Below are 57,671 nucleotides of genomic sequence, written 5' to 3' on the forward strand. Positions count from 1 at the left end.
GGCACCATCCATTCCTTCAAACCCCTGTACCTCCCACCCTTCGTAACTGGGCACTTTTATTGTCTTCCATGAAGCATCATTATAGTTGTATTGAGATGGATTAGCGTTTTGCTTCAACACGGCAGTAACATGCTCTATCCATGCTTCTTTATCGCCTTCAGCAGACTTAATTCCCATAAATTCTCGCTCGGCTAGCTCCTCTGCCTCACGTTGTTTACCAGCGAATAACAGATTTCGTATAGAGTCCAAATACCGCCAAGCATTTTGCCGGTTATAGTTACGTACTGAGCCTGTCCATAAAGTTTCTTCATTAAATTGAATGCGATCCTCGTCTATACCTCCAAATATCATAGCTCCTATGCGTCCATTGCCTATGGGCAACGCCTCTACCCATTTTTCTGCAGGCCGATGATACCATAGCTCCAAGTCTTGTGCCATGGAAGTATTCACCAAAATTCCGAATGTAAAAGCCAATATGACACGGACGAGTTTCTTCATAATATTTATTAGTGAAATTTCACTTCTTGTTTCAATACTTCATTTTCTATTGATACTGCATCCTCCTTAAAAAAATTATCTGCAAGATTGATGTTTTGAGATGCCGCGCCGCTAACCTTTACATACAGCGCTGTTTTTTCAAACGGCCATAAATGTCTTAATAAAGCGTTCTTTGTATTATTTAAGGAGATTACAGGTGTATTAGTATCCGTAGTCGTACTCTCAAGATTGCTGACGAGCAGTCGATCTGTATTTATTACACTCAATGCACTTCCTTGTTGTGCATTCACCCTTACATCACGTAATTGAATGTCTTTGGCGTTTTTTATAATAATGCCTCTCTGTGTTTGAAATACCGCATTATGTAAACTAATTTCACTTACTGGCATTTCGTCAATACCATTGATATACATGGCATCTCTAGCATAGGCTGTTATATTACTCAAATGTATATTTCTAAACTTGGGTGTACGCTCCGAAACTGGCTCAGGGGTAGACTTTGCATATTCCATATCCAACACAATTGCTTGATCTCTGATATTCTTCATCACAATATTATCTACACGAATATCTTCCACAACACCACCCCTACCACGTACGGTTTTCAAACGAATTCCTCTATCTGTTCCATCAAATACACAATTGCTAATGGTAATCTTTCTTACTCCTGCACTCATCTCACTACCAATAACTACGCCCCCATGTCCATCCAGCATAGTACAATTGGTTATAGTATAGTTTTCGGCGGGTCTATCTTTGGTCCTACCAGGTAGATCCTTTCCTGATTTAATAGTAATACAATCATCCCCTACGCTGATATAACAATCACTAATACGCACATTGGAGCAGCTTTCGGGATTAATACCATCGGTATTAGGTGCCATGCGTTTGGGATTTATAATAGTTACAGCATGGATTGTTACATTATCACAAAATTCAGGATTGATTGTCCAAAAGGGGGAATTGCGGATCGTAATTCCTTGTATTAATACATTTTTACAATACATGGTTTGAATGAAAGGAGGACGCAGAAAACCTCTTTTCATTTGCTTGGGATCATCGGGTAATAAAATATCCTTATTATTCTCATCAAATAACTGTTGCCATTTACTTCTAGGTTGTCCTTCTTTATATCCTTCAACAAAAGCCCACCATTTTTTTCCATGCCCATCTACTATTCCTCTACCTATAATAGCTATATTTTCCGCTTCATATGCATAGAAAAGTGGTGAGAAAGTTTTTACATCTACGCCCTCGTAGCGGCTTTCCACCATTGGCAGATAATCATCAAAATCATCACTGAAATGCAGTTCGGCACCTGCATCTATAAATATGGTGATGTTGCTTTTCAGATGAATAGGCCCTGTCAGATATTTTCCAGCAGGAAAATATACGGTGCCACCACCAGCCTTAACCGCCGCATCAATAGCTTTTTTAATAGCCTCCGTGGCCTTTGCACTACTATCTCTTTTAGCACCATACTGGGTTACATCATAAAATTGCTGTGCACTAACAAACTGGGCTATCCATACCAAAAACGACAAGATTCCAATTATCTTTTTCATGATACACTTCTTTTACTGATATTTTTACTCAAAGAGCCAATCCACCTGTTTGCGGTTTCCACTTTCATACAAACCTGCATCATGCATTTGCAATGGGGCTTCAGCATCAATAAATCCCAAAATCAAAGCCACGCCATTAGCTAGTTTCAGCGTATTAGTGCCCGCCTTAAAATCGTAACTATGTATGTGTAACTGTGGCAAACCGGGTATTACTATAGCATTAGCTATTTTAGTTTCTGCCTGACCATAATCATTCGCACTAGCGTTTGTTTCCAATTCCGGAGCTTTCAGAAAAGTAGTATCTCTTTTGAAAGCTGCCCTTTGTGGCTGAAAAAAACCCACTAATACTTTAACCGGTTTCTGTACTGTAAATGTGAGCGATGTTCCATTTTTAATTTGTGATGCCCATTTCATTTGCACTCCTTTCAAGCCTTTCAATTCTTTTGAATAGGCTTTTATAGATACCAATGTATCCACAAATGGTTGGGCTAAGGAGTCTATAGTATACCAGCTATAATCTCCCTGAAGCTTTACCGATGCGTTTTTCAATGGGGTAATCGCTACTTCCTTTACCTGGTTGTTATTCTTCAAAGAATCCAATTTATGTTTGAAATGCGACAACTCCTTTTCAAATGGAAGTAATACTTCTGTCCAATGTTTATAGTTCCCGTTGGCACCCCTTAAAGGTATTTTGCGCTGTTGTGTCTGCATACTATTGGCATACAAGTAGGTCTCTTTAGTTAGCTGTGCAAGCTCTTTATAATAGGCTACACTTTTCTCCAACAATGGCAATGCTTTTTCTAAATCGGTTAGGTCTTCAGAATATTTATAGCGCAATACATACAAGGCGGCTTGTGCTTTGTATGCAAAGTGATAAGCCAAAGCTTTATAAGCATATACATCACTTCTTATACGCTCGAATTCTTCCTTATCAGTGGACACCTTAGCGGCAACAGCATCTATTGCTTTTACAGCCTTATCCGCATGATCTTTTACGTCCTGAATTACTTGAACGGGGGTTTCTCCCACATGAGGAACCCCGTTCCACTCCTTATCAGCATAGGTAATGAGCATTTCCCCCTCCGGGGCCTCGCATTCATATAGCAATTCAAATAATCCAAAGCGATAAGGATTAATCAGTTGAGACATGAGCATCCCTAATGTGAGAGTTTGTCGATTGCCATCGGTTATACCGAAACGTCTTAACAATTTAGGAGCTATTTCTCCTGTTTCTTCATAAGCTATGAGAATGTTATTAGCATCCTGCTTCGATAATCCAAATCGATGTCCCAACTGTGCACACCAGAAATCAATCTCTGCTCTACGATCGCGTTTTGCTTTCCATGCATACCGACTCCAGGCTTTATACCACATCCAATCTCTCTCGATCTGCAACAGCCGATCTCCATTCTTCACACGATCGGCACTATAGGGCCAATCCCAGTAGGAAGCCTGAGGATATAAATGCAGGCCATTGCCACCCATAACCTCGTGCATCCCGATTACAGACTCCTGTATAAATTTAGGGGAGGCATAGCGGAAGGGCTCCAGATTAGCCAAGATGTGAACATTCTCGATGTGCACACTACCTAGATTGCTTAATGTTTGATGCAATTCGGCCCATGCACCTCTGGGACGTTGGTAAGTCAATGCTTCTCCATTAAATTTCGCTACGGTATACAAGTTTTTATACAATGGTAAAGCAGCCTTCATTACCGATGGAGCATCCGTGTCATGAGCACGCAGCACTATTGGTGGTTCCTCTTTTTTACCCAGCGCTTTCAATCCATCCTGCACTCCCGGTATAATAGTTTTAGTAAACCACTCTATATCGTCGTTTCCTACACCTTCCATAGCTTCACCCAAACACACCATTAACCCCACATTAGGATATTTTTCAACAAAAGCGGCAATAGACTTTCTGGTATAATCAGCAATTATAGGAATGATGGGGCGTTCGCGTTCTTGAGTTTTTAGATTATGCTTTTCTGCAAACGGTTTAGACACGATGATATTGTAGAACATCTGAATTACCCATATACCCCGTTTATCCGCCTCCTGAGTCAAGAAAGTAAATATTTCCTCATTTTTTTTAAATGTTTCTTCACTTACCTCCACTGCATAGGGATAATCTTTCAATTTTACTAAAGACGCAAAAGGATGGCCATTCCATAGATAAAGCGAATTCATACGATTGTTTACCATAGAATCTAGCACCTGTACCCATAATTGCTTATCGTAGAACCAAGGAAAAGTCTCCGGAGTATAAGGATATTCATACACATCTCTCCCCGGTAAATAATACGGCTTCTGAAGTCCGATACATTGTCCCCGTAGTACCATTTCCGGGGCATCTGTAATATCCAGAAGCTGTGGCAATTCTTTAGTAGTTGCTATTCTATCCGCTAGCTCCAGTGTACCGTATAAAACTCCGGTAGGATCGGAAGCAGTTAGAGTAGTTAATTGGTTGTTGGCTTTTAAAATAAAACCTTCTTTTGGAATTTTAATTGTTGTATCCAGAGATAAACTTATCTGCTTAACTCCTTTTTTGCGATTGTGTTTACGAGAAAAATCGATAAACGAAGTATTATAGCCCGCAGCTTCGAGAGCTTTTTGTAATCGCTCGGCGCCAAATTTTATTCTGGGCACAGAGGTAGAGGGCAATATAATCTCTACCGACTTTTTCGACTGCGCTAGAGATACTACACTGATTAATAGACAAAGAATACCTACAATAATTTGCTTAATGTTTACCTTCATGATTAATTAAATAAGTGTTGACACAGCAATACCGTCCTTTTCATTACTGATATAAGCGGCTTCCACACAGGCCATGGTCATTAATGCATCATCGATGCTATTTTCGGGCTTCTGAATAATACGGGCTTTAGCTCTTTGCATTTCACGCATTGTGCCTATAAAAGCATGCGGAAACCAAGTTCCATGGAGAGGCTTTGTTTTCCATTCAGCTACGCCATCTTCCAAATGGATATATTCGAATGTATCTGGAATGCCGTGTGGATAGTTGATTAGCGCACCAAAACCAATTTTAATAGCACCTTTTGTACCTTCAATTTTTACGTATGACTCCTGTTTCTGAGGACTATAGTTATGATTATGATTGGTATGAATAACAGCCCTCACTAAATCCCCATAATCCATAATAATATTGGACTTTACCGAAGCCAGTTGCAATGCTTGCGGGTGCTTGAAAGTACGTGCTAATACTTTTTTCGGATTGCCTAAAAAAGAACGAATCAAATCGACATAATGAATACTATGATAATTAATTTCCATTCGCTCTTTCACAAACAGGAATTCCCACAAATTCCAAGGTGTATGAACATTTACATACACTTCAATATCCACGATATCGCCAAGCAGTCCATCTGCAATCATTCTTTTTGCTTCAAGAATATAGGGTGCAAAGCGCATCTGAAAGTTGACGCCAGCCTGCAAATGCTTTTGATAGGCAAGTTTATGAATAGCTTTTGCCTCATCAAGGCTTTCTCCATATGGCTTCTGAATAAGCACAGTAGCTTCATCAGGTAGTCGCTCTAATACATTAATGATTTCAGATGCAGGTAGTGCAAAGTCGTAGATAACCTCCGTTCCATTATCGGTCACCATCTCCTCAAGGCTATCATATACCTTTTCTATACCAAATTTCTCGGCAAGTGCTACAGCCTTGGCCGTATTACGATTGACAATCCCCTTTACCGTATAGTTGGCAATTTTATATGCGGGCAGATGTGCATCCGCTACAATACCACCTGCACCAATAATGCATATAGGAATATTGGGTTCGTGTTTTATGTTCATGAGTCAGTCCCTCCTAAATAATTACCGTATGTTAAAACCAATACGGCTACAATCAAAATAAATAATGCTATACCTAGACTCCGTATAGTTGCAACCTTAGTTTGCTTCCATTCTTTGAAAACCAAACCTATTAGGGAGCTCAATAATACCAACATAATCATATGTATGGCCCAGCTGGAAAACTCATATCTACCTAATCTCACATGCCCCAGCCCATAAAAAAAGAATTGACCGTACCACAAAATACCTGTAATCAAGGCCATCAGGTAATTGGTGGTAAGTGCGCCACTAGCATTATCAGTATACTCAGCTAAAGTTTTATTTTTCTTGTGCAAGAATAAAGTGTAACACAGTGTGGTGATAAAAGCGCCGGTATTAGAGAATATATAAACCACATTTACCTGAAAATTACCCGCTCCATAAGCGGCTGCAATATCCGAAATAGGCTTACCTGCATTAATGGCGAAACCGTAAAATGCAGACAGAATGCCTGCCAATATACAAAGTGGTAATCCTTTTCTAAATGAAAATGTATTTTGACTTTGCCCTAAATCTTTTTCTTTTTTATATCCGGCCACACCACAAAAAGCAATTCCTAAAGCGCCCAATAAAACCCCTGTGATAATCCAACTAGCGCCATTCCCTTTTAAAATAGTACTCAGTGATCCATCTACTAACGGCGGTATCAAGGTTCCAAGCACACAGGAAATACCTACAGAGATTGCATAAGTCAACGAGAAGCCAATAAACCTAATTGCCATTCCAAATGCGGTTCCCCCAATGCCATATGCCATTCCTAGTACGAAAGCGTTCAGCATTGCCGAAGCCGGCGCCTCTGATAGTACTTGGCCTAATGAAGGAACGGTGATCCATGCAACAATAATGGGCAATAAAAACCAACAGACAGCAGCTTGCGCCAACCAATAGGTTTGCCAGCTCCACCCCCGTATTTTCTTCTCGGGCGTGTAACACATAGATGCAGAAGCCGCACCTATACCATGAAAGAATATACCCCAAAATAGCTGCATTATGTTTTATTTATAAATTTCTGGTCTATGGCAGAGACCCGGCAAGCGTTGAAATAACAAGTGCCTGAACGAATTATAGATTCAAATTATAAAAGGCAATAGCATTATCGCTATAAATACCTCTGCGAACTTCCTCTTCGCTTATCAAATCGTTAATAGCTTTTTTATAAATATTCCATACAGTTTCATAATCAGAAGCCAGAAGACTTACCGGCCAGTCGCCTCCACAAAAACAACGTTCCGTTCCAAATTCATTTAGTGCAAACTCTATATATGGCTTTACATTATCGGCAGAAAAATTATGCTTACCGGCTGTGGTGCCCATTCCGGAAATTTTCACATAAAAATTAGAATGCTTTGCCGCCTCTTTCATCCAGATTCCCCACTCACCAAAACGCTCATTAGATGCAATGGATGGCTGATTCAAATGATCAAACACCATTCTTAGTTCAGGAACCTGTTCTGCAACTTGCAAAGCCGTTCTAATATGATTAACTTTTATACCAACTACATCATATGGAATACCATGAGTAGCCAGCAATTTTAAACTTTCTATGACCTGTGGTTGTAATAACCATCGATCATCCTGTTCATCATGTATCAAATGACGTACCCCTTTAAAATAAGGTTCCCTGCTAACAACGGTTTCTAGTAATTCGGCCGTACGCTCTACATCTGTTAAAGGTAACCAACCTACAACACCTTTTACCCAGTCGCTGCTCCGTGCTGTTTCCAGCATGAGTTCAGTATCTTCCCATGTAATATCTGCCTGTACAAGTACCCCGCCATTCACACCCGTCGTTTCTATACTGGGTGCGAGCATGTTTAAATCATACGTTGTACGCAATAAAGGATCTGCATGCTCCAACCACGCATAACTCGAACGCTGTAAGTTCCATATATGTACGTGTGTATCGATAATCATAAATGCTATCCGTTTATTGGCGTAAAAATATTACATAACATTATTATTCATCAGATACTGTTTGTACTTCGCTTATATTTTGATTAAGCTTATATTGAGCTTCAATGAGCGCATTATGCTCTCCTAATGCGGGAGCACCCTTACTTCCTGATAGTACTTTACCATTAATTTTTATTGGAGATCGGATAGTTTTTATCGAGAGACCATTGCTAGTTTGCACAACAATCTCCATATTTAAGGCTTTGTACCCTTCTTCCTGTGTTAGTTCCTCATAATTTAGTACTCTTGAGCACCAGATATCTTTAGGCTCAAAAATGCTTAGCCAATAGGAAGTAGTATTTTCCAAAAGACGTTCCCGCAAAAGGGCTTTAATTTCATCCCGCTTGGCGAACCACTCCCTTTTATCTTTATATGCTTTAAGCTTCTCACAACCCGTAAGCTCGGCTAATAATAAAATATCAGCCATTGCTAAAGCAATATAACCATCTTTTGTTTTATAGATTCCATAAGGTGCCGCTACATAGGCATGACCACTATTTATAGCACTTCGCTGAGGAAGCGCATTCCCATCGTTATAAAAACAGGTAAGTGCTTCAAATTGAAAATCGAGGGCACTCTCCAGCATGCTCACCTGCACGAGTCCACCCTCACCGGTGATACCCCGCCGGTACAGTAAGGACAAAATACCCTGCACTAGGTGGGCTCCCGAAAAAATATCAATTACCGAAACACCCATCGGAGTCGGTGCGGCATGGCTACTGTTATTAAGCCATATAATACCTGACAATGCCTGCAATAATAAATCCTGCCCCGGCAGATGTTTCCACTCGCCCGTTTCCCCAAAACCACTCACTGCCGCATATATCACTGAAGGATTAATTTTTTTTACAGCTTCATATCCGAAGCCCAAACGTTCCATAACCCCGGGGCGAAAATTGTGAATCACTACATCTGCGGCTGCGATCAGCTTTCGGATTTTTTCCGCATCCTTAGGGTTTTTCAAATCCGCTGCATAACTTTTTTTATTGCGATTGATGGCATGAAATATAGAAGACTCCCCATCTACAACAACATCCGATACGTATAACTCTCTACATATATCTCCTGTGCCGGGTTTTTCAATCTTAATCACCTCTGCTCCGAAATCCGAAAGGCATAGAGAGGCCGAGGGACCAGATAAGAACTGGCTGAAATCAATAACCACTATGTCCTGTAACAACTTCATATATGCCTATGCTAATTCATTTTTAATTTTTTCAGTATCCTTTCCCAAAGCCGGTGCCGGTTTGTTCACATAAAGCTTTTCTCCATCAATCCTAATGGGGCATCTGGTTGTAATAATCGAATGGTCTTGCAGCCGAATCTCCTGTTCCATACCCAGGACTTTGTACCCTTCATGCTGAGACAATTGTTTCCAATCTTTTACTTCAGCAGCCCATAAGTGATGTTTATGCAATAAACTCAGCCAATGATCAGTGGTATGATGCTTTAGCACATCACGAATAATTGCTTTTATTTCATCACGCTTCTGAAATACATCTCCTTGATCAAACTGATCTAGCTCCGCACATTCCAGTGCTCTACGCAATGTCTGTATATTCATCATAGCAAGAGCAATATACCCGTCTTTAGTCTCGTAAATGCCGTAAGGAGCCCCCAAAAGAGGGTTCCCATTGCTCACCTTGCTTCTTTTCACTGAATTATTATCCAAGAACCAAGTGGTGAATAATTCAAACTGTAACGCGATAGCTGACTCTAGCAAGCTCAACTCTACATAAGCTCCCTTTCCAGTCTTCTGACGACTGATGAGTGCCGCCAGAATCCCCTGTACAGCGTGTATGCCACAAATACTGTCTATTACCGAAAGTCCGAATGGCATAGGATCATCATCACTATTACCGGTAGTGTAAGTAAGACCAGATATGGATTGAATGAGCAGATCTTGCCCCGGTTTCATACTCCACGGGCCTTCCTTACCATAACCCGTTATTTCGGCATATATAATCTTCTCATTAATCTTTTTTACATCTTCATAGCTCAATCCCATGCGCTCCATTACACCGGGTCTGAAGTTATGAGTAATAACATCTGCCTTTTGTATAAGCTTTTTGACAAGCTCAAAATCATCTTTGTCTTTTAGGTTAGCTGTAAAACTCTCTTTATTCCTGTTGATAGTATGAAAGTTCAAAGCGTCATCACCAATCCAAAGATTCTTAATAGCTAGTTTGCGGGATGGATCACCACCCTCCGGCCGCTCAATCTTAATAACACGAGCCCCCAAATCGGCCAAACGTAAACCTGCCGATGGTCCTGAAAGGTATTGGCTGAATTCCAGAACTACTACTCCCTGAAGTGGTAAAACCATTATTCTATCGTACTTAAAAATCTAGTGTTTAATGATTGATGGTATAATTCGTTTAATTTTTCAATTACAGCAACCGCATTATTACTTTTTCCGGACAGATAATCCCGTACATAATCTCCTGCATGATCTTGAAAGTATAAGTACCCATGATATCGGGGCCTTAAATAACTACGCTCCATTACCGGTAGTACATTCTTAAAAAAATTATTTGTTAACTGATTATTCAATTCGTTCAGCCAAGCTTTTTTGTGTGCCGGCTGGCCTTCATTGTATGTATAACCATGCATCTGATAGGAAGCACCACAAATCATTTCAGCAAAGCGCAGTGCATACGATCGGTATTGAGAAAAAGCGGAAACTGCCAGGCCCGTACCTCCGATTGTAGTTTGCAGGCTCATCCCATTGTAGCTAACCACATCCGTATAATGCAGTATATTAGCCGCATAGCCTGCCCTTGAATAATTGGAATAGCAATAAGCAAAAGGACAATACCAGTAATCGTCTGTCCCCGCCATTAATTCAGCAACTGCAATAGGATTTTTTTCAAACATAGCTGCATCCAACAATGTGTACAGCTCCTTCATTGTGCTCAATGCCTGCACACCGATATTCGAATCTATAACATACTCCTTACTCTCAAATGGAGTTTTTCCATGTGCCAGACAAAAAGTATAAAAATTCATCAATAGATCAATAGGAATAGCAGGCGCCGCCACTTTCCCCTGTCGAGCCAAGGCAAGCACCTCCTCCCAGGTAGAAGGCACCGCAATACCGGCTTTGTCCAGTAAATCTTTTCTATAACTGGCTGCAGGAGCAGCCGCATCGATTGCCAGCGCCCATTGATGGCCGGCATACTGGTAACTGATATGAGAAGTACCTACTGGGTTATTCTCCAGATCTTTTAAAAAGTCGACTGACAAATACTCATCTAAAGGCAATACGCATTTTGTTTCTGAAGCAGTCCCCACCCAAGGATGATCAATGATAAGCAGATCATAATGCGGAGTGAGTTTTTCAATAGGATAATCGGCAAACTGCTGCAAGCTGCGTTTTTCCCATACTATTCTTACTTCAGGATGCAACTCGGAGAATCGTTGCGCTGCTGCCTGCAACGGAGTAATTCCTCTGCTGTGGTTCCATGTAATTCCTTTTAATACGATATCAGCCATCAGCGCTCTTTTTTTGTACCAATAACAAATGTTCAAATACCATTACCAGTTCCTTATGTTGATTGTGTACTTCCACTTGCTCGGTAACAATACCATAGCCGGGTTTCTTATGATCCCGCTTATCTTTAATAGTTACCGTAGCCTTTATAGTATCATTTATAAAAACAGGCTTTATAAAGCGTAATCTGTCGTATCCGTAGGTCATAGCTACATCATTAATCACGCCCGCCGTTAAACCTACTCCTACACTAAATATCAACGTACCATGGGCTATACGCTTTTTAAAAGGCTGCGTCTTACACCATTCTTCATCCATATGATGCGGATAAAAATCTCCGGTATGACCAGCGTGAAAGACGATATCGGCTTCTGTGATTGTTCTACCTGTAGTGGTTCTGGAATCATTAATAACAAAGTCCTCGTAATATATCTGAACATTCATATGTCAAGGCATTATAATAATGTCGAAAATATATCATACCACTCCCTTGGAAAATGTGATGTTTCACTAACATAATGGAAGATTTTACTACTCCAACCCTCATTTGCAGCAGTAAACAAAGCCCGCCCAAATACCCATAACAATAATTATGTAATATTGTATATCAACAACAACAAAATCATGGTGCCGGAGAACCTCCAGAGGGTATTCTATAAATTGCTTGCGGTATTCGCACTGTTATTACTTAATGTAGATGTTAACAGCCAGCATGCATTACAACCTATTCAGAATAATTTATCCATGAAATTAGGGGGCGAGTACCGAAAAACAGATTTCAGATGGTCTATCGCCGGCAATATGGATGGGAAAGACCCCAACATTTACTCTGAACTCATTTTCAATCCAATCCAGGCCGCCGGATTTTATGCAGATGCGAATTATCGGCTACTTAGTAAACTTTCTATTCAACTACACTACAATCAACTTTATACTTATAAAGGCCGCGTAACTGATTTTGACTATGAGGGCGACAATCGCACCTTACCTGTAGTACAATTATATCTCAAAAGTCACAAAGGCACTATGCGTACAACAGGAGGTAATATCCACTATACAGCATTCAAAAATCCATCGTGGAATATAGAAACTGGGGTGGGTTACACTGCGACAAAAGAACTCTTTTATCTGTTAGATGATCAAAATTCGGATTTAAGAAGTACTTATACAGCACAATGGAAAGGTCCCTCTCTAATAGGCGGAGTGGAGTGGTACTGTTCAAAAAAAATATATGCCGGTGTTCATGCTGCCTTACACATCTTAAAATATGATGCTGAAGCTAACTGGAATCTGATACAAGAATTTCGCCATCCGGTGAGCTTTGTACACGATGCCAAGGGAATAGGATGGGATTTAAAAGCTTATATGGGTTACAAGCTCACTCGACATTTCGAGATAAATGCCGAGTGGGTGTACAACAACTGGAAAACAAACCACGGAACAGACAGACTATTCCTCGCAAACGGAGAAACACCCGAAACCAGAATGAATGGCGCTTTCAAAAAAAGCAATGGCTGGCGAGCCGGCATTATCTATGTATTTTAAATTTACAGCGGCGCTGCTTTCAACCCCTGCCTATTTTCCCATGGGATAAAAGCCCCCAAAGTACCTCTGAACCGCCTGAAGCGGCTTTCTCGCTCTGTAAGAGATTTAAATTGTGGCGCCATTGCGGATGAAAAATCTATTGCATACTCATGATTGCTATTGAGTGTCTTCAGTGTATCAATTACAAAAGGTAAATGTTGTATAGGTGTAGCAAATCGCTTGCGTGTGAATCTTTTGGTCAAGGATGATTGAAAGGGGTCCGTCACCAGAGCAATACTTTTAAAACCTAATTGCCGAGCCAGCTCATACGAATAGTAGATATTTTCTGTACTATGTTCTGCCTGAGTTTCGTAAAAAATATGCTCTTTGGGTATTCCCAATCGTTGAGCATATAATCCCATCACCTTTGCTTCGTAATAGGGTGTGTATACTGCCCCTCCCGAAAATATAATATTTCTGATAACGCCTTGCTTGTATAAAAAGGAGGCCCAAAGCACGCGTTCTTTCATTACCGAATCCCACTGATTATCTCTCAATGGCACACCGGGAACAATGCCGGCATCGAAAGTTTGTCCCTGCCGTATCACTTTATCATATAATTGTTGCGGCCGCTTTCTATACGACACACAAGCTGTGCCATACAGCAGTACCATAATTCCAATTATAGTGTACAGCATTGGATTCATGAAAATGTTTCAAACTTCTTTTTTCTTCTATATTGAACGCTTTCTTTCTACTGCAAATTATACCGATATTTATACCGCTCATACAGTTGCGTTTGCTTATTTGAAAGGTCTATTTTTCTACCTTGAATAAAAGCATTAGTAATAATACTAGACTTCATATCCAAAATATCCCCTTCGCAAATAACAATATTTGCATCCTTACCTACTTCTATCGAACCTGCTTGCTTATCGATTCCTAATATTTTAGCCGGGTTTAGAGTGATAGCTTGCAGTGCTTGCTCTTTAGTAAGTCCATATGCTACAGCGGTGCCTGCGTTAAAGGCAAGATTGCGATAGCGGGCTGAGCTGGAATTATCATTTAAAGCAAATAATACTCCCGCTCGCTGCAATATTGCCGGTGTCTTAAATGGCTGATCGATATCGTCATCTGGCAATGTAGGCAACTCATGTAATGTGTTTAACACTACTGAAATATTGTTTTTCTTTAAAAGATCAGCAACCAGATAACTATCCGCTCCACCTATAATCACCACTTCAATGTCAAACTTCTTTGCGAAATCTATGGCCATCAATATTTGTCTTACCCTATCGGCATGAACAAAGAGTTTTTGCTTTTTCTCAAATAAAGGCCGAAGCATTTCAAATTTAAGATTCACATCAGGCTTTGGATGCTGTTTGATATAAGCTTGTGCTTCGGCAAGAAATTGCTCTACCTGCTCCACCAGCTTGATACCTTCTTTTACAGGATTCGAGCCTGATGCCGAAGTACGTCCGCCTCGCATACTTCGATATAAAGAGGGCATATGCAGATGCATACCCGTCGCTGATGCATATAATGCGTCCTGCCATGTCCATGCATCTAATTGCACGACACTAGACGCTCCGGTAAGCAGGCTGCCTGATGGTGTTACTCCTGCAAGCAGTACACCATTTGCCCTCAGTGTATTAATCATACGGGAATCGGCATTATAGGCGTAGATGGATTGAATAGCAGAATTATATTGTCCCAGTTCATAATAATCATTTGACCCTCTCACGCCGCTAGATATCTCCTTAAGCCCTAAATCGGAGCTGGTTAATATAAGCCCCGGATAAACATTTTTACCGGTAGCATCAATAACCGTTGCGCCAACTTCGTCCACTGCACTCTGACTCACTGTAACAATTTTACCATCTTTGACAACGATGTGAGCATTCTTTAATACGGTACCCGTGCCGGCATGCACTGTTCCGTTTTTAATAACTAAAGTCCCTTCTTGTTTTTTAGCAGGATAAATCGTCTCCTGAGCCCATCCAAAATATTGATAACATACCAGCAACAATATGTGTAGGAATATCTTTTTAAGCATAGCTCTTTTATTTATTAGTTAAAAAGCGGCTTTTTCTTCGTGCAATTCATCATATGCAGAGATATAGTGGCCATCTACCTGCTCATAGTCTTCGCAATGCAGTAGCAGTTGCGGTGTAGGACGTGCGGGAGATACCGACGTTCCGGAGCGTGCTTCTGTTAACATCCTTTGTAGCAAACGTTTCCGTTCTTTAGCAATCTGCTTTCGCTTCCTCAAATCTTGTTCCCAGTCAAAATATACCACTCCATCAACGATCGTGTAAAGCGCTTTGGCATAAATACTAAGCGGATGATCACTCCACAGCACCACATCAGCATCTTTACCTACTTTTATACTACCTACTCTGTGATCGATATGTAGCGCCTTTGCAGGATTTAATGTTACCATCTTTAACGCTTCCTCTTCAGGAACACCGCCATACTTCACCGTTTTGGCTGCCTCCTGATTCAAACGACGTCCCATCTCCGCATCATCACTATTAATACATACATTCAAACCCATTTTGTACAGAATAGCCGCATTATATGCAATAGCATCCTGTACTTCCATTTTATAGGCCCACCAATCGGAAAAAGTGGAGGTATTAGCTCCATGCTTTTTAAGCACATCGGCTACTTTATATCCTTCCAATACATGTGTGAAGGTATTTACCCTAAACCCGTATTTCTCGGCCATTGTGATGAGCCCCAAAATTTCGCTGGCTACATAGCTATGACAGGTAATGAATCTTTTATTATTCAGAATTTCCACCAAAGCATCTAGCTCCAAATCCCTGCGAACGGTTTTATCCCCCGCTTTGAGCTTCTGCTCATAATCTTTTGCCCGTTGAAAGGCATCGGCAATAACCGCCTGCACGCCCATTCGGGTGTCAGGGAAGCGAATATTGCCCTGCGTCTGTGCAGTTCTTTTTACATTTTCCCCCAAAGCAAACTTGATAAAGGGATCCGCCCCTTCAAATTTCAGTCCTGCATCATCTTTACCCCATCTCAGTTTTATTAACTGTGTCTGACCACCTATTGTATTAGCCGAGCCGTGTAGAATATGCGAGGTTGTTACTCCACCACTTAATTGGCGATAAATATTGATATCATCGGGATTTAAATTATCTCCTATACGCACTTCAGAAGTTACCGATTGTGCACCTTCATTAATAGAGAAGCAGGCGATATGAGAGTGCTCATCAATAATACCCGGTGTTAAGTGTTTCCCAGTGCCATCAATAATTCTAGCACCTGGGGCATTTAATTCTTTACCAATCTGAGCAATCTTTCCTCCTTTTAGTAACACATCGGTATGCTCCAGTCGTCCATCCTTTTCATTCGTCCATACTGTAGCATTTTTTATTAGGATATCCTGCTGTACGGGCAATTGCTCATTTCCATATGGAGAAAACGGATATAGAATTTTGGATTGGGGCAATGCCTTTGCAGTAGGCATGTTATTTCTTTTTGCATCCTCCTGTTTTATTAAACTCGCTGTCCAGTTAACTGTGGTGCCATTATTATCCATTCCCACCCCCTGCCAGCTATCGCCGTAATCCACTCCACTTAATATGTACAAAAGCCTACTGGTTTGAGAAGCACTAGATGAATCTTTTGAGTCACTCTTTACTGGCCGTAGCGCTGTTTTGGGAGCAAGCTGTAGGGATACCTGTTTACCATCGATTCTAAATTTTACGCTTAGCGTATCCAGACCCACTACACTAGCCTCATTACTACTTTTTACTTGAAGCGTGTATTCAGTAATACCAGATGGCCCCGATATCGCTAACTTATATTGCCCAGGTTGTTCCAATCCAGATTTGGCATCAACAGGATAACGCTGTCCCTTCACCCAGTTCTCCAAAATAACTGCTTTGTCAGTAAACAAATCGCCCGTTGTAATGAGAAAGTTAGCCCATTTGCCTACATCCAACGTACCTACTTCATGCTCGAGATTTAGTAATCGAGCAGGCGTTATCGTTAATGCTTCAAAAGCCGCTTTAGGCGAAAGTCCGTAATCGATAGCCTTGCGCAAGGCTGGCCAGAATGCAGAAGGGTCCTTCAAATCAGCTAATGTAAAAGCAAAAGGAATTTTTTCCTTTTCAAATGCCGCTGCATTACCTGGCGCCAACTCCCAATGTGCTAAATCAGTTAAGGAAACATACCGGGCATCCATAGGATCTTCAACATTCATAGCTTCGGGATAATTCAACGGAAGAATGTAAGGCGCCTTGGTAGCCGCAATTTCTTTGATGCGTTGATACTCATCTCCCCCTCCTTTAATAATAAACTGCACCCCAAACTCATCACCAATACGATCGGCTCTAATGCCACTCCATTTATCATTGGTCTCAAAAATTTGTGGCAGCGATCGATTTTCATACCACGCCTCCAGCGATTTATTGATACCCTCTTTAAGAGGCCTGTTTTGTATATACCAATCTACATCGATAAAAGTCTGACGCAACAGTGCCACTGCGCCCATTATCGAAGTGGGATAGGTTTGTGTAGATGTTCCTTTGCTAAAGGAATAATAAGCCGCAGCCTTATCTTTAATAATATTCAAATTTTCTTTATCATCACTGAGTAATACAGCCGTTCCGGTGCCACGTGCAATACCGTCTTTTTGATGTGTTACAACGGTACCAAACCCCTGTGCTCTTAACGTAGCGGCCTTAGTGGCATCCGTGGCAAAAAGTTGATACCCGTTGACTTCACTTTTAATAGCCTGATTCCATGCAAAAGGCCCCTTAGTATTCGTGGTAAGCTGTTGTGGCCCGAAAAAAGAAGTTTGCCCTCCTGTTCTTTGCGGAATGGGAATACCGTAATCACTGAAAATATCGATAAATGAAGGGTAGATAAACTTACCCTTGCAGTCTATTACAACATATCCTTCAGGCACGGATGCTTTACCTACTGCGGTAATTTTTCCATCCTTAATAATTAAAGTACCGTTTGCAATTACGGTGTTGGCGTCTTTTACAATAGAAGCATTGATAAAAGCATAGGCGCCGGTTCGGGGATCGGCTACCCCGTTCACAGGATAGGTAATTTGAGCTATAGCCTGAAAGACAACCGTAACAAATGTCGTTAGCAGAATGTGTTTTTTCATTGATACAGTTTTATTAGAGCAGCTATTTAAAGATATTTACTGAAAAAATACTAAATAAACGCCAATAAGAAGCATCTAGCGTATAAAACCGCTAGCTAGTACTAAAGAAAAAGTGCAATCCTAATATCAGGATTGCACTTACTATGTGATTAAACCTCTAATTGATTACAGACTTTCGCCTAATTGTGACATATCCAAACCTTCGGCTTCTTCTTCCTCGCTTACACGTAATGGCGTAATGAGATCTGTGATTTTGAGAATAATCATACTCATTACAAATACCACAACTAATACAACAATGGCTGTTAGTGTGTGTGTAACAAACAATTTAGTTTCGCCGAAGAAAAGACCTTTATCAGTAACAGCAGAGTTGATGCCGGGGCTGGCAAATACACCTGTAAGAATCATACCTACCATACCACCCACACCATGACAAGGGAATACATCCAATGTATCGTCAATTCCGGTTCTGGTTCTCCACTCTACCATGAGGTTGCTCACCAAAGCAGCAACTACACCAATCACCAATGCATGTGGAATACTTACAAAACCTGCAGCAGGAGTAATCGCCACCAATCCTACAACTGCACCGATGCTGGTACCCATAGCCGATGGTTTTTTGCCTCTTAAAGCATCAAAAATAATCCAAGTAAATGCAGCAGCACCTGAAGCTATAGCTGTTGTTGCTAGGGCGATAGCTGCTAGATTGTTAGCTCCCATGGCAGAACCACCATTAAATCCAAACCAACCGAACCACAGCAAACCAGTTCCTAATAATACATAAGTAATACGAGCCGGTTTCATTTCCTGATCGGTTCTTTTCTTCAAATAAATGGCACTCGCTAAAGCGGCCACACCGGCACTCATGTGTACCACGGTACCACCCGCAAAATCCAGTACACCCAGATTAGCCAGCAGTCCGTCAGGATGCCAAGTCATATGTGCCAACGGGGCATAAATGAAAATGAAGAACATTACTATAAATAGTATATAAGAAGTAAAGCGAACACGCTCAGAGAAGGCACCGGTAACGAGGGCCGGAGTAATAATAGCAAATTTTAACTGGAAAAAGGCAAATACCGCCAGTGGAACGGTAGGCGCAGCAGACCAAGGCTGTCCATCCAGTACCCCATTCATTAAAAAGAAGGTAGCCGGATTTCCAATAATACCGCCTATGTCATCCCCGAAAGCAAGGCTAAACCCGAAGAAAAGCCAGATGATAGAGACAATTGCCATACAAATAAAACTTTGTAACATTGTCGAAATCACATTCTTCTTTTTTACCATACCACCATAGAAGAATGCTAGGCCCGGGGTCATAAGCAATACCAGCGCAGCAGATGCTAATAACCAGGCAGTATCGCCGGTATCCACATCGGGAGCAGTATCACTGTTTACAGGATTGTGCCCCATAAAAAGACTGAGTATTGCAACAAGCATAAGCAGCAGAAAGGGAACGATAGCCAGTTTTTTGGTCATGTGCATAATAAAAAAATTTAATTTAAAGAAATTAGATAAAAACAGAAAAAATTTGATATTAATTTTATTCTAATTTCAAAAATAAAATATTATTCAAATAAAATACAAACATTTTTACGATTTTTTCTTACATAATTTTATTTATAATATGTATATAGCAATAATAAAATTGGAAGACACACCTGAGGTTTTGGAAATTTATAAGCCTTATATTTTAAGTAGCGCCACGACATTTGAACTAGAAGTTCCTGATATAGAACAATTTGCACTTAGAGTACAAAAATATTCGCAGCAATTTCCTTGGCTTGTAGCAAAAGATGGAGATACTATAGCCGGATACGCTTATGCTTGGACTTATAGAGAAAGGGCAGCATATCAATGGATAGTGGAAACCTCCATTTATATTAATAAAAATTATAAAAAGAAAGGAATCGGCTCTACACTCTACGAGGTCCTATTCGAAATACTGAAGTTGCAACAAGTTCATAAGGCGTATGCCCTTATTACACTACCTAATGCAGCAAGTGTAGGATTCCATGAAAAACAGGGCTTCCGGCATTTTGCTACTTTTGAAAAAGTAGGCCATAAGCATGGTGCATGGCATGATGTAGGCTGGTGGGAAAAAACACTCATCGAACAGACCGACACGTCTCCCCTCCCTATTATTCCATTTAAAGAGTTGGATGCAACTACCGTAAATACGCTTCTGTCAAAATACGCTATATAGTGCGGCCTGGATATACTTTTAGTGCGGTTTCCAGACAATCCATCGCATTACTGATGGCTGTCTGATTGATAACATAAGCAAGCCTTACTTCATTCTTCCCTAAGCCGGGTGTTGCATAAAAACCGGTACCCGGCGCCAGCATTAAGGTTTGATTATGATAAGAAAACGCTTCCAATAACCATTGACAGAATTTATCGCAATCATCAATGGGTAAACGTGCCATCGCATAAAAAGCACCACCTGGGTTAGGACAAAACACCCCTTCCATACTATTCAAGCGACTTACCAGGAGGTTTCGGCGTTGCAGATATTCTTCTTTTATGGTATCAAAATAATCAGCAGGCAGATCTATGGCTGCTTCTCCCAGTATTTGGGCTAACCCCGGGGGGCTTAGGCGGGCTTGCGCAAATTTCAGGGCAGACTCCAACACCTTTTTATTCTTAGTAACCAACGCACCAATGCGCGCTCCGCAAGCACTATAACGCTTACTAATAGTATCCAATAATATGGCATGCTCCTCCAAACCCGCAATGTGTAGCACACTGGTATGGTCAGTATCCCCGTAACAAAACTCTCTATAAGCCTCATCGCCCAGCAAATAAAGATGACGCTCTTTACAAATCTTACCAATAGCTTCTATTTCTTCCCGGCTATATAAATAGCCTGTGGGATTATTAGGATTGCAGATAAGTATCGCCTTAGTTTTATCCGTAATATACCTTGCAAAAACATCTGTGGGCGGCAATGCAAATCCATCCTCAATACTTGATGGCACCGCCACTACTCGTACACCTGCCTCACATGCAAAACCGAGATAATTTGCATAAAGTGGCTCAGGAATCAACACTTCATCGCCCTCATCCAAACAAGTAAGGAATGCAAAGCGGATCGCCTCACTTCCTCCGGTGGTAATCATAATTTCATCGTAATCCACCTCAATTCCCAGCTTTTTGTAGTAAGTCGTCAGTTTACGACGATAGCTCTCATTTCCAGCACTATGACTATACTCCAATACCGGCATTTGTACATTGCGTACTGCATCCATAATCGCAGGAGGCGTTTCAATGTCCGGCTGTCCAATATTCAAATGATATACAGTTAATCCTTTTTTCTTCGCAGCTTCTGCAAAAGGGACTAATTTTCTAATTGGAGATGCAGGCATTGCTATCCCGCGCTGAGAAATCGTAAGCATATATCAAAGATAGGTAGATTACAAAGCTTTCAAATCGATAAAAAACGAAAAAACCCCTTCATGAATACGAAGGGGCGCAAATTTATGATTATGATTAATTTTTCTAACTAATTACTTTTTACTTGCCGCAACTACTTCTCCGGTAAAGTATACCACTTTAGGCTCGGTATATCCGGCAAGATATATCTCTACATCCCGATTAACCGGACCCACGGTTGCAGCATTGTAAGACACTTTAATTTTTCCAACTTTTCCAGGAAGAATAGGCTCGTTGGGTTTTTCAGGAACCGTACATCCACAACCTGCCATTACACTTTTTACCACAAGCGGTTTTTTGGTTTGATTCACAAACTCCATATAGAAGGTATAGGGCTGCCCCTGAGGAATTTTACCAATATCATATTTTTCTTTCACCATTTTAATAGCAGACTCAGCCGAAGTATTTTTTTCGGACGATTGTGCACTTACCCAAACAGCGAAAGACATCAACAAAGCCAGTAAACAGATTTTCTTCATAGAAAAGATTTTTTAAGCGAAAGATTAAACTTAATTACACAAAAGTATCAAAAAGGTTCAACAGCCAGATGCATTTTAACAAACAAAGGTTGCATCAAGCAGCAATAATTCAATATTTTATCCGTTAAAAATGATTTTCTCACAAAAAATAAACAGAAAACATATATATCATACAAATTGATATAGTATTCATACTAAAATATCAATTAGCACGTTATATCCATATATAACTCATCTCACCTATATTTGTTACATGGACATGTTGAATTCTGGAACCTCTGTGCACGAAGAAAAACTGTCTTTTGAAAAATTTAAAGACGAAGTACTGCACGATTATTACATAGCCTGTCTAAGCAGGGAAACCAGTATACTCTCTCGCAAGGAGGTGTTGACAGGCAAGGCGAAATTTGGGATTTTTGGAGATGGTAAGGAAGTGGCACAGGTAGCCCTCGCAAAATTTTTTAAGCCCGGCGACTGGAGAAGTGGTTATTACAGGGACCAGACCATGATGTTTGCCATGGGCGTTTCTAATCCTCAACAATACTTTGCTCAATTATATGCCGATGCCGACCCCGAAAGAGAACCTTTCAGCCGAGGAAGGCAAATGAACAGCCACTACACCAGCGCTAATACACGTGAAGACGGCGAGTGGCTCGATCTGGTAAACATTAAAAACACTTCTACAGACATGGCCCCTACTGCGGCCCAGATGCCACGCTCTGTAGGGTTGGCACTTGCATCTAAATTATTCAGGCAAGTAGAAGAGTTAAAACAATTCAAGCACCTTTCCAATAATGGTAATGAAGTTTGCTTCTGCACCATAGGCGATGCTTCCACTAGTGAAGGTCATTTTTGGGAGGCGGTAAACGCAGCTGGAGTGTTACAAATTCCCTTGGTCATTTTCGTATGGGACGACGGTTATGGTATATCAGTTCCTCGCGAATATCAAACCACCAAGGGTTCTGTTTCAAAAGCACTTAAAGGCTTTGAAAAAGAAGAAGGCACCAACGGCTTCTACATCGCTACACTAAAAGGCTGGGACTACATGGGCATGGTGGAAGTATTTGGAGAAGGCATCAATCTTGCCCGCGAAACACATACGCCGGTGATCTTTCATGTAGAAGAACTCACGCAGCCTCAAGGCCACAGTACATCTGGCAGTCATGAGCGCTACAAAAGCCCAGAAAGATTAGCATGGGAAAAAGAATGGGACTGCATAAAAAAGATGCGCGATTGGATTCTTGAAAACGCTCTAGCAGATGAAGCCACTCTTGCTACAATAGAAAACGATGCCAAACGGCATGTAAAAGAAGCCAGAGACCGTGCATGGCAGGAATATATTTCACCCATCAAACAACAGGTGCAACAAACCCAAGCAGTAATTGAGTCTCTTATTCCAAATAACCCGCAACATGCAGAAGAACTGCGCAACATATCTCACAAGCTAGGTTCATTGCGCGAGCCTTTGCGGAAAGACAGTATGAAAAGCGTATTTAAGGCACTACTACTGTGTGGAGAAAATGCAACCGAAGAAGCAAAAGCCTACTATAAAAAATTACAAGAAGAAAATAAACAGCTATACAATACCTTCCTCTACAACGAAGGCCCCAAAAGTGCACTGAAAGTAGAAGCAGTTCCTCCTATTATACGTGAAGACGCTCCACTACTAAACGGATATCAAATTATTAATAAATATTTCGATGGACTATTTGCCAGCAACCCCAAAGTAGTAGCTTTTGGGGAAGATTTAGGAAAGATTGGCGACGTGAATCAGGGTTTTGCCGGCTTACAAAAAAAATACGGTAATAAAAGAATTGCCGATACCGGTATTAGAGAACTCACTATAATGGGAGAAGGTATTGGATTAGCTTTAAGAGGCATTCGCCCTATTGCAGAAATACAGTACCTCGACTATGTCATTTACGGACTACAACCACTGACAGATGATGTAGCTTCTTTATACTATAGAAGCGGTGGTAAACAAAGCTGTCCTATTATCGTACGTACACGCGGACATCGTTTGGAAGGAATTTGGCACAGTGGTTCACCCATGGGAATGATTATTAACGCCCTAAGAGGTATGTATATCTGTGTTCCTCGAAATATGGTACAGGCCGCCGGCATGTACAATACGCTACTTAAAAGCAATGACCCGGGAATGGTAATCGAAAGCCTGAACGGATATAGATTAAAAGAAAAATTACCCGATAATCTTAATGAAATTACAGTACCATTAGGTATTCCGGAAATATTGCAAGAAGGTGACGATATTACTATCGTGAGTTATGGATCGGTACTACGTATTATTGAAGAGGCTATTCAAATGGTGGCCCCCTTAAACATCAGCTGTGAACTGATAGACGTGCAAACCTTACTTCCATTCGATAGAAATCATATCATTCTGGAATCATTGAAGAAAACCAATCGTATCGTTTTTGTAGATGAAGACGTACCCGGTGGTGCAGCGGCTTATATGTTTAATAAAGTAATGGAAGAACAAGGCGGTTATCGCTATCTCGATGTAGCGCCACGTACCATTACCAGCAAAGAACATAGACCTGCATATGGTAGCGACGGCGACTATTTCAGCAAGCCCAATGCAGAAGAAATAGCAGCAGTGCTTATCGAAATGATGAAAGAATAATTGTGTTGTGATAAATATTGATATAAAGTGCGGTCGAACCCGCACTTTTTTCTTTATTGGTTATAACCGATATAAATGTTAAATTACAGGTATGGAATTCCTGCAAAAACTACAGATCAGCACTCACAACGAAGGCATCAGTACCGGAAGTAAATGGTTAGCCGGACATGGTGTTGTTATCAATTCTTATTCTCCTGTAGATGGCGCACTTATCGCGGCCGTAAGTACTGCAAACAAAGAAGATTATGACCAAGTTGTAACCAAAGCCCAAGAAGCTTTTGAGCAATGGCGCTTATGGCCGGCACCCAAACGCGGCGAGGTAGTAAGACAAATTGGTCAAGCTTTAAGAGCGTACAAAGAAGAACTGGGCAAACTTGTTTCTTATGAGATGGGAAAAAGTCTGCAAGAAGGCATGGGCGAAGTACAAGAAATGATTGACATCTGTGATTTTGCAGTAGGACTAAGCCGACAGTTACATGGCCTAACCATGCACAGCGAACGTCCTGGACACCGCATGTATGAGCAATATCACCCCTTGGGTGTTGTAGGAATTATTACCGCATTCAACTTTCCTGTTGCCGTATGGAGCTGGAATAGTATGCTGGCCTGGATTTGTGGCGATGTATGCGTATGGAAACCTTCTGAAAAAACACCTTTATGTGCCATAGCTTGTCAGCATATCATAACATCGATTTTCGAAGCCAATGGCGTTCCCGAAGGTGTGAGTTGTCTTGTTTCCGGCGGTCGTGAAGTAGGTGAATGGATTTCGAAAGATGAAAGAATACCCTTGGTTTCGGCAACCGGCTCTACTCGTATGGGCAAAGCTGTAGCAGTCAACGTAGCTCAAAGATTGGGACGTTCTTTGCTGGAATTGGGAGGTAATAATGCTATTATTGTTACTAAAAATGCGGACTTACAAATCGCAGTACCCGCCGCCGTATTTGGAGCCGTGGGTACCGCAGGACAAAGATGCACTACCACCAGACGACTCATCATTCATGAAGAAATATTTGATGTATTTACGAACAAGTTGCTCCACGCCTATCAGCAATTAAAAATTGGGAATCCGTTAAATCCCGAAAATCATGTGGGACCACTGATTGATAAAGATGCTGTACAACAATATCTACACGCCATTGAAGAATGCAAAAATCAAGGTGGTGTATTTCTAACTGATACCGGGGTGCTCGACGGAGAAGCATACAGCAGTGGTTGTTATGTAAAACCCTGTATCGCCAAAGTAGCTCACCACTACCCCATTGTACACAAAGAAACCTTTGCACCGATTCTTTATTTAATCCCGTACAAAACACTGGAAGAAGCCATTACCATACAAAACAGCGTACCTCAGGGCTTATCATCAGCCATCATGACTACCGACCTTCGCGAAGCGGAGCTATTTTTATCACATGCCGGAAGCGATTGCGGTATTGCTAATGTGAATATCGGAACTAGCGGCGCAGAAATCGGAGGTGCTTTTGGGGGAGAAAAAGAAACAGGCGGTGGTCGCGAAAGTGGTAGTGACGCTTGGAAAAACTATATGCGCAGACAAACCAATACTATCAATTACACCAACCAGCTGCCTTTAGCACAAGGCATAAAATTCGATATCAGTTAAACATTTCCTATGATAAAAATAAGACTGCTGCCATCCGCCTGTCCATTTTTACCGTCTATCATTTTATGAAAATCTTTCAATTGTTAAGCCTATTTTTGTTGTTTTATAATAGTTTAAAAAGTTACGTGAATGAATAAACTAGTTAAGACCTTAGGTGTAGGGCTTCTTACAGCCACCACCTTCTTTCACACCGAAGCACAGAATACTGTACCCGAGGGATGGCATTTAAAAGATCTTGAAACAGACGGCTTCTATGGTATCAGCCTAGACAAAGCTTATGAGTTTTTAAAATCAAAAGGACTAAAAAGCACTCCTGTAATTGTTGGAGTAATAGATTCTGGTATTGATACCACCCATGAAGACCTAAAACCCGTACTGTGGATAAACGAAAAAGAGATTCCCGGAAACGGTATTGATGATGACCAAAATGGTTATGTAGACGACATTTTCGGATGGAACTTTTTGGGAGGTAAAGATCCCAATCACAACGTGACTAAAGATTCTTACGAAGGTGCACGTGTATATTGGAAATACAAAAGCAAATATGAAGGCAAAAAAGCTGAAGAAATTCCCGCTTCAGAAAAAGCTACATACGAAATGTGGTTAAGAGCAGAAAAAGAAACCTTGAAAACCAAATCCGATCCTTCGGAAGCCGCCTTTATGAAGCAAATAGGAGAAGCTTTTAAAGCCGGCGATTCTACTATCAAGGCTGAGCTAAAGAAAGAGGTATATAATTGTAAGGATCTCGAATCCTATACTCCCAGCACTGCCAATGCCGGCAGGGTAAAACAAATTTTATTGGCTACCTGCAAAGGCAACGATAATAATGAGCTTACCAACGCTATGCTGATGGAGGAACTTCAGAAAGATCTGGATAAGATTGCCGTTGCTGAAGAAGCTCCCAAACCCTATCGCGCAGAAGTGGTGAAAGATAACTACGATGATTATAATGATAGATATTATGGCAATGGTAATGTTTATGTAAACAATGAGTCTGCATTGCACGGCACACACGTTTCAGGTATTATTGGTGCTGCAAGAAATAATGGTGTGGGAATGGACGGTGTAGCAGATAATGTGAGAATTATGAGTGTAAGAGCGGTTCCCGACGGTGATGAGCATGATAAAGATATTGCACTGGCTATCCGCTATGCAGTAGATAACGGCGCTCGTGTTATTAATATGAGCTTTGGTAAAGGCTTTTCGCCCGAAAAACACTGGATTGATGATGCGGTAAAATACGCCGAGAGTAAAAATGTATTGCTGGTTCACGCAGCAGGTAATGACGCGGCAAATGTAGATACAGCGCACAACTACCCTACTTCAAAATATTTGGATGGTAAAAAAATCAGCAATTGGATTACTGTAGGAGCCAGTGGTGATGGTAAGGTAGGTAATCTTATAGCCAGCTTCTCCAATTATGGTAAAAAAGAAGTGGATGTATTTGCACCAGGTGTAAGAATTTATGCTACGCTACCCGGTGGTAATAAATACGGAAACTTACAAGGTACCAGTATGGCTGCACCCGTAGTATCCGGTATTGCTGCACTTATTATGAGCTATTATCCGAATCTTAGTGCCGTAAAGGTTAAGGAAATCATTGAAAAAAGCGTAACCGTTCCTACCCAAAAAGCTTTGCTTTCTGCTACTGGAGATAGTGTTTTACTCTCCGATGTATCTGTTACTGGAGGCATTGTGAATGCTTACAAAGCTGTGGTAATGGCTGATGCCGAAAGTAAAAAGGTTGGTGCTAATACAAACAGCAAACCACAACCCAAGGCCATCAGAAGAAGCAGATAACAAAATTTGCTAGTGATACAATTAAAAGCTACCTTAATGGTAGCTTTTTTATTTCAAAAAACATCAATACGCCATTGTCATCCGCCTCTAAAAATATTTTACTTTTCGGAGCAGGGAAATCGGCTACAGTGCTGATTCGTTACCTCCTGCAGAAAGCCCAGCAATACAATTGGACACTCACAGTAGCCGAAGCCGATGTGCAATTGGCCCTTGCCAAAACACAAAGCCATCCCCGTTCGGCCGTTTTAAAATTGGATGTAACACAAAACGATGCACGAATGGGTGCTATTCAAAATGCGGACGTCGTTATTTCCTTATTACCTCCTCACTTACATTATCTCGTTGCCAAAGATTGCATCGCTCATAAAAAGCATTTACTTACCGCATCCTATGTCGATGAAAAGATTCGCCTGCACGAAAAAGATATCCAACAAAGCGGCATACTTTTCCTGTGCGAAATGGGACTGGATCCAGGTATTGATCACATGAGCGCCATGCGTCTTATCGACGAAATAAAATCTCAAGGCGGAAATATTAAAAGCTTTAAATCACATTGTGGTGGTCTGGTAGCACCGGAAAGCGATGATAATCCCTGGCATTATAAAATCAGTTGGAATCCGGCTAATGTAGTAAACGCAGGAAAAGCCGGTGCCGTTTACCGAGATGGACATCAAACCGTTCGTTTATCCTATACCGATGTTTTTAATAGCTGTAAACGAGTAGCTACGCCGGCCATTGGGGAGTGGGCGTATTATGCTAACAGGGATTCGCTGCCTTACATGCAGCTATATAATCTGCAAGAAACAGCCACCTTTATAAGAACCACGCTTAGACACCCCGATTTCTGCAAAGGTTGGCAGCATTTAGTAGATGCCGGGCTTACCGATAATGAACACTCAATGGAAAAGTTCAGAAATGCGCCTGTTAATACTTGGCTCCGGCATGTATTGCAGCATCGTTATCGAGTGCAAAGTTTTGAAGAATATCTGAAAGAAATAGTCCTGCATCCCGACCGCCCACTTATTCGACAACAATTTGAATACTTGGGATTGACCGGTGAAACCCTTATTCCCGAACATATATACAGTGCGGCTGATATACTTCAACACTTCTTGGAAAGCAGACTTAAACTGAGGGAAAGTGATAAGGATATGGTAATTATGTTACATGAAATTGTATATGAACAAAATGGAACGCTTCACAAAATCAACAGTAGTCTTATGGTAAAAGGCGACGATCACCAACAAACTGCAATGGCCAAAACGGTAGGATTACCGCTAGGTATCGCGGCCGAACTGATATTAAATAACGAGCTCTCGCTCAAAGGCTTGCATATCCCCATTATTAAGGATATTTATGTACCCGTATTGCGAAAACTCAAAGAAAACAATTTAAAATTTATTGAAATTTAATACCTTTAAATTTTGTAGGGGTTTCTTTTTGTTTTATCAAAAATGTAACAAAACGAAACCTTTTGAAATTCTAGCGATAAACCATAACAAATTGACAGCATCACTTTATATTTGCACCCCCTGCCAATTATAGATTAGTAAAAAAGTAGAAGAGTAAAAAAATTATATGCAACACGTCATTTATCTGGTCCCCTTGATGGCCATCATAGGCTTGCTATACACATATTTTAAGTTTAAGTGGGTTGCTAGGCAAGAAGCCGGAACTCCTAGAATGAAAGAAATTAGCGACTACATTAGTGTGGGTGCTATGGCTTTTTTAAAAGCTGAGTGGAAAATTTTGGCCTACTTCGTTATCGTAGTAGGCATTTTATTAGCCGTGTTGGCACAAACCAATCCACACTCCCACTGGCTTATTGCTGCTGCATTTGTGGTGGGAGCTGTTTCCAGCGCCTTTGCAGGTTACGTAGGTATGCGTGCTGCTACTTTAGCCAACGTAAGAACAGCACATGCGGCTAGAACGAGTTTAAAAAAAGCATTGAATGTTTCCTTCAGCGGTGGCGCCGTAATGGGTGTGGGCGTTGCGGGACTAGCTGTATTAGGTTTAGGAGGTTTGTATATAGTGCTAAAACAATATTTCGCTCCCGATGCTCCTCTGAATTCGGAAGAAATGATTCAGACCATTGAAGTACTAACCGGTTTTTCTCTTGGAGCCGAATCAATTGCTTTATTCGCACGTGTGGGTGGTGGTATTTATACCAAAGCTGCTGACGTAGGAGCAGACTTGGTGGGAAAGGTAGAAGCGGGTATCCCTGAAGATGATCCCCGCAACCCGGCCACCATTGCCGATAATGTGGGAGATAATGTAGGCGACGTAGCGGGTATGGGAGCCGACCTCTTTGGATCTTATGTTGCTACGGTTCTGGCTACCATCGTACTGGGACAACAAATTAAAATTACCGGAGAAGATCCTTTAGGAGGCTTCTCCCCGATTATTTTGCCTATGCTTATTGCAGGCATCGGTATCTTATTCTCTATCGTCGGAACTTTCTTCGTTAAAATAAGCGAGAACGCCAGTATTAAAACCCAGACAGTGCAAAAGGCGCTCAATATGGGGAACTGGGGATCTATTATATTAACCGCATTGGCATCTGTATTTTTGGTTAACTGGCTGATGCCGGAGCAAATGGAATTGCGCGGATTCGTATTTACGAAATACGGCGTACTGGGTGCTATCGGTGTAGGATTGCTGGTAGGTGCTTTGATGAGCATCATAACGGAGTATTACACAGCCATGGGTAAGCGCCCTGTAAATATGATTATCAAAAAATCATCTACAGGTCATGCAACCAATGTCATCGGCGGTTTAGCCATGGGCATGGAATCTACCTTCCTGCCTATCCTTGTACTGGCTGCTGGTATATGGGGCTCTTATCAGTGTGCAGGCCTTTACGGAGTGGCTATCGCTGCTGCTGCAATGATGGCTACTACCGCCATGCAGTTGGCCATTGATGCCTTCGGGCCTATTGCCGACAACGCCGGAGGCATTGCTGAAATGAGTGAACTACCTAAAGAAGTACGCGAAAAAACCGACGTATTGGATGCCGTAGGAAACACTACAGCTGCCACAGGAAAAGGATTTGCTATCGCTTCTGCAGCCTTAACTTCTTTAGCACTTTTTGCAGCCTTTGTGGGTGTTTCCAATATTAGCGGCATTGACATTTATAAAGCCAATGTGCTGGCGGCTTTATTCGTAGGAGCTATGATTCCGCTGTTATTTTCTTCTTTAGCCATTCGCGCAGTAGGCGAAGCAGCAATGTCAATGGTAGAAGAAGTGCGCCGTCAGTTCCATACCATTCCAGGCATCATGGAAGGTACAGGCAAACCGGAATACGATAAATGCGTAGCTATTTCTACTGAAGCATCTATCAAGAAAATGATTGTACCGGGTACTATTGCCATTATCTCACCCTTAATAGTAGGATTTTTACCAGGCTTTGGAGCTGAAGCACTGGGCGGATTTCTAGCCGGTGCTACTGTAAGTGGTGTTTTATTAGGAATGCTGCAAAATAACTCTGGTGGTGCTTGGGATAATGCTAAAAAATCTTTTGAAAAAGGCGTTGAGATCAACGGTAAGATGTACTATAAAAAATCAGAACCCTATAAAGCATCGGTAACCGGAGATACTGTTGGCGATCCGCTTAAAGATACTTCCGGACCATCGATGAACATTCTGATTAAACTCATGTCGATCGTATCGCTAGTCATTGCTCCTACTCTTGCTCAAATGAATGATAGTGATACTGCAACCACAGCTCATACACCTACTCCCGTAAGTGTATCGCATGTAAATAAGCATGAAATCGTAAAAGATTCCATGAGCACTTTCAATATGCAAGCAACTCATTCAACTCATTAAATCAAACAACATTTGCATATAGTAAAAACTAACACTACTTAGGTGTTAGTTTTTTTATATCACTACATTAACAAAAAGGGATTCCCACAGAGGGAATCCCTTTTCAATAGCTATGCAAATGCTTAAGCTTAGAGTGTCAAACTCCAGCCATCTCTGTATTCTCTTTTTACAAATTGGTTCGCTTCATCGAAGTTTGTAATCTTCATATTCTCAGCATCCCAAAGCAGCTTCTTGCGTCCGAGATATTTATCTTCCCAACCCTTCATTTTGGGATTTACCATCATCGCACTGCGGATGGCCAGGTTACCCATCAACACACTTTCTGTAAAGGGTCCGGCATATTCGAACGGAGAGCTGGTCTCACCTTTGCCATAACCGGCAATGCAGGCATTCACCCATTGTAGATAATGACCTTCAGGAACACGCTTTAAGGTGGGCTTAGGTAGATTTACTTCTTTCATCAATCGGGTTGGTAGTAATCTTGGATTAGCACCATAGCAGTCCATCAGCAGTTTTCCTTTTGTACCAATGAATAAACAACCGCCATCCCAATTACCAAAAGGCTCTTCAGGCAGCAGTTCATCTGGGCGTTGAGGTAATAACCCACCATCATACCAAGATACTTTTATGCTACCTTTTTTGTCGGTACGTGGGTAATTGAGGTGAATGATGGATGCCATCGGACAGCTATCGATATAGTTGGCTTCTTTCCACATATCCAGCCATTGGTTGGCGATACTACATTCTGCCGAATCAGGATATTTAATGGGAAGAATACGATAGATTGGATCCATGATATGACAAGCCATATCACCCAATGCACCTGTACCGAAGCTCCACCAACCACGCCAGTTAAATGGAACATATACCGGATTGTAAGGTTCGTATTTAGTAGGCCCCAGCCACAAATCCCAATCTAACTCTGCCGGAATAGGATGATCTCCGGTTGGCTTGGGCAAACCATGTGGCCATACCGGTCTATTAGTCCATGCATGTACTTCCACGATATCACCGATTAATCCGGCATCGTAAATTTCTTTTGCTCTTCTTACACCTTCACCCGATGCTCCTTGGTTACCCATTTGAGTTACTACTTTATACTTCTTAGCTGCCTGTGTAAGTATACGGGCCTCGTAAATATCGTGGGTTAAAGGTTTTTGAGTGTACACATGTTTACCCAACTGCATAGCGGCTAGTGTAGCAACAGCATGGGTGTGATCAGGAGTACTGATACTACAGGCGTCGATGTTGTTCTTTTCTTTCTCAAGCATTTCCCTAAAATCTTTATAGAATTTTGCTTTGGGAAAGTTTTTACGCGATTTTACAGCCTGTCTTTCATCTACGTCACAGAGTGCAACAATGTTAACATTAGGACTTTTAGCAAAAGAAGTCAAATCGCTTTCACCTTTTCCACCAACACCGATGCCAGCTATGTTTAGTTTATCGCTGGGGGCAACAAAACCACGCCCAAGTACATGTCTCGGTACTATTGTAATACCGGCCCCAATTAAAGCTGCATTTTTAATGAACTTTCTTCGGGAGTTAGATTGATTCTTTTTCATATTGCATTAAGGGTTAAAATAAGTAAACACGATTATTGATTCTATAAATTTATTCTATTGTGGTGTTTGTTCAAGCACTTTACTCTTTATCTCATCGGAGAAAGATATATGCACCTTCATATTCAGCGGGGCGTAGTAGTCGTTGATTATCTTTCTGATTTTTTCTTTTGACTGCTCCCTGAAGGTAGTATTCTTTTCTAACTGTTCTCGAGTTTGCGCATATAATTTTTGCATCACCTTGTTGTATGCTTCTTCATTGTCGCTTTCGAAAAGTCCCTTGCGTGAAACAGCATTGGCTTTATCAAGGCGCAATTCATAACTCAACAACTTGGGATGAGGCAATACAATATATACCTGCTTATTTTCCTCTTCAATGGTGATTTTTTGATTATTTAGGTCGATACCATATTTGGCAACGTAAGGTACTGTAATGTTTACGGTGCGTTCAATAAATACCTTTTTTAAATAATCGGTAAGACTGCCGTCATCTGCAATATTCGTACTTTTAATACTGGCATTGCCCCTTACTTCAAGAGATGAGAGCTCAGCAATTTGCTGTATCAGTACGTTATTCATCACCATACTGTCAACAGTTTTACTGGCCCGTCCTTTTCCCATAAGAAAGGCAAGCACCGCAATAATAAGGATCAAAAAACCAACGAAAAACCATGAAGGTCTCGGGGCCATAAAACAATTATTTTTGTCAAAGTTTAATGATTAACTTTAGTTTGCCAAAAATTTGCAAAATAGATTTTGCAAATTTTGAAGTATTAATTTAATTTGTTTCCTTTATTTTAATAATTTATTGCCACATGCCGGATATACAGATCAAAAAACAGCAGAAAAAATACGATGTTGTTATCGTAGGTTCAGGTGCTGGCGGCGGTATGGCTGCATATGTACTTGCGAATGCAGGTTTAAGTGTATGCATGCTCGAAGCCGGCCCGATGTATGACCCTCAGAAAGAAATTTATCAGCTGAAAAAACCATGGGATTCACCTCGCCGAGGCAGAGCTACCAAATACAGACCCTTTGGTGACTTTGATGCCTGCTATGGCGGATGGGAAATTGAAGGAGAGCCTTATACCAAAGCTCCCGGAACAGAATGGGAATGGTTCCGCGCTCGTATGCTAGGCGGACGTACCAACCACTGGGGACGAATCTCCCTGCGTTTCGGTCCAAAAGACTTTAAGGGCTATAGCCATGATGGTGTAGGTGTTGACTGGCCCATCGGATATGAAGACGTAAAACCGTATTACGATAAAATCGATCGGTTGATCGGAATTTTCGGTAGTTATGAGAACTTGCCTAATGACCCGGACGGCATTTTTCTACCACCTCCTAAACCCAGGCTCCATGAGCTGTTTATAAAACAGGGCGCTCAGAAGGCCGGTATTCCTGTAATACCTTCACGTCTTTCCATCCTTACCAAAAAGATTAATGATGATAGAGGCGCCTGCTTCTTCTGTGCGCAATGTGGGCGAAACTGTAGTATTGCCAAAGCCGACTTCTCCTCCTCTAATGTATTAATCTATCCAGCCCTAAAAACAGGTAATCTAGACGTAATTGCCAACGCCATGGCGCGTGAAGTACTTACTAATGAAGAAGGCTTGGCTACCGGTGTGTCTTATGTAAATAAGGAAGATTTACTGGAATATCAGGTATATGGCCGCGTGGTAATTCTGGCAGCCAGTGCCTGTGAAACTGCAAGGCTATTACTCAACTCCAAATCACCACGTCATCCTAATGGCTTGGCCAATAGTAGCAACGTGGTAGGAAAATATCTCCAAGATAGTACCGGAGTTGCCGTAGGAGGATATCTGCCTCAGCTCTTCGGCAGAAAACGTTACAACGAAGATGGTGTTGGTGGGATGCACGTATATACCCCCTGGTGGCTCGATGGTAAAAAACTGGATTTCCCACGTGGTTACCACATCGAATACTGGGGAGGTTTCGGACAGCCCTCTTATGGCTTTGGTATGGGCATTCAAAATCTGAATGGAAAATATGAAGTAAACGGTAAAAAGAAAGAAGCCGGAGGATACGGTGCTTCTCTGAAGGAAGACCAACGTTACTTTTATGGTGCAAGTGTAGGAATGGGTGGACGCGGCGAAGCCATTGCCTTCGAACACAATTATTGCGAAATCGACCCCAATGTAGTGGATAAATACGGTATTCCGGTGTTGCGCTTCAATGTTAAACATAGCGAATATGAAATCAAACAAGCGAAACACATGACCGAGACCTTCTTGGAAATTATGCACAACATGGGAGCCGTTGTAACTTACGGAGCCGACAATGGACCACACAATAACTGGGGACTCGATAAACCCGGTTATATCATTCACGAAGCAGGTACAGCGCGTATGGGTAACGATCCCAAAACCTCAGTGCTCAATAAATGGAGCCAGGCTCATGACGTGAAAAACCTGTTCTGTGTAGATGGTAGCCAGTTCCCCTCACAAGCCAACAAGAACATTACTTGGACCATTTTGGCCCTGAGTATGAGAGCAAGTGAGTACATTATCGATGAAATGAAAAAACAAAATTTATAATTTAGTTCATAGCAAACCGTGAACTATAAAATAGACAGCTAAAATGAAACGTCGCGAATCACTTAAATATATTGCCGCAGGAGCCCTAGCTTCGGGCATGTTAGCTACAGGCTGTAAGCCTTCCGAAAAAAAGGAAGAAGTAGCCACCGGCGAAGTGAAATCCGGTATTCATCGCTATGAGGATGAACTTCGATACGAAGAATCGGTAGCTAAAATGCCAAAATTCTTCACCGACCACGAAATGGCAACCATTACCATTCTTGGCGACATTATCATTCCCAAAGATGATGTAAGTGGCAGTGCCAGCGATGCCGGTGTTCCCGATTTTATTGAATTCACCGTAAAAGATCAGCCCCGCTATCAAACTCCTATGCGTGGAGGCTTGCGTTGGCTGGATGTATATTGTCTTAAAAAATTCAATAAAACCTTTAAAGATTGTAGCGAAAAGGAACGCATAGAGGTGGTAGATCAGATTGCCTATCCCGAAAGAGCTAAAGATAAACCCGAACTGGCACAGGGTGTGGCCTTCTTCAACCTGATGCGAGACCTTACCTGTACAGGCTTCTACACTTCGGAAATTGGAGTGAAAGATCTGGGATATATGGGAAATCAACCCAATCAATGGAACGGTGTACCGGAAGACGTATTGAAGCAATACGGACTAGCTTATACCGAAAAAGAATTGAAAGAATGTTTAAGCTTTGACTAGAATCGATAGTCACATAAACCTCATAAAAAAACTGGTTAATGATTAGCCAGTTTTTTTTATTTTTTGGACATCAAACGTTTAATTATCAGACTATTACAAGAATTTTACAAAATTTAAAATAATATAAATAGCTTTATATTGTATTGCTCTATAACCAATTCATTATAATATACTTAAATCCACTATCGCTAATTAAATTTTATATAAAATTGGAGTCCTCATCGCTATTTTATTTATACGACTTTTTAAGTCGTAATACAATAATTCCTAACTAAATTTGCATGCATTGATTTCACAAAATACCATACAGGAAATTTTATCCCGCATCAATATTGTGGATGTGGTAGGAGAATTTGTGAAACTCAAAAAACGAGGCGTCAATTATCTGGGACTTTGTCCATTTCACAACGAAAAAACACCCTCATTTACCGTCTCTCCCACTAAAGAAATTTATAAATGCTTCGGCTGTGGTAAAAGCGGCAATGCCATCAGCTTCATCATGGAACATGAAAAATACAGCTATGCCGAAGCTCTAAAATGGTTAGCAGCCAAATATGGTATTGAGGTCGAAGAAACTTTTGTAAGCCAAGAGCAGAAAGATCTATACCAGACAGCTGATAGTTTATTCATTATCAACAACTTTGCCGAAAAGTTCTTCACTAATACTTTATTTAATACCGACGAGGGCCGTGATATTGGCTTAAGTTATTTCAAGGAAAGAGGATTTCGCGAAGCAACCATAGAAAAGTTCCGATTGGGATATGCTCCGGAGGCTCGTACCGCCTTTACAGATGAAGCCCTCAAGAATCAATTCAACAAGGAACTACTTTTAAAAACCGGCCTCATAGTAGAGCGCAACGGCTCCCTTCAGGATAATTATCGCGGTCGCGTCATCTTCCCTATTCACAACCAAAGCGGTAAGGTATTGGGTTTTGGAGCCCGCATACTTAAAGCCAATGACAAGGCCCCCAAATACATCAATACGCCGGAAAACGAGATTTACGTTAAAAGTAAAATCCTTTATGGATTCTATTTTGCGCGCCAGGCTATGGATAAGGCCGATGAATGTCTATTGGTGGAAGGTTATACCGACGTGATTTCGTTGCATCAGGCCGGAATTGAAAACGTAGTAGCTTCCGGTGGTACATCACTCACGCTCGACCAATTAAGGCTGATAAAAAAAATCACTAATAATCTCACCATTATTTACGACGGCGATAGTGCCGGTGTAAAAGCGGCCCTGCGCGGATTAGATCTAGCCTTGGAGGAAGGCTTGAATGTGAAACTGGTACTAATCCCCGATAATGAAGACCCTGATAGCTATGTAAACAAGGTAGGCGCCTCAGCCTTTATCGATTTTGTTCAAAAGAATAAAAAAGACTTTATCCTATTCCAGCTGGAACTGGCCCTTAAGGATATCGGCAACGATCCCGTTAAAAAATCGGAGCTCGTAAATAAAATCGCCGAATCCATTTCCCGTATTAATAAGGCGGAAGACTTTACCAAGCAACAGGATTATATCAAACAATCAGCAGATATACTGCATATCGACGAAGCAGGATTACATGCCCTGGTGAACAAATACATCCGCGACCGTTTGGCCGTACAGGAAAAGAAGGCTGCTACTACAGCACCTGACCCCACAGCCCTGGCTCAGGCCGAAGCCAGTAATTATGACGATGCCACTTTTGACTTGTTATTTAAAGACCAATTACAGGAAAAAGAGCTGGCCCGCGTATTGCTGGAACATGGGCATAAACCTTGGGACGAACAAACAAGAATAGCCGATTACATTTTTAATGAAATCGATGAGCTGGAGTTTGAAGATCAACAGGTGGCTAAGTTGATACAAGCTATAAAGGAACTATTGCAAACCCGCCCGGAACTGTTTAACGAAAAATATTTTATTTATCATTCAGATAAAGAGTTGAGTGCACTAGCCGTATCATTGCTCAATCATCCCTACGACGAAAGTCCACGGTGGGTAGAAATTGCAGGCGAAAATATGGGCTATCAGGACACCTTATTTCAACAAGACTTTGACAGCTTTGTACGCACGCTTGCACAAGGCAATCAAGAAGAATTAAACCGCTATAAGCTCATTTCGGAAGATCGCACAAAAGACAAAGTGATCTCCGCCCTGCAATATCTAAAGTTGAAAAAGATTAAGCGCATGTTGTTGCAAAACCAGCAGGATATGGAAGCTGATAAAACTTATGAGAAATTTCCTGAGCTGCACTTCATTCACAAGTCACTTAAAGATATGGAACGCAAAATCACAGAATCGTTGGGCACCGTGATATTGCAATAAGCTGCCTCATCATTTCTGTTAGGTACCCCCTCCTCCTAGCATACTACTGTATTTGCGACTCAAGAGGCTTTTGTATCTTTATATTCAATATAAACACCAGTTCTTTCAATGTGAAGTAGCTGTCCACAAACTTGCTCATTTAAATTGCAAAACTTCATCCTATGCCAGATATCGAAACATTCATTCAAGAAAAAATACTACCTCAATATCGGCCTATATTTTCTAAGTTTCGCAATTTAATTAAGGAAAAGTTCCCTTTGCTTAAAGAAGAAATGCGAGGTGGAACCGAAAAATATCATAGCGTTCCCGTTTACCGCTTAAAAAGAATTATCCTTACAGTGAGTCCAACCAAAAAAGGAATCACTTTTTCGTTTACTAATGGAAAGCTGTTCGAGGATAAATATGGATTATTGGAAGGTGTAGGAAATAAATCTTTAAACCTGCGCCTCTCTGACATCAGCGAATTTTCGGAAGAAGTATTTGAATATTACATCCAACAAGGAATTGAACTCGATAACCATTAATAGTGTATCATCAAGTATTGACGCTGATTACATAAAAACATAAATATCTGAGCAATAAATCCTCCCAAGCGACATTGTTATTACACTTCTGTAGTCTTACCCTATGGCTGGGAGGAGTTTTGAGTTGTTTGCCTCTCTTATTTCAGTCTTACATCAGCAATCATGAAGCTGCTTATACAACCTACTTACACACAAAGGGAACAGCATAGAACATTATCAGCTGAGGATGCATGGGAAATTTTGTAATCGGACTAGCATTGGTAGTACTAACCCCTTGGAGGTTGTTTAAGCATTGCTGGGTAATGAGTAACTTCCTTATCACTATTGCTCTTATACTCTTCGCAATGTTTCTTAACGCACATAGAATACTCGCCAATATGGAATTGCGAGCAACACAAGGCATCCCAGCATTAAAGTCGCCTACTTTTATGGGTAGCCCCAATACACTGAAAGTAGGTGTGATAGACCTCGCCGCAGGCTTTCTTTTTCTAATAAGTATTGCAGTGCATAAACCGGGAATGAAAAAATAGCACTGCGAAAATGGATAAATACCCTATTGATGGCAATGGTACTTATGAACAAAAAGCAGCTACATGTTTTGTAGCTGCTTGCCTTTTAAGTGACCCCGTCAGGATTCAAACCTGAAACCTTCTGATCCGTAGTCAGATGCTCTATTCAGTTGAGCTACGGGGCCGTTTCAAATGGACGGCAAAGTTAAGGATTTAGATATTTACCACCAAAGGATATTGAAAGATTTTTCCATAATTTTTTCAAAACCCAGGCAGAAAAAGGAATACAGAAACGCTCCTGTGGCTGTTCTTTTTCTCCATTCTTAAAGAAAGTGATGTTTAGGCACAAAGCTGTCATAATTTTAATATCTTTAAATTAACATTGCATGTATTGTCCGGGGAGATTATGAGCGATATACCAACAATAAAAGAAATAGCGAAACGCTTAAATGTTTCAGTTTCTACCGTATCCAGAGCATTGAATGACCACCCACGCATTGGGTTAAAAACGAAGCAGGCTGTAAAGGAATTGGCGCAGCAACTTAATTACGAGCCCAATCCCAAAGCCATCTTCTTTAAGCAAAAAAGGAGTTATGTAATTGGGGTAATACTCCCCCTTATTGCTGAAGATTTTTTTTCGAAGAGCATCAGTGCCATTGAAGATCTAGCAATGGAACATGGCTATACCATCCTATTCGGACAAAGTCATGACAGCATCAAAAAAGAAAAAACGGTGATAGAAGCAATGGTCAAACAGCGCATTGACGGGTTGCTCATATCGCTTTCAAAAGAAACCAATAAATACGACCATCTCACCGCATTAAAAAAATATAATATACCAGTAGTATATTTCGACAGAGTTCCTCCATTAGATAATGTAAACAAAGTTTATTGCAGTTTATTCGATGGAACTGCGGAGATGATAGACTGGCTCTTCAAACAAGGCCGAAAACGTATTGCACTTATCAACGGTCCCGATGAACTGGCAGCTAGTAAAGAACGCCTAAAGGGCTATATTGAAGGCATATCCAAACGAAAATTAAAAGTGGATATGCAGATGGTAGAAAAGACCGATCTTTCGGAACAAGGCACGCACGAAGCACTAAACAAGCTGCTGAGCCTAAAAAAAAGACCTGATGCCATAATTAGCTTTAACGACTATGTGCATTTGGATACCGTAAAATATGCGCAGGAAAAAGGCATATTAGTAAACAAAGATATCCTTTTTGCCAGCTATGCTAATATTTCTGTCAATAAATACACCGCTCATCCTCCCATAGTATCACTGGACCAATACCCTTATGAACAAGGTCGCTTGGCAATGAACATCCTTATTGATATTTTGGAAAAAAAGCAATCTGATGACACAGAAGAGACATCCTTCTTTCAAAAAGAACTTAAAGGCACTTTAGTATATAGTTAAAATACTACCTAAACAAACGTTTGCGCAAGTTTGGTATTCAGCTATCCCCTATCTTTATTTGAAATGTAATTGCTATTATGAAAATATTGGAGGACGTGCTAGCTCTTTATAAGCTCGACGCGAGGAATTTTCGTATAAACGCTATCGGAACAGGTCTGATTAATAATACGTGGGTTGTGGAAAATGACTCGGAGAAATATATTCTTCAAAAGATTAATAATGCCGTTTTTAAGGACCCTTTTTTAATTGCAGACAATATCGATAAGATAGAGCAGTTTCTTAAAACATCTAATAGGGAGTATTTTTTTATCCCTCTTATGAAGACAGCGACGGGCTTGTCTATGGTGCAAATAAATGACGACCTGTATTTTCGAATGTTCCCCTTCATCCCCGATAGCCATACCTTGGATGTAGTAGAAACACCCGACCAGGCATTTGAAGCAGCCAAACAATTTGGTCAGTTCACTAAAGTTTTGTCCGGCATCGACATCAACACCTTAAATATTACCTTACCCCATTTCCATGATCTTTCGCTTAGATATAATCAATTTATAGAGGCGCTTCAAAAAGGCAATACCGAACGCATTCGCGAAACATCAGCACTTATAGATACTTTAAAGAAACATGTTGGCATTGTAGAGGAGTATAATAATATCATACACAATCCGGGTTTTAAGCTGAGAGTGACACACCACGATACTAAAATTAGCAACGTATTGTTTGATAAACAGGGAAAAGGGATTTGCGTGATAGACCTCGATACCGTTATGCCCGGGTATTTTATAAGCGATATGGGTGATATGATGCGCACCTATTTGAGCCCGGTGAGCGAGGAAGAGTCCGATTTTAGTAAAATAGAAATTCGAGATGAGTTCTATAATGCCATTGTGGAAGGATATAATTATTACATGAATGATGAACTTACGGAGGTTGAAAAACGATACATGTTATACTCTGGTAAGTTCATGATATATATGCAGGCACTGCGTTTTCTTACCGATTATTTACTGGACGATGTGTATTATGGGGCTCGCTATGAGGGACATAATTATATCAGAGCCCAAAACCAAAGTATTTTGTTGCAAAAGCTCATCGAAAAAGAAACCCTAATTGCTTCCTGAAAATTTACTAGAAAAAGTAAACGAATACTTTGTTGTTTTATTGATTTTCTTTACCTTCGCCACCCGATTTGATACAGCAACGTATATTACGCTGTGCGGGGAGTAGCGCAGGCCGGTAGCGCACCTGGTTTGGGACCAGGGGGTCGCAGGTTCGAATCCTGTCTCCCCGACATTATAGAAGAATCGCGAGAACCCTTGTAGTATTACTACAAGGGTTTTTCTTTAGATTGCTGCCAACATGTTCCTTTCGCAGAATTAACATTCCCTATACAATAAGTTTGATAACTTGCTGAAAATGTCGGCAATAATTTCCATAGGTTCTACTAATAGTATCGCATCTGCGAACATGATTCCTTTTGCCGGTATGAAACTATACGTTTTTTCAAATCCAAAAGACTTTAATAGCTAAGCCCCCGAAACATAAAGTTTCGGGGGGATAAAAATGTTGCTTTGTCTGTACAGACAAGGCGTATTGGTGTGCACATACCCATTTACAACATTTTTATTAATCAAAAAATTAAAGTGCTATGGATAACAAATGGATACTTCTCGATGAAGATCACAAACTCATTACAAAAGCGCTAGAATCTGACCCTAAATTCAAATCGCTAAGCGAAGCAGACCAACAAAAAGTGCTAGATAGGCTTTCTGCTGCAACAGTCGTATCCGCTTACGATTTTCCTAATACCGTTTCACGTCTTTATGATACTATTACGCTAAGAGAGATACAAACTAGGAAAAATCTAACATTAAAATTAGTTCCACCGGAGGAAAGCAATGAAAATATCTACAGAATATCGGTTTTAACACCTTTGGGAATGCGGCTTATGGGTGTGCAAAAAGGTGATGGTATTTTCTGGACTACAGGCAAAAAACGAAGGCAATATGTGGTATTGAATATTACCAACGCAGTTTACGTATAAAAAAAGAGGGAGTTACTTCCCTCTTTTTTATTGCAACCAAATAGTTTGCGTAAAAGCACCATTTACTGCCGCATCCCATACCTCCAGTCGTATCCACTTCTTTCCGGCCAAATTCATAATACGGCGTATGGTAGTGTTACCAAAAGGTAGTGTATGACCTAAGTCGATTTTATGACGCTCCACCTTATTACCGTCTCCGGTAATAACTTCGGCAAAGTTTAGCGGAAATGTCCACTTTATATCAAATACTACTACAGCCCGAGACGGATTCTTTAACTGAATATGAGAACCAGATGAATGTTCATCAACAGTAAATCTTGGGATCAATACTTCGCCGGTAGTAGTAAAAAACCTGCCTTGTTCCATAGCATCTAACACAGGCTGCCAGCCATTTGTGAAATCGGGTATTGTATCCAACTGCAGATAATTAATATTCATATGAGCATACATCTCGTTTTCGGGCTCAATGGTAAACAGATCCGCTTCTCCTATCACTTTCTTATACTCCCCCCAATTATTCATGTCATCCATCAAGTCCAGTACGCGGCCATTGCCGAGTTTATCCTGCGATAAATCTGCAGGTAAAGCCTTCCAGGCAGCACCCATAAATCTATCAGATTTAAAAAATGCACTTTCCTTGTATTTATCAGGGAATCCGGTAGACCCTTTAGTACGCGGATGAGCCGTCCAAGCTAGCCCTTTTTCTTTTTGTAACAGCTGCAACATCTCCTCCGCATTTCCTATACGATATATTTTACCATATACCGGATGATTCGATTCCATGGGTAGCTCTGGCTTTCTTGACATAATCCAATATACCGGCTTAGGGAAAAGTGCCATCCAATGGCCACCTAAAAATTCGTTCGGTTCTTCGCCTGGCATGAGTAAGAAGTTTTTATCGGAATACTGTTTACACATATCAAACATGTATTTTAATTCCAACAGCCGAAGTTCATCGGGGCCTTTGGGATGGGCCGTATAGTGGAACTCGCCCAAATGCACGATATTTACTCCCATAGCATTAAATACTTTTTTAAAACTAGGAGTATCCGGCAAGGGTTTATTGGCCATAATCACCTTTACCACAAATTCGTTGTGAAAATGGCTCGCCATGGTTTTAAAACCAGGCAGTGCCACATAGGTGTCATTATTCGTCCATTTTTTCACATCTGCGAGTAGGGCTGCTGCGTCTTTATCAGAAATTTGACAAAAGAAATTCAGCCTTTGTTGGGTCTTAGGCGGCGCATTAAACCAAGGCACAAATCGATTGTCGCCCCGCAGGTCCTGTCGGATGCCAATCCCATAACCATTAAATACTTTTTGATAGTCGGAGCCATACCAGGTAAACTTGAGATTGAAAGCTTCATCAAGAGGATAGAAATACTGATGAGGAGCGGGGAACACCGCAATACTTCCCTCCTCATTACTTCCCATGATTGTACGATATTTCACAGCCTGACTTTTGGCAGTGTCTGACATCACACAAGCAATCTGCTGTATTTGATCATACACATCAGCGTAAGCAATTTGCTTCCATATCTGACTTTTGCTTGCAAGGCCGGCATCATAAATAATGGCAGTAGAATCTATCTCGGTGGCCATTACAGCCGCGATATTAAACAAAGAAGCATCATTATAGAGTGTAATTTCCAAGACGCCTTTAAAATCCGAAGCATGTGTTTCGCCTATTCTGATAATCGTCCTACTACCTTCTGAAATTACAGTGACATCCTTTTTATGTATCGTTACCTTATGCAATTGATGAGGCTTTAAATGCACCTTATCAAAAAAAATGTTCCAGGAGTTCTGCGAAATAAGATCTCTTTTTCCCACAGTCATCCAGAAAATTGGATCTACACCTCGCGCCACTTCATGTGCTAACTGCCCCTTCAGCAACTGCACACTTTTAAGTAATGGCTGTTCCTGATTGAGATCAAGAATTAATCGGCTATGATGATTGTTACCGGAAGGCCATGTTACGGATAGCAAATTATTTTTCGCAATAGCAAGTTTTACACCACTGCGTTTGTTAAACTGACTAGTGTTCACAGATATCTGTCCATAGCTACTCCAATGTACAAATCCGATTAATAAAGCAAGCAATACTGTTTTTTCATTTCAATATGGATAAATGGTTTACAGGAATTTATTTTTTAAATATTGATACTGTTTAAAGATAGGATGGTCCTCGGTGTTTTCATTACAAATTTGTCTCATTGATAAGAATAACGCTTAAGCAATTCTTCGTATTTTTCATTCAGCAACGCCCTTACACTATAGATTCAGTTTTTATCAATTTCCTGATTTTCTCTTAATTTGCCATCATATTAGTGTGCATATTTTGAAATACGAATTTATTACAATAGAAGGCAATATCGGTGCCGGCAAGACAACCCTAGCTACACTGCTCAGCAAGCATTACAATGCCCGGCTGGTACTGGAATCTTTTGCTGACAACCCTTTTCTCCCAAAATTCTATGAAAATCCTAAACAATATGCATTTCCGCTGGAACTCTTCTTTATGGCAGAACGCTACAAACAACTGCAAGAACTGTTAATACAGAAGAATATATTTCAGCAGATAACCATCAGCGATTACCTATTTACCAAATCACTTTTGTTTGCAAAAGTTACTTTATCAGAGGATGAATATAAGCTTTACCAGCGCATTTTTGAGATTGTTCAACAAAACCTCATTATGCCGCAACTATTAATTTATCTGCATGCGCCTGTAAGAAAGCTACAGCAGAACATTAAAAAACGACAGCGAGAATATGAACAAAATATACCAGACGATTATCTATTGAACGTACAAGAAGCTTATCTGCAATATATTCGACTACTCCACATTCCGGTATTGCTGGTAGATGCCTCCGAAGCTGATTTTTTGACTAACGAAAAACACTTACAGATCATCTACGATGCACTGGAACGCGAATACGAGCCTGGTATATATCCTATCTATTTGTAAGCTACAATAACGTATTATCCTTCTGCATCCTCATCACGCAACGAATAAAATTAGCGATCTATAAACAAATATTCGCATTACTTTTGCACATCTAATGGCAAATATAAACGTTCCTGAAGTTCAGATAACCAATGACCCTTTTGCGGCTGTTCGCATTCCCGAATATCGAAACCTTATGATTGGCCGCTTCACTTTTGTGATGGCTATGCGGATGATTACAACAGTGGTGGGTTGGTGGATTTATCAGCTCACTAAAGACCCCTTAGCCATCGGATTGATTGGCCTTTCCGAAGTAATTCCTGCCCTTTCACTGGCTTTATATTCAGGTCACAGGGTTGATATTAAAGATAAACGCAAACTTATCCTGCAAGGTATATCGGGGTACTTTATGGCCGCACTCGTATTATTCTCTCTTTCTACAGAAACCGTACAGGAATTTCTTCATACGCGTCATATCACATGGTTTATTTACGGGGTTTTCTTTTTTACCGGCATGTTGCGATCTTTTGTGGGGCCCTGCTTTACGGCCATGATCGCTACTATTGTCCCCAAAAATCTTTTACAGAATGCCACAACATGGAATCAGGGAATGTGGCTTTCTGCATCTGTAACTGGACATGCCGTAGGAGGATTTTTAATTGCTCTAGTAGGCATTAGCAATACACTTATTGTAATATGCGGCCTTATTAGCCTAAGTCTTATTTTTCTTTTCCAACTGAAACCCAAACCACCCTTGGTACAGCATGGCGCCGAAAAAGCGACCTGGGAAAGTATTAAAGAGGGACTGGCTTTTGTATTTCAGACAAAGGCCTTACTGGCTGCCATGGCATTGGACATGTTTGCCGTTCTGTTTGGAGGTGCTGTAGCGATGATTCCTGTATTTGCCAGTGATATCTTAAAAGTAGGACCCAAAGGTTTTGGATGGTTGAATGCCGCCACCGATATTGGTGCTATCATTATTGTGGTGATATTAACGTTATGGCCCATGAAGAAAGCGCAGGGAAAGAAAATGCTTTTGGCCGTAGCCGGCTTTGGTACTTGCATTATTCTGTTCGGATTATCGAAATGGTTCTGGCTATCTTTTGCTGTATTGGTACTAGCCGGCATCCTAGATGGCATCAGTGTGGTAGTGCGTGGTACGGTAATACAGTTACTGACCCCCGATCACATGCGAGGACGCGTGAGTAGTGTAAGCGGTATGTTTGTATTGAGCAGTAATGAGCTGGGACAGTTTGAAAGTGGTGTTATGTCACGACTATTAGGAGTGATTCCTTCAGTAATAGTGGGAGGCTGTATGACTGTGGCCGTAGTAATTACTACATGGTTTAAAGCTCCTTCACTACGAAAATTTGAATACTAAACTTCAAGATTATCCAATATATCCATTTAAAGAGCCGATGTATATTACATCGGCTCTTTTTTAAAAACAACTTTAATATACGATACAATCTTAGATCACACGCACACGCAATACCCCCTCAATAGCTTTGATTCTGGCCAAACTATCATCAGTTGCTTTATTTTCCAGATCAATGATGGTATAAGCGTAGTCCCCACGACTATTATTAATCATATGCTCGATATTCAACTTTGCATCTGCTAGAGCAGTAGAAATCTGTCCCACCATGTTAGGAACGTTTCTATGCGCAATGGTGATGCGTTGCACACCTGACATCGGCATTTCACAATTAGGGAAATTCACCGAATTTTTAATATTTCCGGTTTCCAGATAAAGCTTTGTTTGCTTAGCGGCCATTTCGGCACAGTTATCTTCCGACTCAGGAGTAGAAGCACCTAGGTGAGGAATGGTAATCACACCAGGTTTATTAATCAATTTTTCGTTGGGGAAGTCGGTAACATATGTACTCACCTTTCCGCTTTCGATGGCAGCCAAGACATCCTCATCCACTACCAGTTCACCGCGGGACAGGTTGATAATGCGTACGCCGTCTTTCATCTGAGCAAAGGCAGCCGCATTCAGTGTGCCTTTTGTTTTCTCGTTGTACGGCATATGCAGGGTAATATAATCTGCTTGCTCAAATATAGTTTTTAGGTCAGGAGCCTTTTTCACTCCTCTGGACAGTCCCCATGCAGCATCAATAGAGATGTAGGGGTCGTATCCCAGCACCTCCATACCTAAATTTACTGCAGCATTGGAAATAAGTACTCCAATCGCACCCAATCCGATAACCCCCAGTACTTTTCCTTCAATTTCCGGCCCTACAAACTGAGCTTTTCCTTTCTCTACTTCTTTAGCTACGTTCTCAGTAAGAGAATTGGCCCAGTTGATGCCGTCTACAATTTTTCTAGAAGAAATCAGCATAGCCGCAATAGCCAGTTCCTTTACAGCATTGGCATTGGCACCAGGTGTATTAAACACCACAATACCTTTTTCGGCACATTTATCAATAGGAATATTATTTACACCTGCTCCGGCACGGGCAATACTCAATAAGGATTCTGGGAACTCCACTTCATGCAAAGACGCGCTTCTTACCAGAATCGCATCCGGATTAGCAGCATTGTCATCTAATACATATCCTTCCCCAAATTTACTGAGGCCTTTGGGAGAGATTTTATTTAAAGTTTTTATGGTATAGCTCATTCTCTTGTATGTTGATTAGTCGTTAAAGATTATTTATTCTCCATTTCAAATTTCTTCATGAATTCCACCAGCTTCTGTACTGCTTCCAGCGGGGTAGCATTATAAATGCTGGCGCGCATACCCCCTACGCTACGGTGTCCTTTCAGTTGTACAAATCCGGCAGCTGTAGCTTCTTTAATAAACTTAGCATCCAACTCTTCATTACCGGTAACGAAAGGAATATTCATGATAGAACGATCTTTACCTTTTACAGTACTCTTAAAGAGCGAAGACTCGTCTAGGAAATTATAAAGTGTGTTGGCTTTTTCATTATTGATTTTTTCCAATGCTTCAACACCTCCCTGTTCTTTTACCCATTGCAATACTAGGCCCATGATATAAATTCCAAATGTGGGCGGGGTATTGTACATACCATCACTATCAATATGCACTTTATAGTTGAACATGGTAGGTGTGAATTCCATAGCATTTCCTACTAGGTCTTCCCTTACGATTACCACAGTCACACCTGCAGGTCCCAGATTTTTCTGAGCTCCGGCATAAATAAGGCCGAACTTGGAAACATCATATGGTTTAGACAAAATATCAGAAGACATATCTGCTACCAACGGAACATTGCCGGTATCCGGTAAGGTGGCATAACGAGTTCCATAAATAGTGTTGTTGGTAGTAATATGGAAATAATCCGCATCCTTATCAAATTTAGAAGGATCCAGCTCAGGAATATAGCTGAAGGTTTTATCTTCTGAAGAAGCTACCACGTTTATTGTACCATAACGCTTTGCCTCCTTAATAGCTTTTGTAGACCAAGTACCTGTGTTTACATAATCCGCTTTTTTATTTTTATTCATCAAGTTCAGCGGTACCATCGCAAACTGCGATGAAGCGCCCCCTTGTAGAAATAATATCTTGTAATTGTCCGGCACACGCATCAATTCTCTCAATAAACTTTCTGCCGACTCAAAAATGGCTATAAAGTCCTTCGAGCGATGGCTCAATTCCATTACGCTCATACCACTTGTACCATAGCACAGCAACTCGCTTTGTGCTTTCTTTAAAACCTCTTCCGGAAGAGCAGAAGGGCCGGCTGAAAAATTGTAAACTCTTTGCATTGCCAATTGATTATTGTTTAAAATTGTGAGGCGCAAATTTAAACTTATCTAACCTAATTACCATCCTGTTCCGTTAGTTTTTAAAAATTATGCACATTTAATTAATAAAACTAACAGTTGTTATTGCCTCAATTGCTAATCGTATTGAAAATTACATGAATAGATAGTTCCCTAAGACAGAAATGAAAAGATTCTGGGCAGGAAGATGATAAGACCACAAATAAAAGCTGTAATGGCCGCTAATAGTACTGCAGCAGCGGATAAATCTTTTATCAACTTAATTTGCTCATCCAGAGAAGGTGCTATCTTATCACATAGTTTTTCAATGGCTGTATTAACCAGCTCTGCCACAAGCACTAATCCAATGCAAATAATAATTAGGGCAAATTCAACACGGGAAAGCGATACGACAAACGACAGTATCATTGCTGCAACCGTCGCTATTAAATGAAAACGCAGATTTTGTTCAGAGCGTAGAGCTGTTTTAAGTCCGGCCCATGCATAGCACAAACTCTTCCTAAACCTGGATATGGAAAAACGGCTGCTCATACATACAAACCTACATCAATCTTCTCTTTCTAATTATTTTTCTAAGAGCGAATTGGCTCGCGGCCTATAAATTTGTTCTTACCGGTTAAGAACCCGATGGCTTTTTCAATATTAGCTTGTGCACTCGTTTCGGTTTTCAGATTAGCAATATATCGTACTATTTCCTTCTGTAGAGAAGGGGGAAGCTGCTCAAATACCTGTTTAGCCTTTTTGTGCTGATTCAGTGCTCTGATAAAATCGGGATGGGGTGCAATAGTACGCGGTTCAGGGTCATACTCGACAAAAAGTTCCACCGCCTCCCCTACACGTCGTGGAGAGTCTTTGAGCATAACATTGTTAACATAAAGCCGCCAAGCACCCTTAAACTTAACCAGTGTTTGCCGGAAAGGTTTCCCATTGATGGTTCCTCTTATAAGAATAGGTCCTTTCTCTTTCTGCGCTTGACGAAAAACACCTTCCCAAACCGGCTCCGGAAGAGAAACAAAGGGATTAATCCCTATAATATCAATTACTGCTGTAAAAGTTGCCTTTTTGATACTTTTCATTTAAAAGTGAAATTAGGGAAAGTATACATTATCCCCATCGAAATTCAATCATTTTAGTCCTCACTTTTATTCTTCAAGGCCATGAGCAAATTATAAGCTCCTTTTATTACAAAAGATTGATTTGCTAGCTGATCTGGTATACTCACGGCAGTATACGCTTCCTCCTCACTACCTGTCGCAACTTCTATCATTTCAAAAGCATAATTTCCCTTTGATATAAAAACGTATTGTTTATTTCCATAGCGCACCACTGCATCGCTGGGCAGCACCGTAGCGTTTTGAGCGTTCAATTCAATTTCAGCATTCATAAACATGCCGGGCAATAGCGATTTATCGTACCGATCGAAATGACAATGCACCTCTACAGCATTTTGTTCCGATAGATTTCGACTAATTAGAATTATATCGCAGTCATATCTTTTTTCCGGATGCGTATTGGTATAAGCTACCAGCTTTTGACCAATAAAAAGTTTATCCACATCCTTTTCGAACACGGTAAGCGCGAGATGAATATCATCAGGATTGATTAATTCAAAAAGCACATCGTTCGGATTTACATACTTGCCAATATTCACATTCACAGCTGACACATATCCTGAAATAGGTGCATAAATTCTGATGCTTTTAGAAATATTATCTGCAGTAAGCGTATTCGGGTTAATACCAATCAGCCTTAATTTTTCTTCAGCAGCCTTAGCAGCAATCAATTGCGACTCATAATTAGCCTTAGCTTGTTCATATACCTTATCGCTACTGGCTTTACTCTCATTCAACTCTTTCTGGCGATTGTATTCATTTTTGTTTAGCGCCAGTTGCGCCTTCAATGTTAGATAATCCTGTTGCAACTGTATGTACTGAACATCCTCTAATACTGCCAACACATCACCTTTGTTGACATGCATCCCCGGTAATAAGTTAGAGTGCTTGAGGTAGCCGCCCATCGGCACACTTACCGATACTAGGCTTTGTGGCGGAACATCAATCTTACCGCTCACCTTCAGCAAGGACGAAATACTTTTCTGCATCAGCGATCCGGTATCAATCCCTGCATTCTTATATTGCTCCGGAGTAAGCACCACCATATTTTCCTCAGCAGGCTCATTGGGAATATCAGCTTCCTGTTTTTTTTCACTACAGGATAATAAAAACAATACGATGGGTATAAATAAAAAATTCCTTTTCATCTTATCGTGCTACTGATTAATGTAATAATAAAGTTCGGCTAATGCCAGATTTCGGTTTTTAATGGTTTCAACATAATTGATCTGAATTTCTGTTGCCTGATTTAGTAACAGCACATATTCCAGATAATTAATCTCTCCATTTGAAAACTGCTTGTTAGCTGTTTCAACTATAGTTTCGGCATGCTTCAATGCAGTGCGCTCATAATATGCCACCATTTCTTCCTGTCTTTTATACTGCTCTAAAGCAGACCTATAGCCACTCTCCAGATTTTGCAGTTGCACCTCATACTGAGTAGCTGCAATTTTTTCATTGATCGCGGAAGCCCTTATTCGGGCTTTTTGACCGCCATTAAACAAAGGGATTCCCAGTCCTATCTGCCCCGAATGAAAACGCAATGCTCCGGAATACCATTTATCATCAGCACCATTCCCTTTCATCCCTATTAAGAAGTAACCCAAAGTAAGTTCAGGTAATAATTTGGATCGCTCGAGCTTAGTAGTTGCCTCAGCCAATTCTTTTTGCTGCTGCCAATAACGCACTTCAGGATGCATCGGCAAGTGTCCCACCTCATAGGCGAGCAATCGAGGAAGAGCAGTGTTTGCTTCAGTTGGCACAAAAGGGGTTGTGGTATTGAGCAACAGTTGAAATTGTAGCTGTACTACTGCCACATCTTGTTCCAGCTGTTTTAATTGTAAAGCAATTTGTCCGCGCTGATTTTCGGCGGTGGTTTTTTCGAGCACATTACTCTCACCGGCCTTAAACCGAAGGGCAGCTTTATTCATGAACTCACTAAAGATGCTATCATTTTTGAGAAGTAAGCTTTTCTTTTGCCGTAGATAAAGTAACGTAAAAAACACTTGTGTAACGTGTTTTTTCAGCTGCGCTTCCTGTATACCCACATGAAGTACACTACTTTTCCATTCCTCATTCAGTACTTCCTTTTGTCTAGAATATACCGTAGGGAAATTAATTGTCTGCGATATACCCAGTTTAGCGTCTGTATAAATACTATTCATTTGGCCATACTCTCCTACCAGATTTGTAGCGGGTATATTTGCTCCGGACTTAATTAATTGCTGATGATACTCCCTTTTCAACCGCTCATTCTTTACAGTGAGATTATTGGCCAAAGCTGTATCTATGGCCTGTTGCAGCGTAATGGGCACCTGAGCTTGCGTTACAAAACACAGTAATAATACAAATACAAATACAACTGCAATCCCTTTCTTTCCTTTTAAGCGAAATGCTTTCTGATGTGTCATGATATACAAAATGGGTAATACAAATAATGTGAGAAAAGTAGCTATGAGTAAGCCTCCAATAACCACTGTAGCTAGTGGTCTTTGCACTTCAGCCCCCTCTCCCGTACTTATGGCCATGGGTAAAAAACCTAAAGATGCCACAGTGGCTGTCATCAACACGGGACGCAAACGAATTTTCGTTCCCTGTACTACAATACGCTTCAGGTCTTTATAACCTTCCGCTCTAAGACGATTAAACTCTGCTATAAGCACGATACCATTGAGCACCGCCACACCAAACAATGCAATAAATCCTACGCCGGCACTAATGCTGAACGGAATACCGCGTATTGCCAGAGCCAGGATACCTCCAATTGCCGACAACGGTATGGCCGTATATATTAACAATCCCTGCTTTACAGAATGAAAGGCAAAGAATAGTAAGAGAAAAATCAATGCCAGCGCTACCGGCACTGCAATCAGTAATCGAGCTTTGGCTTCTACTAGGTTTTCAAAAGCACCACCATAAGTAACATAATATCCAGAGGGGAATTTCACTTGCTGCTGCACTTTTTCCTGTAGTTCATGCACGACACTTTGCACATCACGACCGCGCACGTTAAACCCTACAATAATTCTGCGCTGTGAGTTTTCTCTCTGAATCTGATTAGGACCTTCCTCAATTTGTACATTCGCTACGGCACTCAAGGGAATTTGTGTTCCCTGTGGTGTAGGAATTAAAAGTTGCTGTACATCCGACAAATTTCTACGTCGTTCATTTTTTAGCCGCACTACTAAATCAAAACGTTTTTCACCTTCGTATACCACCCCACTGATCTGGCCCGCAAACGCGGCATTGATAATACTATTAATGTCATTCACATTTAAACCATATCGGGCGATGGCTGCACGATTATAGCGCACGGTAATCTGCGGTAAGCCTGAAACAGACTCTACATACACGCCTGAACTTCCTTCTACGCTATTACAGATTCTTCCAAGTATATTGGCATAATAGGCTAGCGTATCTAGATTTTCTCCGAATATTTTACACACCACATCCTGTCGGGCTCCGGATATGAGCTCATTAAATCGCATTGCCACAGGATACTGAAAACTGAAAGTAACACCGGGTATCACTTCCAGTGCTTGACTCATCTTGGCTTCCAATTCATGATACGTACGTGCAGATGTCCATTCTTTTCGATTTTTTAGCACAATTATCATATCCGAAACATCGATGGGCAATGGCTCGGAGGGCACTTCGCTAGTTCCTGTTTTCGCAACCACACGCTGCACCTCCGGAAACTCTTTCAATAAAATACGAGAGGCTTTGGAAACTGCGTCGATGGAGGTTTCCAAATTACTTCCCGGTAGTACTCTGGTTTCAACTGCATAATCCCCCTCAGGTATTGAAGGAATAAACTCACCACCGAAACGCGACATTACCCATAACGCGAAAAGAAATAAAGCCAACACCGTAACTAATACCTGGCGCTGAAAACGCAATACTTTAATGAGGTATTTTTGATAAAAGCGCTCAAGGCGGTTCATGAAGCGATCAGCGAACGTGGGCTGATTTGAAATCTTTTTGCTCAATACCAAAGCACTCATCATAGGAATATATGTGAGCGATAACACAAAGGCACCCAGTAAGGCAAAAGCAACTGTCTGCGCCATAGGCTTGAACATTTTGCCTTCAATGCCCTGCAATGTAAATATGGGTAGATACACAATCAGAATAATCATTTGCCCAAATACAGCACTGTTCATCATTCTAGAAGCGGAATAGCCAACTTCCTGATCCATTTCTACTTGAGATAATCGGGCAATATTTCTGAATCGGTTACTATGCGATAAACGATGCATTACCGCTTCTACAATAATCACAGCCCCATCTACGATTAATCCAAAGTCTAATGCGCCAAGACTCATCAAATTTCCACTCACACCAAAAAGATTCATGAGAATGATGGCAAAAAGCATGGACAGTGGGATCACAGATGCTACCAGTAGGCCTGCTCGCAGATTACCCAAAAACAGCACTAACACAAATACGACAATTAATGCGCCTTCCATCAGATTTTGGCTAACAGTACTGATAGCGTTATTCACCATTTTAGTGCGGTCGATAAAAGGCTCTATAGTTACACCTTCGGGTAATGTTTTCTTAATTTCCTCAATGCGCTCTTTTACGTTTCTGATAACCTCATTACTATTCGCTCCTTTCAGCATCAATACCAGAGCGCCCGACACTTGTTGTTCGCCATTATAGGTAAGCGCACCGTAGCGGGTAGCATTCCCAAATCTTACTTCCGCCACATCTCTTATTAAGAGTGGAAGGCCATCAGGCAAATTCTTAACAACGATATTTTCAATATCATGGATACTGCCCACCAACCCTTCACTTCTTATAAATAAAGCTGTGGGGCCTTTTTCGATATAAGAACCTCCCGTATTCTGATTATTTCTTTCAAGGGCTTCAAATACGTCCGCAATGGAAATCCGGTAAGCAAACAGCTTCTCGGGCTCTACAGCTATTTCATATTGCTTTAGCAAACCGCCAAAACTGCTCACATCAGCCACTCCTTTTACTCCCAACAGCTGTTTACGTACAATCCAATCCTGGATGGTACGTAATTCCATAGCACTGTATTTTTTTTCATACCCCTTTTCAGGACGAACTACATATTGATAAATTTCACCCAATCCAGTAGTAATAGGCGCCAGAAAGGGCGATCCAAAACCTTTGGGCAATTCTTCCTGAACTTGTTGCAAACGCTCAGCAATCTGTTGTCGCGCCCAATATACATCCACATCATCTTCAAACACCAGCGTAATTACCGACAAGCCAAAGCTGGAATAACTACGCAGTTCTTTTAGATAGGGTATATTACTGTTGGCCTGCTCGATGGGAAAAGTAATCAGTCGCTCTACATCAGTAGCCCCTAATGCCGGTGCTACCGTAATCACCTGCACCTGATTATTGGTAATATCCGGAACCGCATCAATAGGCAGCCGCCTTAATTCATAAATACCAAAGCCAACGAGAGCAATTATAAAAATTCCAATAATTAGCTTGTTCTTGATAGAAAAATTAATAATCCGATTCAACATTGCCTTTCCGAGTTAATCATTGAAAAATCTCATCATGTGAAAATATCCACATAATCAAACAGAAAAGCTGCACGCTTTTCTTCAAAAGAAATGAGGGAATGATTAACTAGATACGGGGAGGTTGCCAAATGCGGCTCAGATAAGAATTGGAATAATCATCCTTATCATGGATTGGTGTTTTAGTATCAACACCCTCCACTATAATTTCGGATAAATATAGACATTGAGGTAACACATCCGTTACTACATGAGACGTGTTAAAGTCTCCTGACTTAAATGGAAGTTTTTGATGATCCCCATGCTGATCATCGGGATGTTCAATCTGTCCTGAGTAATGTGCTGCCAGAAACTCGGCAAAAGTATAATTATCCCACTCTACATGCTCCAAATAATGATGAAATAGAGTTGGCAACCGCAATAATTGCCCAAAAGCTGTATTGGCAGTAAGAAAAATCCCTAAAAGCAATATTGCGATTACTTTCTTCACACTGTAAAAGTAAAAAAATCTTGAGGATAATACCTAAAAATAGTATTATTTCTGATTTTAACAAAAGGATTAAGCGCTGCCCTAGCATAGCATACTACATCTGTTCCTAACGAAATTATTTTACTAGTCGGCGTTAATAGGAATATATTCTACTTTCATTTAACGATGTTTTATAAAACAACAACCTATCCATTTTTAAACCGGATTCCAGTAATCGCCACAACCTCATTATTTATGACGAACTAGTTCAGCTTGATAAACATCTTATCAAAGTTGAGAATGAGTACACCAAACTGATTGATAACATCCTGCCCTATGTTTCCATATACATTTTCTTCGTCATTAATTGGTTCTTTAACTACTTTCACTTTGTCA

General features: G+C 40.9%; 45 protein-coding genes and 2 tRNA genes (2 of these 47 cut by a window edge). 18 read left to right on the plus strand and 29 right to left on the minus strand.

Annotated features, from left to right (window positions below; genetic code table 11):
* The 10 genes from V2H41_RS11750 to V2H41_RS11795 all read right to left on the minus strand — a co-directional run.
* Positions 1-498 carry the start of a glycoside hydrolase family 95 protein gene (locus V2H41_RS11750; protein WP_330975352.1) on the minus strand. Its footprint begins 2,325 nt before the window's first position, so the window shows 498 of its 2,823 coding nt (coding positions 1-498); the start codon lies at positions 496-498; its stop codon lies beyond the left edge, outside the window.
* Positions 499-506: 8 nt separating this feature from the next.
* Positions 507-2,063: a glycoside hydrolase family 28 protein gene (locus tag V2H41_RS11755; protein WP_330975353.1), complete on the minus strand. Its 1,557-nt coding sequence runs from the start codon at positions 2,061-2,063 to the stop codon at positions 507-509.
* A gap of 24 nt (positions 2,064-2,087) precedes the next feature.
* Complete coding sequence (locus V2H41_RS11760; protein ID WP_330975354.1) at positions 2,088-4,823, minus strand: alpha-d-galacturonidase; 2,736 nt, start codon at positions 4,821-4,823, stop codon at positions 2,088-2,090.
* 6 nt (positions 4,824-4,829) lie between these two features.
* A complete protein-coding gene (locus tag V2H41_RS11765; protein WP_330975355.1) occupies positions 4,830-5,885 on the minus strand; it encodes a Gfo/Idh/MocA family protein in 1,056 nt (351 codons plus the stop codon).
* Positions 5,882-6,913 (minus strand): L-rhamnose/proton symporter RhaT, encoded by a 1,032-nt coding sequence (locus V2H41_RS11770; RefSeq protein WP_330975356.1) that lies wholly within the window; start codon positions 6,911-6,913, stop codon positions 5,882-5,884. The genes V2H41_RS11765 and V2H41_RS11770 overlap by 4 nt, the downstream gene beginning before the upstream one ends.
* Positions 6,914-6,986: 73 nt before the next feature.
* The gene (locus V2H41_RS11775; protein ID WP_330975357.1) at positions 6,987-7,838 is read right to left on the minus strand and encodes an amidohydrolase family protein; all 852 of its coding nucleotides are present in this window, start codon (positions 7,836-7,838) and stop codon (positions 6,987-6,989) included.
* A 43-nt stretch (positions 7,839-7,881) separates the two neighbouring features.
* The gene (locus V2H41_RS11780) at positions 7,882-9,063 is read right to left on the minus strand and encodes a CaiB/BaiF CoA transferase family protein (RefSeq protein WP_330975358.1); all 1,182 of its coding nucleotides are present in this window, start codon (positions 9,061-9,063) and stop codon (positions 7,882-7,884) included.
* Between the two features lie 6 nt (positions 9,064-9,069).
* Positions 9,070-10,203, minus strand: a complete 1,134-nt coding sequence (locus V2H41_RS11785) for a CaiB/BaiF CoA transferase family protein (protein ID WP_330975359.1) — start codon at positions 10,201-10,203, stop codon at positions 9,070-9,072.
* The gene (locus V2H41_RS11790; protein ID WP_330975360.1) at positions 10,203-11,372 is read right to left on the minus strand and encodes an ABC transporter substrate-binding protein; all 1,170 of its coding nucleotides are present in this window, start codon (positions 11,370-11,372) and stop codon (positions 10,203-10,205) included. Before V2H41_RS11790 ends, V2H41_RS11785 begins: the two co-directional genes overlap by 1 nt.
* On the minus strand, positions 11,365-11,814 hold the full coding sequence (locus V2H41_RS11795) for a MaoC family dehydratase (protein WP_330975361.1): 450 nt from the start codon (positions 11,812-11,814) through the stop codon (positions 11,365-11,367). Before V2H41_RS11795 ends, V2H41_RS11790 begins: the two co-directional genes overlap by 8 nt.
* A 156-nt stretch (positions 11,815-11,970) precedes the next feature.
* Between V2H41_RS11795 and V2H41_RS11800 the strand changes: the two genes are divergently transcribed.
* Positions 11,971-12,915 carry a hypothetical protein gene (locus V2H41_RS11800; protein ID WP_330975362.1) on the plus strand — a complete coding sequence of 315 codons (945 nt, stop codon included), beginning with the start codon at positions 11,971-11,973 and terminating at the stop codon, positions 12,913-12,915.
* A 2-nt stretch (positions 12,916-12,917) separates the two neighbouring features.
* Here V2H41_RS11800 and V2H41_RS11805 read toward each other — a convergent pair whose 3' ends face one another.
* From V2H41_RS11805 to V2H41_RS11820, 4 genes are all read right to left on the minus strand, one after another.
* The gene (locus tag V2H41_RS11805) at positions 12,918-13,568 is read right to left on the minus strand and encodes a YdcF family protein (RefSeq protein WP_330975363.1); all 651 of its coding nucleotides are present in this window, start codon (positions 13,566-13,568) and stop codon (positions 12,918-12,920) included.
* A gap of 80 nt (positions 13,569-13,648) precedes the next feature.
* Positions 13,649-14,950: an amidohydrolase family protein gene (locus tag V2H41_RS11810; protein WP_330975364.1), complete on the minus strand. Its 1,302-nt coding sequence runs from the start codon at positions 14,948-14,950 to the stop codon at positions 13,649-13,651.
* Between the two features lie 18 nt (positions 14,951-14,968).
* Positions 14,969-18,043 (minus strand): amidohydrolase family protein, encoded by a 3,075-nt coding sequence (locus V2H41_RS11815; RefSeq protein ID WP_330975365.1) that lies wholly within the window; start codon positions 18,041-18,043, stop codon positions 14,969-14,971.
* Positions 18,044-18,208: 165 nt separating this feature from the next.
* Positions 18,209-19,528, minus strand: coding sequence for an ammonium transporter (locus V2H41_RS11820; RefSeq protein WP_330975366.1), 1,320 nt, complete (start codon positions 19,526-19,528; stop codon positions 18,209-18,211).
* 142 nt (positions 19,529-19,670) lie between these two features.
* On the opposite strand from V2H41_RS11820, the gene V2H41_RS11825 reads away from it, so the two are divergent.
* Positions 19,671-20,249 carry a GNAT family N-acetyltransferase gene (locus V2H41_RS11825; RefSeq protein ID WP_330975367.1) on the plus strand — a complete coding sequence of 193 codons (579 nt, stop codon included), beginning with the start codon at positions 19,671-19,673 and terminating at the stop codon, positions 20,247-20,249.
* On the opposite strand, the gene V2H41_RS11830 is transcribed toward V2H41_RS11825, so the two are convergent.
* Positions 20,242-21,441 (minus strand): pyridoxal phosphate-dependent aminotransferase, encoded by a 1,200-nt coding sequence (locus tag V2H41_RS11830; protein ID WP_330975368.1) that lies wholly within the window; start codon positions 21,439-21,441, stop codon positions 20,242-20,244. The genes V2H41_RS11825 and V2H41_RS11830 overlap by 8 nt on opposite strands.
* Before the next feature lie 111 nt (positions 21,442-21,552).
* Positions 21,553-21,957, minus strand: coding sequence for a DUF1573 domain-containing protein (locus V2H41_RS11835; RefSeq protein ID WP_330975369.1), 405 nt, complete (start codon positions 21,955-21,957; stop codon positions 21,553-21,555).
* A gap of 253 nt (positions 21,958-22,210) precedes the next feature.
* Here V2H41_RS11835 and V2H41_RS11840 point away from each other — a divergent pair, with 253 nt between their 5' ends.
* From V2H41_RS11840 to V2H41_RS11860, 5 genes are all read left to right on the plus strand, one after another.
* Positions 22,211-24,601: an alpha-ketoacid dehydrogenase subunit alpha/beta gene (locus V2H41_RS11840; RefSeq protein WP_330975370.1), complete on the plus strand. Its 2,391-nt coding sequence runs from the start codon at positions 22,211-22,213 to the stop codon at positions 24,599-24,601.
* Positions 24,602-24,692: 91 nt separating this feature from the next.
* Positions 24,693-26,219 (plus strand): L-piperidine-6-carboxylate dehydrogenase, encoded by a 1,527-nt coding sequence (gene amaB / locus V2H41_RS11845; protein ID WP_330975371.1) that lies wholly within the window; start codon positions 24,693-24,695, stop codon positions 26,217-26,219.
* Positions 26,220-26,348: 129 nt separating this feature from the next.
* Complete coding sequence (locus tag V2H41_RS11850; protein ID WP_330975372.1) at positions 26,349-28,019, plus strand: S8 family peptidase; 1,671 nt, start codon at positions 26,349-26,351, stop codon at positions 28,017-28,019.
* 74 nt (positions 28,020-28,093) lie between these two features.
* Positions 28,094-29,431, plus strand: a complete 1,338-nt coding sequence (locus V2H41_RS11855) for a saccharopine dehydrogenase C-terminal domain-containing protein (protein WP_330975373.1) — start codon at positions 28,094-28,096, stop codon at positions 29,429-29,431.
* 166 nt (positions 29,432-29,597) lie between these two features.
* Complete coding sequence (locus V2H41_RS11860) at positions 29,598-31,847, plus strand: sodium-translocating pyrophosphatase (protein WP_330975374.1); 2,250 nt, start codon at positions 29,598-29,600, stop codon at positions 31,845-31,847.
* Between the two features lie 128 nt (positions 31,848-31,975).
* Here the strand turns inward: V2H41_RS11860 and V2H41_RS11865 are convergent, their stop codons facing one another.
* Together V2H41_RS11865 and V2H41_RS11870 are read right to left on the minus strand one after the other, a co-directional pair.
* A complete protein-coding gene (locus V2H41_RS11865) occupies positions 31,976-33,409 on the minus strand; it encodes a Gfo/Idh/MocA family protein (RefSeq protein WP_330975375.1) in 1,434 nt (477 codons plus the stop codon).
* 54 nt (positions 33,410-33,463) lie between these two features.
* Positions 33,464-34,096: a DUF4230 domain-containing protein gene (locus V2H41_RS11870; RefSeq protein WP_330975376.1), complete on the minus strand. Its 633-nt coding sequence runs from the start codon at positions 34,094-34,096 to the stop codon at positions 33,464-33,466.
* 125 nt (positions 34,097-34,221) lie between these two features.
* On the opposite strand from V2H41_RS11870, the gene V2H41_RS11875 reads away from it, so the two are divergent.
* From V2H41_RS11875 to V2H41_RS11895, 5 genes are all read left to right on the plus strand, one after another.
* The gene (locus tag V2H41_RS11875) at positions 34,222-35,964 is read left to right on the plus strand and encodes a GMC family oxidoreductase (RefSeq protein ID WP_330975377.1); all 1,743 of its coding nucleotides are present in this window, start codon (positions 34,222-34,224) and stop codon (positions 35,962-35,964) included.
* A gap of 43 nt (positions 35,965-36,007) precedes the next feature.
* Positions 36,008-36,673 (plus strand): gluconate 2-dehydrogenase subunit 3 family protein, encoded by a 666-nt coding sequence (locus V2H41_RS11880; RefSeq protein WP_330975378.1) that lies wholly within the window; start codon positions 36,008-36,010, stop codon positions 36,671-36,673.
* A 286-nt stretch (positions 36,674-36,959) separates the two neighbouring features.
* Positions 36,960-38,984, plus strand: a complete 2,025-nt coding sequence (gene dnaG / locus V2H41_RS11885; RefSeq protein ID WP_330975379.1) for a DNA primase — start codon at positions 36,960-36,962, stop codon at positions 38,982-38,984.
* Between the two features lie 161 nt (positions 38,985-39,145).
* On the plus strand, positions 39,146-39,508 hold the full coding sequence (locus V2H41_RS11890; protein WP_330975380.1) for a DUF1801 domain-containing protein: 363 nt from the start codon (positions 39,146-39,148) through the stop codon (positions 39,506-39,508).
* A 230-nt stretch (positions 39,509-39,738) separates the two neighbouring features.
* Positions 39,739-40,038: a hypothetical protein gene (locus tag V2H41_RS11895; RefSeq protein ID WP_330975381.1), complete on the plus strand. Its 300-nt coding sequence runs from the start codon at positions 39,739-39,741 to the stop codon at positions 40,036-40,038.
* A 90-nt stretch (positions 40,039-40,128) separates the two neighbouring features.
* Here V2H41_RS11895 and V2H41_RS11900 read toward each other — a convergent pair.
* Both V2H41_RS11900 and V2H41_RS11905 read right to left on the minus strand, forming a co-directional pair.
* A tRNA-Arg gene (locus tag V2H41_RS11900) sits at positions 40,129-40,202 on the minus strand.
* Between the two features lie 20 nt (positions 40,203-40,222).
* The gene (locus V2H41_RS11905; protein ID WP_330975382.1) at positions 40,223-40,375 is read right to left on the minus strand and encodes a hypothetical protein; all 153 of its coding nucleotides are present in this window, start codon (positions 40,373-40,375) and stop codon (positions 40,223-40,225) included.
* A 48-nt stretch (positions 40,376-40,423) separates the two neighbouring features.
* Between V2H41_RS11905 and V2H41_RS11910 the strand changes: the two genes are divergently transcribed.
* From V2H41_RS11910 to V2H41_RS11925, 4 genes are all read left to right on the plus strand, one after another.
* Positions 40,424-41,440 carry a LacI family DNA-binding transcriptional regulator gene (locus tag V2H41_RS11910; RefSeq protein WP_330975383.1) on the plus strand — a complete coding sequence of 339 codons (1,017 nt, stop codon included), beginning with the start codon at positions 40,424-40,426 and terminating at the stop codon, positions 41,438-41,440.
* Between the two features lie 77 nt (positions 41,441-41,517).
* The gene (locus V2H41_RS11915) at positions 41,518-42,561 is read left to right on the plus strand and encodes a phosphotransferase enzyme family protein (RefSeq protein ID WP_330975384.1); all 1,044 of its coding nucleotides are present in this window, start codon (positions 41,518-41,520) and stop codon (positions 42,559-42,561) included.
* Between the two features lie 96 nt (positions 42,562-42,657).
* Positions 42,658-42,731: transfer RNA gene (locus V2H41_RS11920), tRNA-Pro, on the plus strand.
* A 357-nt stretch (positions 42,732-43,088) separates the two neighbouring features.
* On the plus strand, positions 43,089-43,484 hold the full coding sequence (locus V2H41_RS11925; RefSeq protein ID WP_330975385.1) for a GreA/GreB family elongation factor: 396 nt from the start codon (positions 43,089-43,091) through the stop codon (positions 43,482-43,484).
* 27 nt (positions 43,485-43,511) lie between these two features.
* Here V2H41_RS11925 and V2H41_RS11930 read toward each other — a convergent pair whose 3' ends face one another.
* Positions 43,512-45,587, minus strand: coding sequence for a CehA/McbA family metallohydrolase domain-containing protein (locus V2H41_RS11930; RefSeq protein ID WP_330975386.1), 2,076 nt, complete (start codon positions 45,585-45,587; stop codon positions 43,512-43,514).
* A gap of 229 nt (positions 45,588-45,816) precedes the next feature.
* Here V2H41_RS11930 and V2H41_RS11935 point away from each other — a divergent pair, with 229 nt between their 5' ends.
* Both V2H41_RS11935 and V2H41_RS11940 read left to right on the plus strand, forming a co-directional pair.
* The gene (locus V2H41_RS11935; RefSeq protein ID WP_330975387.1) at positions 45,817-46,455 is read left to right on the plus strand and encodes a deoxynucleoside kinase; all 639 of its coding nucleotides are present in this window, start codon (positions 45,817-45,819) and stop codon (positions 46,453-46,455) included.
* Between the two features lie 94 nt (positions 46,456-46,549).
* Positions 46,550-47,815 carry an MFS transporter gene (locus V2H41_RS11940; RefSeq protein ID WP_330975388.1) on the plus strand — a complete coding sequence of 422 codons (1,266 nt, stop codon included), beginning with the start codon at positions 46,550-46,552 and terminating at the stop codon, positions 47,813-47,815.
* Positions 47,816-47,905: 90 nt separating this feature from the next.
* Here the strand turns inward: V2H41_RS11940 and V2H41_RS11945 are convergent, their stop codons facing one another.
* The 8 genes from V2H41_RS11945 to V2H41_RS11980 all read right to left on the minus strand — a co-directional run.
* Positions 47,906-49,060, minus strand: coding sequence for a phosphoglycerate dehydrogenase (locus V2H41_RS11945; RefSeq protein WP_330975389.1), 1,155 nt, complete (start codon positions 49,058-49,060; stop codon positions 47,906-47,908).
* A 29-nt stretch (positions 49,061-49,089) separates the two neighbouring features.
* Positions 49,090-50,172, minus strand: coding sequence for a 3-phosphoserine/phosphohydroxythreonine transaminase (serC, locus tag V2H41_RS11950; RefSeq protein ID WP_330975390.1), 1,083 nt, complete (start codon positions 50,170-50,172; stop codon positions 49,090-49,092).
* A gap of 171 nt (positions 50,173-50,343) precedes the next feature.
* On the minus strand, positions 50,344-50,721 hold the full coding sequence (locus V2H41_RS11955) for a diacylglycerol kinase (protein ID WP_330975391.1): 378 nt from the start codon (positions 50,719-50,721) through the stop codon (positions 50,344-50,346).
* A 41-nt stretch (positions 50,722-50,762) separates the two neighbouring features.
* A complete protein-coding gene (locus V2H41_RS11960) occupies positions 50,763-51,266 on the minus strand; it encodes a YdeI/OmpD-associated family protein (RefSeq protein WP_330975392.1) in 504 nt (167 codons plus the stop codon).
* 53 nt (positions 51,267-51,319) lie between these two features.
* Positions 51,320-52,450 (minus strand): efflux RND transporter periplasmic adaptor subunit, encoded by a 1,131-nt coding sequence (locus V2H41_RS11965; RefSeq protein WP_330975393.1) that lies wholly within the window; start codon positions 52,448-52,450, stop codon positions 51,320-51,322.
* A 9-nt stretch (positions 52,451-52,459) separates the two neighbouring features.
* Positions 52,460-56,809, minus strand: coding sequence for a CusA/CzcA family heavy metal efflux RND transporter (locus V2H41_RS11970; RefSeq protein WP_330975394.1), 4,350 nt, complete (start codon positions 56,807-56,809; stop codon positions 52,460-52,462).
* 106 nt (positions 56,810-56,915) lie between these two features.
* Entirely contained in the window at positions 56,916-57,296 is a 381-nt protein-coding gene (locus V2H41_RS11975; protein WP_330975395.1) for a hypothetical protein, read from the minus strand.
* A gap of 242 nt (positions 57,297-57,538) precedes the next feature.
* Positions 57,539-57,671, minus strand: partial view of a retropepsin-like aspartic protease gene (locus V2H41_RS11980; RefSeq protein ID WP_330975396.1) — the 3' portion only. Its footprint extends 1,112 nt past the window's final position; only the last 133 of its 1,245 coding nucleotides appear in the window; its start codon lies beyond the right edge, outside the window — the gene reads right to left on this strand; the stop codon is at positions 57,539-57,541.

Origin of the sequence: Niabella digestorum (assembly GCF_036409055.1) — a bacterium.
In the GTDB taxonomy this organism is placed as follows: Bacteria; Bacteroidota; Bacteroidia; order Chitinophagales; family Chitinophagaceae; genus Niabella; species Niabella composti.

What these genes read in the sequence shown, in the direction of transcription:
- V2H41_RS11790 (WP_330975360.1), bottom strand. Translation starts at nt 11,372, where the DNA reads ATGGCTGATATCGTATTAAAAGGAATTACATGGAACCACAGCAGAGGA.
- V2H41_RS11865 (WP_330975375.1), bottom strand. Translation starts at nt 33,409, where the DNA reads ATGAAAAAGAATCAATCTAACTCCCGAAGAAAGTTCATTAAAAATGCA.
- V2H41_RS11840 (WP_330975370.1), top strand. Translation starts at nt 22,211, where the DNA reads ATGGACATGTTGAATTCTGGAACCTCTGTGCACGAAGAAAAACTGTCT.
- V2H41_RS11895 (WP_330975381.1), top strand. Translation starts at nt 39,739, where the DNA reads ATGGGAAATTTTGTAATCGGACTAGCATTGGTAGTACTAACCCCTTGG.
- V2H41_RS11850 (WP_330975372.1), top strand. Translation starts at nt 26,349, where the DNA reads ATGAATAAACTAGTTAAGACCTTAGGTGTAGGGCTTCTTACAGCCACC.
- V2H41_RS11880 (WP_330975378.1), top strand. Translation starts at nt 36,008, where the DNA reads ATGAAACGTCGCGAATCACTTAAATATATTGCCGCAGGAGCCCTAGCT.
- V2H41_RS11925 (WP_330975385.1), top strand. Translation starts at nt 43,089, where the DNA reads ATGGATAACAAATGGATACTTCTCGATGAAGATCACAAACTCATTACA.
- V2H41_RS11960 (WP_330975392.1), bottom strand. Translation starts at nt 51,266, where the DNA reads ATGAAAAGTATCAAAAAGGCAACTTTTACAGCAGTAATTGATATTATA.
- V2H41_RS11795 (WP_330975361.1), bottom strand. Translation starts at nt 11,814, where the DNA reads ATGAATGTTCAGATATATTACGAGGACTTTGTTATTAATGATTCCAGA.
- V2H41_RS11870 (WP_330975376.1), bottom strand. Translation starts at nt 34,096, where the DNA reads ATGGCCCCGAGACCTTCATGGTTTTTCGTTGGTTTTTTGATCCTTATT.
- V2H41_RS11825 (WP_330975367.1), top strand. Translation starts at nt 19,671, where the DNA reads ATGTATATAGCAATAATAAAATTGGAAGACACACCTGAGGTTTTGGAA.
- V2H41_RS11860 (WP_330975374.1), top strand. Translation starts at nt 29,598, where the DNA reads ATGCAACACGTCATTTATCTGGTCCCCTTGATGGCCATCATAGGCTTG.
- V2H41_RS11910 (WP_330975383.1), top strand. Translation starts at nt 40,424, where the DNA reads ATGAGCGATATACCAACAATAAAAGAAATAGCGAAACGCTTAAATGTT.
- V2H41_RS11780 (WP_330975358.1), bottom strand. Translation starts at nt 9,063, where the DNA reads ATGAAGTTGTTACAGGACATAGTGGTTATTGATTTCAGCCAGTTCTTA.
- V2H41_RS11820 (WP_330975366.1), bottom strand. Translation starts at nt 19,528, where the DNA reads ATGCACATGACCAAAAAACTGGCTATCGTTCCCTTTCTGCTGCTTATG.
- V2H41_RS11785 (WP_330975359.1), bottom strand. Translation starts at nt 10,203, where the DNA reads ATGGTTTTACCACTTCAGGGAGTAGTAGTTCTGGAATTCAGCCAATAC.
- V2H41_RS11830 (WP_330975368.1), bottom strand. Translation starts at nt 21,441, where the DNA reads ATGCTTACGATTTCTCAGCGCGGGATAGCAATGCCTGCATCTCCAATT.
- V2H41_RS11970 (WP_330975394.1), bottom strand. Translation starts at nt 56,809, where the DNA reads ATGTTGAATCGGATTATTAATTTTTCTATCAAGAACAAGCTAATTATT.
- V2H41_RS11765 (WP_330975355.1), bottom strand. Translation starts at nt 5,885, where the DNA reads ATGAACATAAAACACGAACCCAATATTCCTATATGCATTATTGGTGCA.
- V2H41_RS11905 (WP_330975382.1), bottom strand. Translation starts at nt 40,375, where the DNA reads ATGACAGCTTTGTGCCTAAACATCACTTTCTTTAAGAATGGAGAAAAA.
- V2H41_RS11770 (WP_330975356.1), bottom strand. Translation starts at nt 6,913, where the DNA reads ATGCAGCTATTTTGGGGTATATTCTTTCATGGTATAGGTGCGGCTTCT.
- amaB (WP_330975371.1), top strand. Translation starts at nt 24,693, where the DNA reads ATGGAATTCCTGCAAAAACTACAGATCAGCACTCACAACGAAGGCATC.
- V2H41_RS11760 (WP_330975354.1), bottom strand. Translation starts at nt 4,823, where the DNA reads ATGAAGGTAAACATTAAGCAAATTATTGTAGGTATTCTTTGTCTATTA.
- V2H41_RS11755 (WP_330975353.1), bottom strand. Translation starts at nt 2,063, where the DNA reads ATGAAAAAGATAATTGGAATCTTGTCGTTTTTGGTATGGATAGCCCAG.
- V2H41_RS11940 (WP_330975388.1), top strand. Translation starts at nt 46,550, where the DNA reads ATGGCAAATATAAACGTTCCTGAAGTTCAGATAACCAATGACCCTTTT.
- V2H41_RS11915 (WP_330975384.1), top strand. Translation starts at nt 41,518, where the DNA reads ATGAAAATATTGGAGGACGTGCTAGCTCTTTATAAGCTCGACGCGAGG.
- V2H41_RS11890 (WP_330975380.1), top strand. Translation starts at nt 39,146, where the DNA reads ATGCCAGATATCGAAACATTCATTCAAGAAAAAATACTACCTCAATAT.
- serC (WP_330975390.1), bottom strand. Translation starts at nt 50,172, where the DNA reads ATGCAAAGAGTTTACAATTTTTCAGCCGGCCCTTCTGCTCTTCCGGAA.
- V2H41_RS11955 (WP_330975391.1), bottom strand. Translation starts at nt 50,721, where the DNA reads ATGAGCAGCCGTTTTTCCATATCCAGGTTTAGGAAGAGTTTGTGCTAT.
- V2H41_RS11835 (WP_330975369.1), bottom strand. Translation starts at nt 21,957, where the DNA reads ATGAAGAAAATCTGTTTACTGGCTTTGTTGATGTCTTTCGCTGTTTGG.
- V2H41_RS11965 (WP_330975393.1), bottom strand. Translation starts at nt 52,450, where the DNA reads ATGAAAAGGAATTTTTTATTTATACCCATCGTATTGTTTTTATTATCC.
- V2H41_RS11805 (WP_330975363.1), bottom strand. Translation starts at nt 13,568, where the DNA reads ATGGTACTGCTGTATGGCACAGCTTGTGTGTCGTATAGAAAGCGGCCG.
- V2H41_RS11810 (WP_330975364.1), bottom strand. Translation starts at nt 14,950, where the DNA reads ATGCTTAAAAAGATATTCCTACACATATTGTTGCTGGTATGTTATCAA.
- V2H41_RS11775 (WP_330975357.1), bottom strand. Translation starts at nt 7,838, where the DNA reads ATGATTATCGATACACACGTACATATATGGAACTTACAGCGTTCGAGT.
- V2H41_RS11815 (WP_330975365.1), bottom strand. Translation starts at nt 18,043, where the DNA reads ATGAAAAAACACATTCTGCTAACGACATTTGTTACGGTTGTCTTTCAG.
- V2H41_RS11875 (WP_330975377.1), top strand. Translation starts at nt 34,222, where the DNA reads ATGCCGGATATACAGATCAAAAAACAGCAGAAAAAATACGATGTTGTT.
- V2H41_RS11945 (WP_330975389.1), bottom strand. Translation starts at nt 49,060, where the DNA reads ATGAGCTATACCATAAAAACTTTAAATAAAATCTCTCCCAAAGGCCTC.